The organism is Mucilaginibacter sp. P4_C11 (assembly GCF_056402115.1).
Map to the genome: position 1 here is coordinate 57,672 of NZ_JBFUIA010000023.1, position 57,671 is coordinate 115,342.

Sequence of the window (57,671 nt, forward strand, 5' to 3'; positions counted from 1 at the left end):
AATATGCGCGTTGGGTTATAAAATACTACCCATGCATCTGTTTTGCCATGTTTATAATGATAAATATATACCCTGTTATTTTTAAGTAGCGAGCGCGCAAGCAAATTTTCAAAAGGGTAAAGCAGGTTATTGGCTAAGGTTTGGATGATGCGGTGATCCTCTTTAAAATGCTCAAACTTACCGAAATAGGATAGCTTGGCTATAATGATATCGTCGTCATCAAAAGTAATACGGTACACATGGTTGGTAGATACCATGGCGCTAATGTCCTCGATAAGTTTAATCGTTTTGGACGCGTCGTACCCTTCCCATGCTTTTTTAACAATTAAAGAAAAGTCCATTTACATAATTTAGGCTACAAAGATTAGACAATAAAATGGAATAAGAAATATGATTTGCATAATGTTTTATCGGTCATGGAATAAACAGGTTCTTTGTCTGAACCGGAATTTGTGGAATTGTAGAATTAACAGAATTCTGAAAAGTACCCTGCCATTCTGTTAATTCTATAAATTCGTTTAATTCCGGTTCAGAAAGCACCTATATCACCTCAAAATACCTATTCAACTCCCAATCGGTAACATGTTTGGCGTATTGACCGTGCTCCCATAGGCGGGTTTGGGTAAAGTGCTCAACAAAGCCTTCGCCAAAAAGCTCTTTGGCCAGGGGTGAATTTTGCATATCGGTCGCAGCGTCAAACAAGTTTTTGGCCAGTACCCCGTTGCGTTTATCTTCGTAACCGTTACCAACGGTGGGTGCTATAGTTAATGGCAATTTGTGTTTAATACCGTATAAACCCGAAGCCAATGCCGCCGCTATGGCCAAATATGGGTTGGTATCTGAACCCGGTATGCGGGTTTCTAACCGGGTGTAGCCCGGTGTGGTATTGATGACGCGGAGGGCCGTGGTGCGGTTATCAAGGCCCCAGGTTATGGTAGTTGGCGCCCAGGCCCCTTCAACAAGGCGTTTATAGCTGTTAATAGTGGGGGCATACATTGGTAACAGGTGTGGCATGCAGTGCAATTGCCCCGCTAGGTAATGCTTATGCAAATCGCTCATTTTGTTAACGTCATCGCCGCTGTAAAACAGGTTATCACTTTTATCCTTGCTCCATAAGCTTTGGTGGATATGGCCGCTGCAACCGGGCAGGTCCTGGTTCCACTTGGCCATAAATGAAGCCATAATACCGTGTTTGTAAGCAATTTCTTTAACGGCTGTTTTAAATAATACAGCTTTATCAGCGGCAGCCAAAACTTCGTCATGAGCTATGGCGGCTTCGTATACGCCGGGGCCGGTTTCGGTATGTAGGCCTTCTATGGGTATATTAAATTGGGTAAGCAAGTTAAACAGGTCGTAATAAAAATCGCTGTTTTGCGATGTACGGAGTATGGAGTACCCAAACATTCCTGGTGTAAGGGTATTGATATTGGTAAAGCCTTTATCATTAATAGATTGGGGTGTTTCCCTGAAATTGAACCATTCAAATTCCTGGGCAAACTCGGCGTGATAGCCCATGTCCTGGCATTCTTTAACTATTTTTTTTAAAAGGCTGCGTGGGCAGGCAGGCAGGGCTGTACCATTTGGGTCGCTATAATCGGCCAAAAAGAAGGGGATGTTATCTTGCCAGGGTACGTTACGCAAGGTATTCAAATCAATACGGCAAAGCTTATCGGGGTAACCGGTATGCCAGCCTGTAAGTTTCACATTATCATAACAAACATCATTACTATCCCATCCAAAAACCACATCGCAAAAACCGTAGCCGCTTTGCAAGCCTTCAATGAATTTTTTTGGGTGAATTACCTTCCCGCGCAAAACGCCATCAATATCGGCAAAGGCAAATTTTATTTTCTGGATGTTATTTTCTTCTATGTAGGTTTTTATCTGTTCGGTATTCATGGTGTAAGTATAAGGCTGGTTTCAAATTAAGCAAGATAGCCATTACGATGTAAACATAAAAAAATGCGATTGGTGTTTACAAGTATTCATACGTTTTTGCTGTTACCTTTGTTTACGGTAGTTTATATAATGATTACAATTAACCAATACCTTTTTGTTTATGGTACATTGCTTGAGCAAGGCAATACATACGCGCAATACCTGCAGCTGCATTGCACATTAATAGGAGGGGGCAAATTTGGCGGCAAACTTTACGATATTGGCAAATATCCGGGTGCTACCATTGATACCACAGCGGGCCGTTATGTTTATGGCAATATTTACCTGATGGATGATGCCGAAAAGATACTATCGGTAATTGATGAGTACGAGGGTATAGGTGCCCGCGAGCCAAAACCACATGAATATACCCGCGAATTGATTGAAATTGATGCTGAACAAGGCCCGGTTGTTTGTTGGGTGTATATTTATAACTGGTCAACCGATAATTTGCCAGAAGTACAAGGTGGAGACTATATGTACTACATCGGCCTCAAAAGACAATAAGTAGTTAAAAAAAATCCCCTGATCTTTTCAAACCAGGGGACTTTACTATAATATGCGGGGGATTAAACTTTCGCTGTTTTTACAGTTTTGATAATTACCGCAGCTACTTTGTATGGATCTGCAGCCGAGTTAGGACGACGATCTTCTAAGTAACCACTCCAGTTGTGATCAACAGCGTACAGAGGGATACGGATGGAAGCACCACGATCTGATACACCATAGCTAAAATCGGTAATTGAAGCCGTTTCGTGTTTACCGGTTAAGCGTTGATCGTTATCAGCACCGTATACAGCGATACACTCAGCAACTGCCGGACGGAAAGCTTCACAAACTGCTTTGAATTTCTCTTCGCTGTTTGCAGTACGCAATAAAGTGTTTGAGAAGTTAGCGTGCATACCAGAACCGTTCCAGTCTAACTGACCAAGCGGTTTACAATGCCAGTTGATTGCAACACCGTAGCTCTCGCCAATTCTTTCTAATAAATAACGTGCAACCCAGATTTGGTCACCAGCTTCTTTAGCGCCTTTGGCGAAGATCTGGAATTCCCACTGACCTGCTGCTACTTCGGCATTGATACCTTCAACATTTAAACCTGCATCTAAACATACGTCTAAGTGCTCTTCAACAATTTCGCGACCGTAAGCATTGTTTGCGCCTACAGAGCAATAATATGGACCTTGTGGACCTGGGTAACCGCCAGCCGGGAAGCCAAGTGGTTTGTTGGTTTTAGGATCCCATAAAAAGTATTCCTGCTCAAAACCAAACCAGAAATCATTATCATCATCCTGTATAAGTGCACGACCGTTTGACTCGTGAGGCTGACCTTTTGAATCTAAAACTTCGCACATTACCAGGAATGCTTCTTTTCTTTGCGGATCAGGGCATACAAAAACTGGTTTTAAGATACAATCTGATGAACCACCTGGTGCTTGTTCAGTTGATGAGCCGTCAAAGCTCCAGTTATCCAGATCTTCTACTTTACCGCTGAAATCTTTAACGATTTTTGTTTTGCTACGCAGGCTTTGTGTTGGTTTGTACCCATCAAGCCAAATGTACTCGAGTTTAGTTGCCATTTTTTAATTAATTTGTAAAGTTGGGGTTCTATTTATAGTTTTTGTATTAATCTCGCCAATTAACAAGGCGAATTTAAATTATTTTTACAAAAAACACCATGATTTTGTGAAAATTTTATAATTTTTTTCAACAAATACCTTGTTTTAACTGTAAATGCATAATAATTAACCTAATCAGTGGCGTTTTTGATAATTTTGCATTTTTAAACTCGTAACCACAATGTATTTTAATAAAAATGCAAAATAGAGTAGGTTTGTAAACAGAAATAACTAAAAAAACTTTAATTGTGTCAACCCATTCGGACGATCAATCCATTTCGCTTAGCTTTTCTGAAACGTTTTTTACGTTTTTATCCAATTCCTCGGCCGAGTACAGTAAATGTTTGCGTATTTTAAGTAGTTCTTCTTTGGTTTCAATGTCCTTAACCAGGTCAAGCAGGCCCAATATGTTCGATAGGTGCTTGCGTACTTCATGCGAGTTTATTGTGGCCAGTTCTTGCTTTTTGGCTGCAAACAATAGCTGTTCGTAATGACGTTTTTGCCTGCTGCTACGGTAAAAAATAGCTACAACAATAACGGCTAAAACAGCAAGCGCTATGGCAAATATCATCCATAAACGCTCGCGTTCATACTTTAATAAGTTTACGTAGTACAAGCTTTGTACTTCGTTTATTTTTAATTGCGATGATTTATCACCAACCTGCAAAAGATTATCAATGTTTTGTTTTAACTCGCCCAGCGCCAGTTTGAAATTTTCGGCAGCAAGTTTTTCATCATTGTTGCGTTCCGCTATTTTTCCAAGTACTTCATATAGATGATATCGTATTTCGGGGTGGTTTTTTTGAGATGGCAGGTTAAGTTGTTTCTGAAGCATGTAACGGGCCGAGTCAGTTTGGCCGTTGCTAAAATAGGCGTCGGCAAGCATTTGCCCCTCCAGATCGCCTTTTACATAAAGGCTATCTTTTAACAGGTCATTAATTTGCTTTATAGCGCCCTTGTAGTCATGTTTTAATAAAGTGAGATAATACCCGGTACGTTTTTGGAAAGTGTGTAACTTGTAGGTCCGGTTTTTTGGGCCGAAGAGTTTCTGGTGGCAAACCTTTAATGAATCGTAGTTTTGGGTCCTGAAGTAATTTTCGGCTTTATTATACGTAATCAAGCTTAAGATATTTAAACGGTTGATCTTATTATCATCCATTAGCCGCTGGGCCTGGTTAAGGTAAGATAGCGATTGGCTATATAAGCCGCTTTTATAATATATGTCAGATATATTAACATTTAGCACCGCCTCTAAATACGGATCGTTTAAATTTTTCACCTCGTTTTTGGCTAATCCGTAACTGGATACTGCTCCAATAGCGTTTCCTTCGTCGGTTTGTACAAACGCAAGATGGGTGAAATAATCAAAAAGAAGCAAATGGTCGCTGCTTTTGTGCGCTTCGTCAATAGCCTTCACCAAGGCATTTTGTGACTCCTGGAGATTCTCAAGCCGTCTTTGATATATGCTTTCCATGAAATATAAAATGGACTCCCGCTGTTCCAAATTATACCTTACAAAAGTATCGGTGATGGCCTTCTTTTTGGCAACAAGCTGGCTTAATGGCGCATTCTGAAAAAATCCCTTGATATATCTGATTACTTTGTCTTCACGCTTTTGCTGATCTTTTAGCAAAACGTAATCAACCAGGCTATCCTTTTTTACGCTGGTTTGCGCGGAACTCGCTTTTAATGAGCACATCAATAAAATTAATATTGTAAAGCGGAGTGTTTTCAAAGTGCAGGTAATTTAGGATAAAAATACGCTTGCTAAAAATAAAATTAAACTTGTAAGTCAATCAAAAGAGTTATAATCATGAATTTATCGTAATGTTTAAACCTTTGTGTGGGGGGTAACGTATAATGATTTGTTTATGAGGAAATATATAATAACAAGTATTGTTACGTATTTCGCTTAAAATCAGGAGGGAGGTGATTATTAGGTTAACTATAATGAAATATTGCAATCTGGTGAATTAAGATCAGCCATACGTGATACTGTTTTGTATAATTATTTGATCGGCATATTTATTTTGACTATTATTGTCCACTTGTTTTGAAATTATGAAAAAAATTACGTTTTTATGTTTGGTAATTGTTGCCACAGGCTATTTCTCCTGTAAAAAAGAAAACGCGGCTCCTGTGTCGTCTAAAAGCACAACCAAAAAAGAATTGGCTATTAGCAGTAAAAAAGACACAACTACACAAAGGTTAGTTGCTGCCAAAGATACTACTACTCAAAAGAAATAATGGCTAAGTCGTTCGCTGATAAAACAGAGAAATTAACTATCAAATTTTTCTAACAGTTTTAACAGGGTTTCAAAATCCTTGGGATAGGGGGCATGTATAGTGACTTCTGTCTCAAGGTTTATTTTGAAGGTAACCTCGTAAGCGTGTAACGCGAAGCGCTTCATGATGGGCAGTTCCTCCTGGTCTTTTCCTAAATGATACTTTCTTTTTATTTTAGATAAAAACACTGGCTCGCCTTTGTACATTTCATCACCGGCTATTGAGGCCCTTTGGGTAGCCAGGTGAATCCTTATCTGGTGCATACGGCCGGTAACAGGGCGGCACTCAACCAAAGTATAATGCTTAAAGTATTTTAACGACTGAAACCAGGTTTCGGCTCGTTTGCCTTCCTGCCTGCTAATGGTTACGTTCCCTTTGCCTACATTTAATATCGGCAGGTCAATCAGTAAGTTATCAAAAGTATGGGTGCCGTCAATAATGGCGTGGTACACCTTTTTTACCTGCCGTTTTTCAAACTGCATAGATACCATCCGGTAAGCTTCCGGGTTTTTGGCAATAATAAGCGCCCCCGAAGTTTCTTTATCCAGGCGATGGCAAATTTGTGCGTCTTCCCAATATCCTTTGGCCAGTCGTAGTAAATTTACCTCGCCGCCTTCGCGCTCATCAAGCGAGCTTAAAAAAGGAGGTTTGTTAACCACAATCACATCGTCGTTTTCAAATAGTATCAGGTCGGCAAATTTCGGAAACTTCATATTTTAAATATAGCCGGCAAAAATACGGTTTATAATAATGATAACATGCCTGTCATCAGTTTTTTAAATAACAACTATATGTGCACGGTGGTAAACAGATAGTCAAATGATGTTGTAAGATGGCCTTAAAAAAGTACAATAAACTTAAAATAAGGCCAGTTGCTTAGAGAGATTAACGATGGAATAGTATTTGTTTTAATGTTAATCAACAATCTAACTGTAAAAACAACATGAGCACTAACAAAACCGAACCTGAAGAAAAGGGATTTTTTGAGAAGGTTAAAGAAACAATTGAACATTTGTGGGAAGGTACCAAAGATACAGCCGAAGACGTAAAAGAAGCCGCAGCGGATAAACTGGAAGATATTAAAGAAAAGGTAGCCACAAAAAAAGTCACCACCACTAAAAAGACTGTCGCAGCAAAAGCTGCTGTAACAAAAAAAGCTACAGAAGCCGCCGACAAGGCTAAGACTGCGGTAGCCAAAGTAAAAGCTCAGGCGAGTGAAAAAGCAAAAAACATTACTGCCAAAGCAAAAACTGAAACCGCTGTTGCCAAAAAAGAAGCTGCCGATGTAAAAGCCAAGGCTGAAACAAAAGCGAAAAACATTACTGCCAAAGCTAACGAGGCCGTTACCAGCGCTAAAAAAACAGCCGCAACTAAAACAGCAAAGGCAGCTACAACCGTAAAGAAGAAAGCCGTAGCAGCTAAATAATTTTTTTAATATTAGTTTGAAAGCGATGCGCCTTACAGGTCATCGCTTTTTTTGTGTAACACGTTTTAATGGCGGGTTTAAAGCCTATCCTTTTGTTAGCCGGGTAATAGGCAGTTAATCTTTTTTATTTTAAATGTATGGTTTACATTTATTTTTCTACTTTTGAAAAAACAAAAGCAATTACCAATTGCCATAAGCCAATAAAACCTGTTCAAATTACACAATGGAGACTAATAATTTCGATCTTAAAGAGCATCCGCACAGTCGTTTAAATATTTTAACCGGCGATTGGATCCTGGTATCGCCACACCGAACCAAACGGCCGTGGCAAGGTAAAGTGGAAGCCACTCAGGCAAACGACCGCCCGGCTTACGACCCGCAATGTTACCTTTGCCCAACTAACAAACGGGCAGATGGCAGCGAGAACCCCGATTATAAAGGCAGCTTCGTTTTTACCAATGATTACTCGTCGTTGCTATTAAATACGCCCGACGGCGGCCTTAATGACGATGAGCTGCTGGTAGCCAACAGCCAAAAGGGTATTTGCCGTGTTATTAGCTTTTCGCCCCGGCATGACCTTACTTTGCCACAAATGGAAACCGCTGAAATTCGTAAAGTGGTAGATGTTTGGCAATCTGAATTTGAAAACCTTGCATCATATCCGTGGATAAAACACATACAGATATTTGAAAATAAAGGCGATATTATGGGGTGCAGTAACCCGCATCCACATGGCCAGATATGGGCGCAAAATAGTATTCCTGTTGAGGTAGCCAAAGAAACCCAGCAGCAAAAAGCGCACTTTGAGCAAAAAGGCCGCAGTTTGCTTGGCGATTATCTGGCGCTTGAGCTTAAGCGCGGTGAGCGTGTTATTTTCGAGAACGATCATTTTGCGGTATTGGTACCGTTTTGGGCGGTTTGGCCTTATGAAACCATGATTATTAGCAAAAGGCACGTTACCAGCATTTTGTATTTTACCGATGATGAAAAAGATGCCCTTGCCGATGCTATTAAAAGGCTTACGGTGAGATACGATAATATGTTCGAAACCTCGTTCCCGTACTCGGCAGGAATGCACCAATCGCCCGTTAACATGGGCGAGCACCCTTACTGGCACTGGCACATGCACTTTTACCCGCCGCTGCTGCGCTCGGCAACGGTTAAAAAGTTTATGGTTGGGTACGAGATGCTGGCCAACCCTCAACGCGATATAACGGCCGAATATGCAGCCGAAAAACTGCGTGGGTTAAGCGAAATTCACTATAAAGTGAAAGGGTAGGTAAAAAAAGCTACTTTTAAACCAACTAATATAAACCTATTTATGAATCATTTATTTAAAAATCTATCATTAATTATGATACCGGCCTGCCTATCTTTGGCGGCTTGTAATCAACCATCAACCCAACAGAAAACCAGTATGACAGATAGCACCAAAACGGATAGCACCAAATCATTCGCTGCTGCATTTGAATCAACCATCAATGGTAAACAAACTCATCTTTACACCCTTAAAAACAAAAACGGCATTACCGCTACTTTTACCAATTATGGCGGCCGCATAGTAAGCCTGCTGGTGCCCAATAAGGATGGTAAACTTACCGATGTGGTTTTAGGCTATGAAAGTGTAGAAGGTTTCGAAAAATCAACCGAGCCTTATTATGGCGCTACTATCGGCCGTTTTGGTAACCGTATTGCCAAAGGGCATTTTAAAATTGATGGTAAAGATTACCAATCGTCAATCAACAATCCGCCAAATACCCTGCATGGTGGTAAAAACGGTTACCAAAGCGTAGTTTGGGACGCTAAACAAATTGATTCGACCACGTTGGAGCTCACCTACCTGTCAAAAGATATGGAAGAAGGTTTCCCAGGCAACCTTACGGTAAAGGTGATTTACAGCCTTACCGACAATAACGAATTTAAATGCGTTTATGAAGCCCACACCGATAAAACAACCGTGGTAAACTTAACCAACCACGCATTTTTTAACCTGAACGGCGAAGGCAGCGGCACCATACTTAATCATTTGGTGCAAATTGACGCTGATAATTATACTCCTGTTGATGCCGGTTTAATCCCTACAGGTAAAATTGAGCCCGTAAAAGGTACACCGTTTGATTTTACCAAACCAGAAACCATTGGCAAACGCATTAATGACGATAACCTGCAACTAAAAAATGGCAAAGGTTATGACCATAACTTTGTGCTTAACAAACATGACTTAAGCACCCCGATTGCTACTGTAATTGGTGATAAAAGCGGCATTAAAATGGAAGTTTACACCGAAGAACCAGCGATGCAGTTTTACAGTGGCAACTTTATGCAAGCTAAAAACGCCATGAAACGCGGCATTAAAGATGAATTCCGTACTTCATTTGCTATGGAAACTCAACACTACCCTGATTCACCAAACCAGCCGCAGTTTCCGTCAACTGAGCTTAAGCCAGGCCAAACGTATAAAACCCAGTCGCTATATAAGTTTACGGTAGCAAAATAAGCTTGCAACTTTTTAGATATTTTGAAAAGATCCGGTCATTTGGCTGGACCTTTTTTTTTTGCCCAATCTTGCTGCCCAAACAACCTATTTGCTTATTTTTCTTAAAGCTTGAGAACTCCTAAGCAATCTTTCGTCTCAAATCTCATATCTCAAATCTCACATCTATGCTGTATCTTTCGGCCAGCCAACAATGAGCCCTTTATTATCAACCCTATTATTAGCTAAACGGTTACGTGCAAAGCATTGCCTTTGGTTGGTTTTATTTTGTATAAACCAATTGGCGTTTGCCCAAAAAAGTAGCGCGCAACTTGTTACCATCGGTTCGCAGCCAACAAGCGGCTGCGTTGGGCAGCCTATAGCTTTTACCGCGGTGGCAGCTAATCTGGGCGCGGCACCGGCCTACCAATGGCAGGTAAATGGGGTTAACGTGGGTGCCAACCAAAATAAATTTACCAGTAGCGCGCTTGTTAATGGCGATGTGGTGCAATGTCGTGTTACTACGCCCGGCCCAAACGGTACAGTTAGTACTACCAATAGTAATGCGCTTACCATGACCATCCTGTCGCCGCCCACTATTGTGCAGCATGATACCGCTATTTGCCCGGGCAGTACTATGGTGCTCCAGGCCGATGTTTCCGGCGCAGCCTATGCCAAATTTAAACCAGTCGATTTTTCGAACCAATTCAATTTCAATATCTCAACCAATACTTTCGGGCATCAGTTTGTCAATTGCCCTACCGGCAATGTCACTTTCAACGGAGTTCCTTACATCCTGTACCCCTGGAGTGATAACTTTACCGGCTGGAATGCAAGTAACGCTACCGGCCCCGATCCGCGTAAACTGTTTATCCCTGTTAATGAGGATGGTGCTGTGGCTATCAACCTGCTGGCCAATACCTATTTCGGCGTACCCGGCCCGGCGTCGTACGTAAGCGTAAGCTTTTGGGCCAATGGTGTCGAAGTGTACAAAAAAGATCTGATAGGCGACCAGGACATCCGCGACTTTAACGCCGCCCAGTTTACCAATCAAATTAATAACACCACCACAACCAACGCCTGGCTATCGCCCAACGGGCAAAACCGGCTTGATAATGTGCGTATCAAGATGCCCGCGCCAACCCGGATAGATAGTATTGTAGTGAATGACCATGGCGGTAACGGCCAGCGCCTGTTCATCATCGGCGCCACCGTGGAGAAAACGCCTGTCGCACTAAAATGGTCTACAGGCGAAATCGCGCCATCTATTACCATTGCACCATCGCAGCCAACAACTTACACCGTTATGGCCACTAATGGGGTGGCCAGTTGCAGCGGTGGCAGCATCAACGTAAGCTTTACTACGCCGGTGGTTCCGTCAATAAGTATCAGCCAGTTAACCGGCAACGTTTGCCAGGGTAATCCGGTCACATTTACCGCAAGCGTGCTTAACGGGGGCAATGGGCCCACACTTCAATGGCAGTTAAATGGTGCCGATGTAGGTACAGATAGCTTCACCTTTACTACCAGGAGCCTTACAACCGGCGATATAGTAACCTGCCGGGTAACCCCACACAACCTGTGCCTTACTATACCCACAGCAACAAGCAATGCACTTACAGCAACGCTGTTACCGCAGCCCGTAGTTGATGCAGGCCCCAATGTAACCATTCACCAGGGCGATGCCACCCAGTTAAAAGCCACCGCAAGCGGCGATATATTGAGCATTCAATGGAGCCCGGCCATCGGGCTTGATAACCCCGGCATACTTAACCCGATAGCCACGCCAACCCAAACCACCAGATACACCTTGCTGGTGCAAAACCAAAGCACCTGCACGGCTACCGATAGCGTTATTATAAAAGTGTTGCCGCTTGATGTGCTGATCCCCAATGCTATCAGCCCCAATCATGATGGTGTAAACGACGTATGGAATATTCAGCACCTTGATCAGTTTGCTACCTGTACGGTAAATATATTTAACCGCTACGGGCAAAAGCTTTTCACATCCACCGGCTACGTCCGCCCATGGGATGGCACCTATAAAAACAAGCGCCTGCCTGCCGGTACCTATTATTATATTATTGATTTGAAAGACGGCAGCGCGGTACGATCGGGGTATGTAGTGTTGGTGTATTGAGGTTTAGTATCAAGTAGTTAGTAGTAAGTATCAAGACTGCTGCAAAATAGTCTCAAGTAGTTAGTATCAAGTATCAAGACCGCTGCAGAATAGTCTCAAGTATCAAGTAGCAAGTATAAGACCGCTGCAAAATAGTCTTAAGTATCAAGACCGCTACAAACCCTGGTTAATCCAAAAGTCAAAAAATCTTACTACTTGATACTTACTACTTGATACCATGCACCCTCCGTTCACCGATGATTTCACAGCGTTCGCCGATAAAAACCGGGTGTACATCTAAATCAGCCAAAACTGCTGTAACGTTTTAAAAACGGGGGCGTCTTATTGGTGTATTTAAAAATAACACAATACAATTACTTGACAATCAAAATAATAATATCATGAAAACTACATTATTAACCATCGCCGCTTCATTAGTTTTAGTAGCTGGTTTATCAAACACAACTTTTGCATCTACAAAAAATACCCAAAATGTTGCTACCGTATTAACCGATGTAAGCAACATCAATAAAATTGAAGTTCGCGGAAATGTTGAGCTTTATGTATCTGCCGGTACTGCCGATCAGGTTAAGGTTTACAACAAATACTATGCATCAGGTGCATTGGTACAAAGCTCAAAAGGTGTATTGCGCATAGCATCATATACGAAAGAAAAATTAGTGGTTTGGGTTACTGCAAATGACCTGCGCGCCATCAGCGCCTACGATAACGCCGAAGTAAAATCATTTGGCAAGTTATCTGCCATCGACCTGGATGTTACCCTAAGCAACAACGCTACTGCTAAATTAGATTTGGATACCTACAACACCAACGTAAATGTTAACAACAATGCTAAAATTGAACTTGCAGGCACAACACAGGTTTATACCCTTAACCACAACCTGCAATCAAGCGTTAATAATAACAATTTTATAGCCGGTACTTATACCGATAAATTAACAGGTATCTCATCTGCCAAAAACGAAAACGAGCTGGCAGGTTTGTAATTATATAAGCATCAGTAACTTTTGCAAAAGTCCATCATATATTCTGAAAAGCTATCATTTAAAATATGGTAGCTTTTTTTAATTTTGATGTAACATCTCAATCGAAACCAACGTCAAAAAAATCAAAACACTATGAAAAAATTTAACCTGAATATTGCCGCTTTAATTGCTATTGTATCTGTAAGTATATTTTCGTCATGCCGCTTTCATTGCGTACGTGGTTCTGGTAACATGACCACCGAGAATCGCCAGGCCGAAGAATTTACCAAGGTGAATATTGCAGGCGCTTTTAAAGTAATTTTAAAACAGGATAGTTCGCTGAAAATCAGTATCACCGGCGATGATAACCTGCTTAAATACGTATCAACCTCTGTTGAAAACGGCGAGTTACACATCAAGTCGAGAAAATCTTTTTGCGACGATCATATCGAGATCACCGTTGGCGTGCATAACCTGAAAGAAATAGGCGCATCCGGCGCGGTTGAAGTATCATCAGACGGAAAAATAAATGCCGGCGATTTTAAGTTCGACTTATCGGGTGCCACGAAGGTTAACCTTGACCTGAATGCAGCCAACGTAAAAACCGAGGGTAGCGGCATGAGCGAATTAAACCTGAAAGGGCAGGCAGCATCGCATCGCGTTGAATCAAGCGGCGCCACCAAGATTAACGGATTTGATTTTGTTGTCGGCGATTATGAAATTAATACTTCGGGTGTAAGCAACTGTAAAATCAATGTATTAAAAACGTTGAATGTGCACTCCAGCGGCGCTGCCGAAATTGAATATAAAGGTTCGCCTGCAACCGTAAATAACGATAAATCTGGCGCATCAAGCATAAAAAAAGTTGATTGATACCAACGTTAAATTGAAATACCTACCACTATCTTATCGTGAAAAAGTTTTTAAAATATGCAGCTTACGTTGTAATTGCTGTTATCTTGATTATTGTAGCAGGCGTATCATACATTACGCTTGCTTTACCTGATGTGGGTAAACCCGAAGATATTAAAGTAGAAGCCACGCCACAACGTATTGAACGTGGTAGATACCTGGCAAATCATGTAACCCTGTGTATGGATTGTCACTCTACCCGCGACTGGACAAAATTTGCCGGCCCCATGCTGGAGGGCACCGAGGGTAAGGGCGGCGAAAAGTTTACGGCGGCGGACGGTTTTCCCGGCAATGTAGAAGTGCCCAACATCACCCCGTATAATTTAGGCCGGTGGACGGATGGCGAACTGTTTCGGGCTATCACCACCGGTGTAAAAAAAGATGGTTCAGCCATCTTCCCGCTGATGCCCTGGCCATATTACTCCAAAATGGATCGTGAAGATCTTTACAGTATTATAGCCTATATCCGCTCGCTTAAACCAATAAAAGCAGATTACCCCAAAAGCACACTCGATTTTCCGTTGAATATTTTGGTACATACCATGCCGCAAAAGGCAAGTTTAGGCACACGCCCGGATGAAAAGGATACGCTGAAGTACGGCGAATACCTGGTTACCTCGGCTGCCTGTATGGAATGCCACAGCCAGGTAGATAAAGGTAAAATAATACCGGGTATGGAATATGCCGGTGGCCGCGAATTTGTAATACCAGGTTATGGTGCCGTAAAATCGTCAAATATTACATCCGATAAAGAAACCGGGCTGGGCAGCTGGACAAAAGCGCAATTTGTAAACCGCTTTAAGGTTTATGCCGACACCACCAAAGGGCCGGCGGGTGTTAAATTGCATGAATACCAATCTATTATGCCATGGTATAAATACGCCGGCTTAAAAACAAGCGACCTGGAAGCTATTTATGCCTATGTTAAAACCATTAAACCTGTTAAAAACCAGTTTGTGAAATTTGTAGCGAAGTAAGAGGAGATTAGAATTAAAGTTGCGCAACGGATTCAGGCCGAAAAGGCCCGCCACGTACGGGTTTTTGTGCGGTGGTATACGTATATTATAGTCCGGGTAAATAAAATAAGGCAGACGAAAAATCGTTAGTGGCGACCAAAAGCTTTATGTATGCAAGAGCTTTAATTAAAAATAAATTCATACTTTTGCGCCTCGAAATTTGTATAGTCCGCAAGTTATTTTCGGTCTACATTTCAATGGATCAATTAAAATACCCGGTAAAAAGATGAATATTACACAGGAAAAAGTAGATGCCCTGAATGCAGTTGTTAAGATCAATATCGATCCTGCCGATTATCAGCCACGTGTTGATAAAGCGATAAAAGAAAACGCGAAAAAAGCAAAATTACCAGGTTTTCGCCCGGGCATGGTGCCAGCATCACATATAAAAAAAATGTACGGCAAAAGTATTTTGGTTGACGAGATCAATAACCTGCTACAGGATACCTTAACCAAATATATTGAAGAGCAGGACCTGCGCGTATTAGGCCAGCCTTTGCCAAAAACTGATAACGAAAAAGAATACAACTGGGATTTTGCCGATAATTTTGAGTTCAATTATGAACTGGGTTTAGCTCCGGAATTCAATATTGACTTTTCATCAAAAGATAAAGTTACCCAATACGTAATTAAAGTTGATGACGAAACATTAGCTTCACGTATCAAAAATATTCGCCGTAGCTATGGCAAAATGACAAATCCTGACGTATCGGCAGACGATGACGTTCTTTACAGCGAATTAGTCCAGCTTTCTCCGGATGGTAGTGTTTTTGAGGGTGGAATAAGCAATACAGCATCTGTACGTTTAGACCAAATTAAAGACGAAGCCATTAAAGCTTCATTAATTGGTTTAAAAAAGGGCGATGTATTGACGTTTGATATTCAAAAAGCTTACGATAACGACGCAGCCAAGGTTGCCGGCTTATTAAAGATAGAAGAAGACGAAGCGGCCGATTTACAATCAAACTTTCAGCTAACTGTTAAAAACGTTAACCGGTTAGAAGAAGGCGATTTAAATCAGGAGTTCTTTGACAAATTATTTGGTGAAGGTGTAGTAACAACCGAAGCGGAATTTACAGCTAAAATTACCGAAGAGCTTGAAACAATGATGGTGCAGGATAGCGAACGCAAATTGCAGGACGATATCTACAAAGCAAGCATTGCTAAAGTTGACTTTAATTTACCTGACGATTTCTTGAAACGTTGGTTAAAAGCTACCAACGAAAAACTGACCACAGAAGAGCTGGAAGGCGGTTATAATGATTTTGCTCAAAACCTTAAATGGACTTTGATTGAGAACAAAATAATTACCGATAACAAAATCGAAATCAAATACGATGAGGTTTTCGCGCTTGCAAAAGTTAGGTTAGATCAGCAATTCAGAATGTATAGCCCACAGGCTATTCCTGAAGATCAGTTGGCACAATACACCGTACAATACCTGCAAAATAAAGAGAATGCTAACAAAATATTTGAAGAAGTAAAAGCATTAAAGGTGTTTGATTATATTAAAAGTGTAATCACTTTAGATAAACAAGACATCCTGTTTACTGATTTTAACAAATTGGTTTCTGAGAAATAAGGAACGCAATTTTAAGATATATTTTACCAAAAGCAACTCACAAGGTTGCTTTTGTTGTATAGGTAGGGTTGGAAGTTAAAAAGTCCGGAAGTCAGTAAAGTCGGAAAGTCCGGAAATCAGCAAAATCCGGCGGGCGAATAAATGCAAGCGTGCTACAAAACCCGATACTTTTGGTCTTCCGGATTTTCCGACTCCTTCACCGCTAAATAATTTTTACTTTGTACAAACTATCTTCCTGAAATTGTATTCAACTAAAAACTATATTTATCCGCAGTTAAAATGCCTGCATCCTAAAAATAAAACATACACAAACACCATGAGTAATAATATCGATAAAAACGAATTCAGAAAATACGCTGTTAAACATCACCGTATTAACAGCCTCTTTGTAGATAAATATCTTGGAAATTTTGATAGCCGCCGCATGCCGCAGGGCATTGCTACCACGGTACCAACCGGCATGACGCCGTACATTATTGAAGAACGCCAGCTTAACGTTGCCCAGATGGACGTGTTCTCGCGTTTGATGATGGATCGCATCATTTTCCTTGGCGATGCGATTTATGAAAATATTGCAAACATTATTCAGGCTCAATTGCTATTCCTGCAATCGGCCGATGCTAAACGCGATATCCAGATTTATATCAATTCACCTGGTGGTTCGGTTTACGCTGGCCTAGGGATTTATGATACCATGCAGTTCATTTCAAATGATGTAGCAACTATTTGTACAGGTATGGCCGCTTCAATGGGCGCTGTATTATTAGTAGCCGGTACCGAAGGTAAAAGGGCAGCGTTACCACACGCAAGGGTAATGATTCACCAGCCATCGGGCGGCGCGCAAGGTCAGCAATCAGATATTGAGATCACTTACCATGAGATCACTAAACTGAAAAAAGAATTGTACCAGATAATTGCCGATCACAGTGGCGCCTCATTCGAAAAAGTTTGGGATGCTTCAGACCGTGATTACTGGATGATTGCCGAAGAAGCCAAAGAATTTGGTATGGTAGATGAAATTTTAAGAGGAAATAAAGGGAAATAAGTTCTAAGTCAAAAGTCTTAAGTCGGGAGTTCTAAGTAATTTAAAATAAGGACTTCGGACTTAAGATTTCAGACTCAAGACTTCAATCACTTTGAAATCTCGCTCTAAATAACTAATTTTGATTAAGTAAACGAATCAGATGAATAAAAACAGTAAGGAAATCAGGTGCTCATTTTGTGGTGCCGGTAAACAGGATTCCCTGATGTTGATTGCGGGGCTCGACGCTCATATCTGTGATAAGTGCGTTAACCAGGCTAATGAAATATTAGCTGAGGAGTTAAAGGTGCGTAAAGTAAAATCGTCGCCGCTGGCGCCTGCCTTGCTTAAACCGTACGAAATCAAAACTCACCTCGATCAATATGTAATTGGTCAGGATGATGCCAAAAAGATATTATCAGTAGCCGTATATAACCATTACAAACGCCTTAACCAGCGTATTGATAAGGATGAGGTTGAGATTGAAAAATCAAACATCATTATGGTTGGCGAAACAGGTACAGGTAAAACATTGCTTGCCAAAACCATGGCAAAAATATTAAACGTTCCGTTTTGTATTTGCGATGCCACTGTACTAACCGAAGCCGGTTACGTGGGCGAGGATGTGGAAAGCATCCTGACCCGTTTATTACAGGCTGCCGATTATGATGTAACCCTTGCCGAAAAAGGCATTGTATACATTGACGAGGTTGATAAAATTGCCCGTAAAAGCGATAACGCTTCCATAACCCGCGATGTATCCGGCGAAGGTGTACAACAAGCTTTGTTGAAGATACTGGAAGGTACCATGGTTAACGTACCACCCCAGGGTGGTCGTAAACACCCCGATCAAAAAATGATTACGGTGAATACCAGCAATATCCTGTTTATATGTGGTGGTGCTTTTGACGGGATAGACCGGAAGATAGCCAACCGCCTGCGTACGCAAACAGTTGGTTATAAATTAAAGCGCGATGATGGCGAGATAGATATGAAAAATCTGTACAAGTACATCACACCGCAGGATTTGAAATCATTTGGCTTGATACCTGAGTTAATTGGCCGTTTGCCTATATTAACTTACCTGAACCCCCTTGATAGGGGAGCCTTGCGCAACATACTCACCGAGCCTAAAAACTCGTTATTAAAACAGTACAAAAAACTGTTTGAATACGAGGGAGTTAAGCTGGACTTTGAAGACGAAGTGCTGGAATTTATTGTTGATAAGGCAATGGAATTTAAGTTAGGGGCAAGGGGTTTACGCTCAATTTGTGAAGCGATTATGATAGATGCGATGTTTGAGTTTCCATCAAAAAAAGATGTGAAACGCCTGCATATCACGCTGGATTATGCCCACGAGAAATTTGAAAAATCGGATCTGAAAAAATTAAAAGTAGCTTAACCTCCCGGTAAAACCCCGAAGCTATCTTTATTGAAATAACACAGACCCTGGTGAAACGCCGGGGTTTGTTGTATCAGGTAGTTGGCAATTTTGAGTCGGCAGTTTGCAGTAAAAAAGGACTGTACACTCAAAACTGAAAACAGGCAACTGCCCACTGCAAACAGATAACTGCAAACTAATAAGGCAGCCCCAACAGGCTGCCATTGCTGGTTAAAACAAAAAATTATTTAATATGAACGAAGAATTAAATGCGAAAAAGAACCCTACCGATGCACCGGTAGTGAAAGAAGTGCAGTCGCCCGTAAAATCGGGACTGAAGACAAAGGAGGCCATTGTGGCCAACTGGTTACCACGTTACACCGGTCGCCCGCTGGAGGCTTTTGGTGATTACATTATCCTTACCAATTTCTCAAAATATATCCAACTATTTAGCCAGTGGAACGATGACGCGCCGATAATGGGCCTTGAGAAACCCATGCAAAGTGTTACTGCCAATGGCATTACCATTATTAACTTTGGCATGGGCAGCTCGGTAGCGGCAACAGTAATGGATCTTTTAACAGCCATACACCCCAAAGCGGTGATATTTTTAGGAAAGTGCGGAGGTTTAAAAAAGAGGATCGCTGTAGGCGAGCTTATACTACCCATAGCAGCAATCAGGGGCGAGGGTACATCTAACGACTATATGCCGGCCGAAGTGCCCGCACTGCCATCATTTGCCCTGCAAAAAGCCATATCAACCACTATTCGTGATTTTAGCCGCGATTACTGGACAGGTACCTGCTACACCACCAACCGACGCGTTTGGGAGCACGATAAAGTATTCAAAAAATACCTGAAAGATTTACGCGCCATGGCTGTGGATATGGAAACTGCCACCATTTTTACCACCGGCTTTGCCAACAAGATCCCTACAGGAGCACTGCTGCTGGTATCAGACCAACCAATGATCCCCGAAGGTGTAAAAACAGCCGAAAGCGACTCTGTTGTAAGCGAACAATACGTAGAAACGCATCTGAAAATCGGTATCGAATCGTTAAAGCAGTTAATCAATAATGGGTTAACGGTTAAGCACCTAAAATTTTAATTTGGTTCATTAGTTCACTTGTTCATTAGTTCATTGGTCTTTTCCGGCGGCCAAGTCTGGTGCCAATAACCCATGTCATCGCGAGCGCAGCGCGGCAACCTCGTAGCTTTGCATATAGTTTATGCTTTGGCGACGAGATTGCTTCGTACCTCGCAATGACATGGCGGGAAAATAGGTGTCGCTGTGTCATCATTCAACAATGACCTAATGACTCAATGCCCCCACAACTACCTGTTTCATCCCCTCCCTTCCATAAAACACCGGGAAATACATCATCTCGGCCTTGGCCGGGTTTAGCGTGTATTTACCATCATAACGGGGGATGAGGTTTACGGTGAAAGTATATTTGCCTTGTTTAAGCTTGCGGCAAAATACGCTCACCTTCTCCTTAAAGTATTCCCTATGAACTTCATTATTGCTCCAGGGCTGGTCCTTGCTTTCGTAAGAGCAACCTGCCGGGATGGGGATTTCTATCATTACAAAATCGGCATCGCCCTGGGCGGTAACTTCGGCTTTTAATTGTACAACTTCGCCGCCTCTCAGGTTGGTCAATTTCTTTTCCTGGCGCTCAAACCAGGTATCTACAGTAAACTCCTTGTTTACCTTTTCTGGTTTGCTGTTCCAAAATTTTTGCGAGCCGGTGATGTATACCGGTAAGCTGCCGGTTTTGCTAACACTCATATCTTGCGGATTGAACGTGGCCGAGTAGGGGAATGCGGTAATTGTTTGCGTGCTTGTTCCTTTTATGGTGATGGCCGATGGCTTAACCTGCTTATCGGTAACCAACAAATCGGGAAGGATGGTTTCCAGTATCAAAGCCGATTCGTAGGTGTTGCGCCATTCGCCGTGGCTGCGCTGTTCTAAAAAATAACCTTGTATCCTGCGCAGCAATTCGGGGTGCTTGCCCTCGGCTTTAATGATATGGTAAGCCAGTATACTCAGCTGGATGGAATTATCGAAAAAACGGTAACTGTCATCGCCCCAGTAAATATTGCCAAATAAAGTGCGGTGCTCGCGGGCATACAAACTATCCAGTTTAACAGGTAAGCCAGTTTCCTGTTTCACCAGCATCAGCCTTAATTTATCATAAGCAGATAACGGGATGCCGGTTTTTAGTTTGAAGGCTTTGTTTTCCTTTTCAACAACATCCACATATTTTTGATAGTCTACTTTTGCTTCCAGTTTATGGAGCAGCTCCAGGCAGGTGAGCTTATCTGCACCGCGATAGCTTTCCAATTGATAAACCAGGTAGTCGGTTAGTTTTTGTCTATCCATCTGGATGATATAACCTTCCTTTTGGGCATCCAGCAAAGCTTCTACCGCATGCAGGCTTATCCAAAGTTCTTCGTCGGTATCTTTCCACCAGCCCCAGGTGCCGTTGGCGCGGCGGTTTTCCTGCAGTTTTTTAATTACATCTTTAATGTTTTTCTCGTACTTAAAATCCTCGCCCAGGAATTTTCTGATCCGTTTTTCTGCTAATAAACCTTTTAATTTTGAGGCCAGCTGCTCGTTGCACAGGTACTTATAGTCGCGCAGCTTGCGGGTTTCCTCGGTAAGGGTAGGTAATACCGATGCCTCGGCCCTGAAGTTAACCGGCCCGATGGCCGGGTCGAATTTTAGGTTTACGGTGGTATCACTGTTCATCGCTTCAAATATGCCTTTGGTTTCTTCAACCCCCTGTTTTATAACAGGCACCTTGCGGCGTTCGCCATCAAAATAATCGTTATCGCGCTTAATGGTGTATTCAAAATTCAGGCTGTCGGTAGCCGAAGCAGTGATGCCCAGCGTATCTATTTTAGCGTTGGTAACCGTTATGGCATCCTGTTTTACCTGTTGCCCGTTATAAGTAAAGGTGCGGGTAAGGGTAACAGCATCGGCATTATAGTTCATTACTTTACCAATCAGTTTCATCTCGTCGCCGGCTACTGCAAATTGCGGGGCAATGAAATTGGCGCTGATGGGTTTGAATGATTTGATCTGACCATCGGCATAGCCGGATTGCTGCTGGCCATTTATTCCAACAACAAATGTGCGCCAGCTGGTAATATCGTCCGGGAATGTGGCGGTAAAACTCGCTTTGCCCTGCGCGTCGGTTGTTAATTTGGGCTGCCAGTAGGCGTAGTCGGAGAAGTTTTTACGCAGCGTTTGTTCCGCGGCTTGCTGCGTACCATCCGCGTTGGCATTGTCGGTTTTCTTTTTGGTGGTTATTACAATTACGCCGTTTGCTGCGCGCGCGCCATATATAGCTGTGGCGGCAGCAGATTTTAATACGCTCATGTTCCCAATACTGTTAGGGTCAACATTATCCATGTTATCAACAATAACACCATCAATAACAATTAATGGTTTACCATTATCTGCGGTTGCGATGCCCCTGATACTGATTTCGCGCAAAGCCGATGAGGATACAACAGACACCGAACCTGTAACACTTTCTCTGCGTTGCGTGCCATAGCCAATTACCACTACCTCGTTAAGCTGCGAGTTGTTGGTAAGCAATACGGCCTCTACAACAGTTGCCGGGTGTATGGTCATTTCTAAAGGCTGATAGCCAATGTAGTTAAACAATAATGTACCTGTGTTTGGTACTTTGATGATGAACTTTCCATTAATATCAGTTTGTACTCCTGTTCGCATGCCTTTTACTCTGACAGTGCAACCCAATACCGGCAAGCCATCATCTTTGGCTATCACCCGTCCGTACATTACATTTTTAAAATTGCTATCGTCCACATACCTGCTGTTAAATGCTTCCTTTAACTTCAAAGCATCATTATCGATGCTATAATCTTTGCGACTGTAAGCTCCCGTACGGCTGTTGATTACATTGTTGATCTGGATACTTACCGAATCTTGCTTTTGCGCAGCTATATCTACCTGGTAAAAGTTACGGCCGTATGGCTTTACTTCGATGTTGCTTTTGATATAGTAGGTGTTTTTTTCAAGGAGGAAAAACATGCGGTACTTACCGGAGGCCAATCGTCCAAAATTGGTTGTGTTGCCCTCATAAACGTTCATGAAATCGGGGTCGCCATCTTTGTAAATGATCACGTTTTTTATAAATGGTATTAGCTTGTTTTTTTGAGCAATGCTTATCAATAATAAACCCTGTTTTTCGCCAACCGGCGCATCGTTATTAAAAAGCCGCGTGGTTTGGCTCCGCAGATCAAGATAACGCGACCAGAGTTTTTCGGTTTCGGCCCTGGTGAGGGCATATTGTGTGTAATCTTCGGTAGTGAAGCCTTTAAACGTTTGCGTATTAAAGGGGTACCTGGTGCCGATACTCTTTTGCTTTAAAAGGCCGGGCTCAAAAAGGTAGGAGTAACCTGGTTCGGCAATAAATGAGCGGGTAATTTCGTCCTTGATTTTAAAGTTGGCGTTATTGTTTGCCAATGGCCCTACCAATATTTCGTTAGCATCGGTATTATTAAAGGATGGATTTAGCAGCATGATTTGGCCGTCCTGTTCAATGGTTGCCATTTTTTGCTGAAAGTTATTTACCACCCTTATCATGTGCTTGTTTAATACCATGGCTTCGTAGGTCGACAAGGTATCCGTGGCCATTTCAAACTCGGCGTTTTTATTAACCACGGTATCGGCATTTACGCTTAATATCATTTTTTTGCCTTTGCCAACAACAACATCACTAAGCCTGATCACATTATCAAACGTCCGGAACCGTAGGGTATGGTTACCCGGAATTACCGCGAAGCTATAACGCTGTAGTTGTTGTGCCTGGCTAAAATAAACCGGGATGCCGTCAATATACAGGATATGCACTGGGACTATGGCGCCGTTTTTTACTACAAACGGAGCTATTTGGGTAACGCTGTCGGGCGCCGGCTCTTGAATTTTATAGGTTGTTGCGGGGTGGGTGAACTGAAAATAAGTAATACTATCTAACCCCATATCTTTACTCCAGCGCTGCCAGTTAAGGGGTAACCAACCGTCTTTCTCCATCAGTTGCAAATTGGCAAAGGGTTTGGTAACCGCGCTTTTATAAGCCTTGCCCAGGTAAGGCACAAAGGGCGCAGCATAGTTTGGAAATTTGCGGGTGAGCGCCCACGCTGTGATATCTACTCCGGCCACGGCTTTGCCCAATACATCCTTAACTTCAATCTCGGTTTTTACCTGCTGGCCGGGGTATACGGTTATGGGCTGTTTAACTTTAATATCCAGCAATTTGTCTTTGTAAGGAATAGCCAGGCCGGTGTACCGGTTTTCGCCGCCCCAAATGTAGCTTAAAACAAAAACTACCGGGTCTTTATTGGTATATCTCTTTTTATAAACAAGGTTGTAGGCATCGTCGGCATCAACCTGTTTGTTATTGTTAAGCAACCAATACCAAAAGTGAATATGGTGCGGGTTGCTCACCTTTACAAATAACGAATCGGCGGTTTGGTAGCCTGTGAAACTAACATCGCTTTGCAACTGCTGCACGCCTATTTCAATGGCGGCACTATCGGCTTCAACAAAGTAGCTCCGGTTGTTTGGGTTAACAATAACAGCTGTCGGTAAGGTAACATTCAACCGCGAAATGGTATCGCCATTAAAATTTATCGCCTTTATGCGGGCGGGCAAACTGATTGTTTTGCCCTTAAATAATGGCGTTATCTTTAACGAATCATTCACATACTCGTACTTTAGTTTATAGTTTTTGTACTTAAAATAAAGATATTCTGTTTCATAATGGCGCTCATTGTCTGAGTTTAACAGCACGGCCTGCATCGTATAGTTAATGTCGGCCTTCTGGAAGATAGAATCGGGTATGGTTACCTTTGTTTCGCCAATGGCATCAAGCGTTACCCGGTGTGTCCAAAGGGTATCGGGCACAAATATTTTTCCTGCTTTAAATTGTGTTACGCCGTTGGTTACCAGTGTCATTGCCACACGTCCGTCGGGTAGGGGCAGGTCGTTTTCATCTGTCGCCTTTAGGTAAACAGAAACCGGGCTGCCCGGTTCATGCTCTTTTTTATCTGTACGAACGTTAAATGTGGTCGATTTTAGCTCGTATTCCTCGTAATTAAACTTGCCCGCTATAAATGTTTTACGCATAGCCCATAATTTGCGGTCGTCATCGTCATCATATTTATCCAGGTCGTATTTGGCGCTTGATGGATCGTCGAGGGTTATGTAATATTCCTGGTCAAAGCTAAGGTCCAGGCTATCTTTCAAAACAAAACTATATTCAAAGGCGCCTTTTCGGTAGCAGTCAACATAGCCCAATATTTTACCATTATCGTCAGCATGTTTTTGTATTCGTACCAGCAGGCGCTTATCATCAATTGCAGCTCTTGATTTCCGGTCGATGATAAATGCTTTTAGTTTTACGGTATCCAAAGGTTTATACATCGGCTTATTAAAAGCTATAAAGCCGGTATATTTTTTGTTTTCGTAAAAGCGGTTCTCAAACCTGTAATCGCGGTCGCTTTCATCTTTTTTAAGCCATCTTTTTAACCTGTACCACTTAGCATCAAACCATCGCTTGCTTAAAAAAGCGATACTGTTACGGTTTTGTTTAAGCTGATAATAATTGGTTACGCCGCCATATTCGGCTTTTATCAAAACGGAATTTTTTAGTTTAGTATGATAAAGATTGGTTTTTTGATCAAGGCTGATGCTACTGCCATGCGTGCTAACAACAGCGTTAGTGATTGCATTACCAAGCTTATCGGTAAGGGAGAAGCTTAGGTCCTGGTTGTTTTTTATTACCTTCAAATAAGCCGAATGCATTTCAATCAGCTTATACTTCAGCTGATTTTTTTCGGCATAAACCTTTAAATAGTTACCCGGCAGAAGGTTATTTTTCCAGTTGTCGTCGGTTTTAAACGAATCTACCGGGTGCTGCAATATTTTTTCATTGGGATCTTTATCCGGGTATTTATAAAACATCAATACATCGTCCGGCGAAATTTTGTAGATGTAGGTATAAAAACTGCTTTGCCTGCTGGGTGTAAGCAGTTTTTGCGCAAATAAATGGCCTGCAAAAAAAACTGTGATCAGGATAAGCAATAAGGTTTTTTTATAAAGTGATAACATAGTGATGAAATTAAAGTCTAAAGTTTTAAGTCGGAAGTATTGAGTCCTAAGTTCTAAGTCTAAAGTGAATAAACTAACTTTTTTAACTCACCACTCAGAACTCAAAACTCACTACTCCCACAAGATGCACATCTATTTACTTTTCCATAAAGAAAGTTCAGTTTATAAAAACTATTTTTGAGGCGTAATCCCGCTTAGTACACCGGATTAGTAGATATTAAATTTATGTGGCATAATAATATATTAGATACCATTGGCAACACGCCGCTGGTGAGGTTAAATAAAGTAACAAAGGACATTCCTGCAACGGTTTTGGCCAAAATTGAAACAACCAATCCTGGTAATTCCATCAAGGACCGTATGGCCCTTAAAATGATTGAGGATGCCGAAAAAAGCGGCAAACTTAAACCCGGCGGTACCATTATTGAAGGTACATCGGGCAATACAGGTATGGGCCTGGCTATTGCGGCGGTGATAAAAGGCTACAAGTGCATTTTTACCAGTACCGATAAGCAATCGAAGGAAAAATTTGATGCCTTGCGTGCCTTTGGCGCCGAGGTGATTGTTTGCCCAACCAATGTGGAGCCCGAAGATCCAAGGTCATACTACTCGGTATCGTCCCGTTTAGAGCGCGAGGTGCCAAACTCCTGGAAGCCCAACCAGTACGATAACCTGAGCAACTCGCAGGCGCACTACGAACAAACCGGCCCCGAAATTTGGGAGCAAACCGGGGGCAAAATCACGCACCTCGTTGCAGGTGTAGGCACCGGCGGTACCATATCCGGTACAGCGCGTTACCTTAAAGAAATGAACCCCAACATCAAGGTGCTGGGTATTGATACCTACGGCTCGGTATTTAAAAAATACAAAGAGACCGGCGATTTTGACAAAAACGAAATTTACCCTTACATCACCGAAGGCATTGGCGAAGATTTTTTACCGCAAAACGTTGATTTTAGCCTGATAGACCACTTTGAAAAAGTAACCGATAAAGACGCCGCCTTAATGACCCGCGAGGTTGCCCGTAAAGAAGGCATCTTTGCAGGTAACTCCACCGGATCGGCCGTGGCCGGGGTGATTCAGATGAAGGATATGTTTAAAGAAGGCGATGTAGTGGTGATCATTTTCCCCGACCATGGTACCCGCTACCTGGGTAAAATGTATAACGACGACTGGCTGCGCGACCGCGGTTTCCTGAAAGATGGCAAACTTACCGCCCGCGACATCATCAGCAAAAAAGATGTACAGGAAATTATCACCATCGACTGCGAAAAATCGGTGCTGGAAGCTATCAATACTATCAAATCGCTGAATATCTCGCAAATTCCGGTTACCCAAAAAGGTATGGTAATAGGCAAGATCACCGAAAGCGATATCCTGAATTCGCTGTTAGAGAACCCATCCATCAAATCGCAGCCGGTTAAAAATATTACCACCGCGCCGTTCCCGTTTGTTGATCTGAATACCTCTATCGACCGTATCTCGGGTATGATCAATAAGGATAACATTGCCGTACTGGTTGAAAGCGAAGACGGTAAAATTGAGATTATTACGCAGTATGATATTATAAACGCGATATCGGCTTAGATTGGATAGTATCAAGTAGTTAGTATCAAGTAGTAAGATTTTTTGAAGGTGTTATGCTTAGGCATGGCACCTTTTTTAGTTTATATTTGGGTATGAAATATCTGCTTATATGTCTTCTATTCTGTCCTTTATTTTCTTTTGCTCAACAAAAGGATAAAGAAGTGACTGCGTTTTGGAGAACAGAAATAAAAAAAGCACTTGCCAATAAAAAAAATCAACGGGTAGTTGATATGGTTATCCCGGATTCTGCCACGGCTGTTGTTGTTGCAGAGCCTATTTTATTTAAAGTTTATGGCAAGGATGAGATATTGGGCGAAAAGCCCTACAAAGTTAATTCTGTTGATGGCTACTGGGTGTTGACAGGAACCTTGCCCGAGGGATATGTCGGCGGCACATTTGTTATAATTATGGCTGCTAAAGACGCTAGAGTGATTAAATTAATTCATTATAAATAAGTTAATTAGTTATATTCTGTCATCTTTCTCCGAACCAATTTTTAATGTTCACATCATAAAAATTAAAACCGATGTCGATGGTTATCTATGACCCTGAATATTTGGAGCAAGCACACCGGGCTTCTATTTTTCATAAAACCCAAATAGAGCAGAGTGATATTTGCGGATGTTTTTATTGCCTGGGAATTTTTTATCCCGATGGAATACTGGAATGGACTGATCAAGGAAATTCAGCAGGAGAGACAGCATGGTGCCCGTTATGCGCAATGGATACAGTGATAGGTTCAGCATCGGGGTTTCCGGTAACCGACAGGGACTTTTTGATACAAATGAACGCAAAGTGGTTCTCTTCGGATGATGACGACGAAGCTGATGAATAGTAATAATAGTAACAAAAATTGCCGCTTGGTAACTTCGCTAACCTTATTTTAAAGCCTTAGTAACCTCTTGTGATGTAAGTACGGTCAGTTTCATCCAAACGGGTGTGGTGGGGTAGCCGTTCTTGTCAACAGTTACGGCGGTTACCTGGTCTATCAGTTCAATGCCTTTTACTATTTCGCCAAAAACGGTATAGTGCCCATCAAGAAAAGGCGTTCCGCCAGCTGTGCGGTAAGCGTTGCGCTGTGCTTCGCTAAAGTGGGTGTTGTACTTTTTTTCGATGGCATCCAACTCGTCGTTGGTCCAGGTGCGGCCGTCTACAATGTAAAACTGGGTGGTGTATGACGATTCGGTTTTGTTGGCATCCCGGCCCATGGCCATTACTCCCCGGCGATGGTATAAATCGGCTATAAACTCAGGCGCTATCCATTTCATTTCGGGCTTTAAGGTGCGCCCTTTGTCATATAACGAATCCGGGTCGCCGCCTTGTATCACAAAACCTTTCAGTATCCGGTTAAAGGTGGTAGCATCAAAATAATGGCTTTTAACCAGTTTTATGAAATTATCGCGGTGCACCGGTGTTTGGTTGTACAGTTTTACAATACACCATCCCTGTGGCGTTTCTATTTTTACATACGTGTTTTTTGGCTGCGCAAAGGCACCCAGGCATAAGCATAACAACACGGCAAACAGGAGTAGTGATCTTTTCAAGTTGATAAAGTTTACAGAAACCAATAAGCATGGTTTGCTGCTGACTAATTTAATTAAAACTGTGCTTTCGCCGGCAATTTATTTTAACGCCTTATACTTATAAAATAATCCAGCCTTTCAATAGCGCCTAAGCGGCGGCATGTTGCTAAATGTAAATGGTATTTGGTTATATTTACGCACCGGGCAAAAGGGGCCGGTAAACCAATATAACCGGGAACAGCAGGAAGGAGGCTTGTTCCAAATTACCGAAAAATCAACCTTTAACAGGTTCAGCTATGAAAAAATATGCGTTGTTTTCCATTATGATTGTTTGCGTTACGTTTTGCTGTTTTAACAGTTTTGCCGCCGGCGTTGATACCCTGGATATTTATAGCCAGGTAATGCAAAAGACGATTAAGGCCGCTGTGGTGCTGCCCCAATCATACAAAACCACCCAACAAAACTACCCCGTGATTTACCTGCTGCATGGCGGCCAGGGCAATTACCGCGACTGGCTATCAAAAACCGACGATAAAATGCTGCTGCACAAACTTGCCGACCAGTATAATTTTATCATTGTTACGCCCGATGCYGGGCTGATGAGCTATTACTTTGATAGCCCCCTGGATAAAGGCAGCCAATACGAAACTTTTATAACCAAAGAACTAATAGCAAAAATAGATGGCACTTACCACACCATAAAAGACAGGAAGGGGAGGGTTATAGCCGGCCTATCAATGGGCGGCCACGGCGCTATGTATCTATCGGCACGCCACCCCGAATTGTATTGTGCCGCCGGTAGCATGAGCGGCGTAATGGACATTAACACCGCCACCTGGACAGTGCCGGCCGAATTTGCCCAATTGCGCAATAAAAATTTTGAACATTTGCTTGGCCCGCCCAAAGATGCCGCCAACCCATACCGCGAATACTCTGCCGTGGGGCTGGCCTATAAAATGAAAGCCAACGATGTGAAGCTGATTTTTGATTGCGGGTTTGACGACATCATGATTAAACCCAACCGCGAACTGCACCAACTGTTATTAGCCAACGGAACGCCCCACGAATACACCGAACGCCCCGGCAAACACGAATGGCCCTACTGGAGCAACGCCGTAGCTTACCAGTTCCTTTTCTTCCAAAAAGTGATGAGTAGTATTAAGTAGTATCAAGTAGTGCGTATCAAGATTTTTGATTTTCGGATTCAAGGATACAATTGCAGCGGTCTTGATACTTGATACTCGCTACTTGATACTAAATGGCCCACCATATTTCTTATTAGGTAACTCCTTTTCGCATTAAACTTTAAAAGGCTTGCAAATGCTAAATTTAATCGTAACTTTCATCATACTTTCACACCCTCCTCACAAGATTTTTTTTAAATCCTAAGGCTCTTTAATTTCATTTTATGCTCGCAGCGGATCCCCATCATATTATTGCCATTGGCGCATCTGCCGGCGGTATGGATGAAATTAACTTGTTTTTTGACCATACCCCATTAGATGGGGTATCGTACGTAATTATCCAGCACCTATCGCCCGATTTTAAAAGCCGGATGGTTGAGTTATTGGCCAGGCATAGCAAGCTGGTGGTAAAAGAGGCCCAAAATGGCGTTACCGTAAAAAGTAATGAGGTGTACCTGATACCACATGATCAGTTTATGACCATTCATGATGGCACACTGGTGTTAACAGAAAAAGCAAAGCATCCCGGCCCGCACCTCACTATTGATCTTTTTTTTAACTCGCTGGCCGATAATAGCGGCACCAAAGCCATAGGGGTAATACTTTCGGGTCTGGGCCGCGATGGGACAGAGGGAGTTAAAGCTATTAAAAAAGGCGGCGGAATGGTGATGGCCCGCAACCCCGAAACTACAGCTTTTGGTAGTATGCCATCGCACGCTATCGCTACCGGCATGGTCGATTTTATTTTAGAGCCCGAACTTATGCCGGCCGCAATTGAAGAATACGTAAAGCATGAACAGGAGCTATTAGCAGATGAAGAGGAGGACGAAAAAAACATCGCCGAAATTATAGCGTTGATAAAAGAAAAATCGCCGCTTGATTTTTCGGATTATAAACTGAGTACCATCCTCAGGCGTACCAAAAGGCGCGCATCCAATAAAAACTACTCGTCGCTTGCCAGCTATCTTGATTTTTTAAAAACATCGCCCGATGAGGTAGAAGCCCTGGGTAAGGATTTCCTGATCAGTGTAACTTCGTTTTTCAGGGATAAAGAGGCGTTTGAATTTATCAAGAGCGACATATTGCCCGATTTGCTGGGAAAGCTTACCGCAGGCGAAGAATTAAAAATGTGGATAGCCGGCTGCGCCACAGGCGAAGAGGTTTATTCGATAGCCATTTTAATTGCCGAACACCTCAACGGCAATTTTGCAAACGTAGCAGTAAAACTGTTTGCCACCGATATCGACGGTGTTGCCATGGCCCACGCTGCTAAGGGAGTTTACAACCATGCTATAAAGAAAGATATATCGGCAGAGCGGCTGCAAAACTATTTTATTAAAGAAAAAACAGGCTACCGGGTTACACCGGCTATTCGTAAGATGGTGATTTTTGCCCAGCACGACCTGGTGAAAAACCCGCCGTATTGCAATATGCACCTGATTACCTGCCGCAACCTCCTCATTTACATGACGCCGGTACTGCAAAAGAAAATATATACGATGCTGCTGTTCGGGCTAAAAATTAATGGGTACCTGTTTTTAGGATCGAGCGAGAGCCCAATGCCTATTATTAAGGACCTGGAAGTGGTAAATAAAAAATGGAAGATATACAAAAACCTGAAGGCCAAACGGGGCGTCAGTTTCGACGCGTTTTCGCTGCCCGAGTTACTGGATATCAAACGCACACCTGCAAAATTTTTGCCCGAAGATACCGGCAATGCCAATAACGCGCTATCTGAGCATATGCACACCCTGCTTGCCAAAGATATGGGCTACCTGGCCGTTTGCATTAATGAGGCCAATAATGTGGTAAAATCATATGGGGATACTTCCAGGTTTTTGCTGCAGCAAAACTTTAATTTAAACCTTGCCGAGCTATTGCCCAAACCACTTGCCATTGCATTCAACGCGTTAAAAATTGATGCCCTAAAAACAAACGAGAAGGTTAGTATTAGCGGTGTTAAAATTAAATACGGCAAAAAAATAATTAAGGTAAACCTGGCGGTTATCCCGCTGATACCTAAAAAAGGCGATCAGCCCCTGTTGTTGGTAACCTTTATGCAGGATACTAAGGTGAGCACTGCCACGACCACCGATAAAGCATTTGACGAGAAAATTTATCATGACAAATACACCACCAACCTGGAAGAAGAATTAAAGGAGCTAAAGTTTAAGCTTAACTCGGCTTACGAAAGGCTGGATGCCTCAAACGAAAATATGCAATCCTTTAACGAGGAGCTGATATCTGCCAACGAGGAGATGCAGAGTACCAATGAAGAAATGGAATCGGTGAACGAAGAGTTGCATACCATCAATTCAGATTACCAGTTAAAAAATAAAGAGTTGCTGGAAACCAACGACGACCTGAACAATTATTTCAGGAGTAACATAAATGGCCAGTTGTTTATTAATAATAGCCTGGAGCTGATGAAGTTTTCGCCGGGTACCGTAAAGCAAATTAACCTGTTGGAAACCGACATAGGGCGGCCGCTGAGCAATATATCAACCAATATTAAATTTGAAACTATTATTGATGATGTAAAAAAGGTGCTTCACGATGGCAGCGTAATCACCAAAGAGATTGAAACCAACAATGGCAAATGGTACCAGATTATGACCATGCCTTACGTGCAACAATCTGATAATAAGCGGAATGGCGCTATTATTACCTTTAACGATATTACCGAATTAAAAGGCATTCAGCAGGAATTAAATATCAGCAACAATATGCTGGGAATGGCCATCGATTCAACGGAGATGGGTACCTGGACTATAGATATTAAAACCCGCCGCTTTACCCCATCAGCCCGCCTTAAAACAATGTTTGGCTTTTACCCAAGTGAGGCTATGAGTTATGAAGATGCGATAGCCCAGGTTGTAGAAAAATACCGGCATGTAGTAACCGAAGCGGTAGAAATCGCTATTAGCACCGGTGCTAAATGTGATGTGGAGTACCCCCTTCACGGTTTTCACGACAAAAAACTGCGCTGGGTACGCGGGATTGGAAACCTTGCATTGGATAATGATGGCAAACCAACCTATTTTACCGGCCTGTTGCTTGACATAACTATTTTTAAACTGGACGAGCTCCGTAAAAATGATTTTATAGCCATGGCAAGCCACGAATTAAAAACACCACTTACCGCGATACAGGGATATGTGCAAATGTTAAATTTAAGAGCCAAAAAAATCAGTGATGATTTTGCAGTTACATACCTGGCCAAAGCCAATAACCAGGTAAAAAAGATGACATCGCTGATTAATGGTTTTTTAAATGCATCAAGTTTTGAAGCAGGTAAAATTTACCTGAACGAAGAAACTTTCGAGATGAATACCTTATTGGACGAAGTTGTTGAAGAACTGTTATTAACAACCAATACGCACCAGGTGAGCGTAATTCGCGGTACTGTTATCTCAATCAGGGCCGATAGGGACAAGATAGGCCAGGTGATCAGTAATTTTTTAAGTAACGCGGTAAAATATTCGCCCAAGGGTGGCAGCATAAAGCTGTACTGTCAGCAATTTGATAATATGTTGCATGTTAGCGTTAAAGATGAGGGCATAGGCATTAACCCCGAGGATCAGGAAAAACTTTTTGACCGTTATTACCGGATCGAAAATCCGAATACGGTAAGTATCTCGGGTTTTGGACTGGGCCTTTACCTATCGGCTGAAATTATTCAAAGGCATAAAGGCAAAGTATGGTCAGAAAGTGTATTGGGTGAAGGATCTACTTTTTACTTTAGCCTGCCGTTGGCAACTGTGCTAAACTGATGTGGAAAGTCAATTACCTTAATGTTATTGTCCGCCGTGGTTATCAACCGAGGGAAATGCGCTACTTTTTCCTTGCCATCATAAATCCGTTATCTACAGTCTTGAAACCAACCCTTGGGTAGTATTCCATAGCATCGGGCACGGATAGCAGGAGTATCATCACCTCGTCGCCCAGGTGTTGTTGGGTTAATTCGATCAGTTTTTTACCGATGCCCGATTTTTTGAGTGTGGTTGTAACTGCCAGGTCGGCAAGGTAGCAACTCCATGCACCATCGGTAATGCAGCGGGCAACGCCGGCAAGTTCATTGTTATGCCAGGCAGTAACAATAAGGTTTGACCCCTTGTAAATACGCTTTATCCTATCCAGATCGTCGACAGGGCGGGGGAGGCCACAGTTCTTGTAAAGTTCAATTACCTGTTCGGCGGTAGGGGTTATATCAAATTTATAGGTGATTTCCATAAGTATTTCAATTTTGTATCTGCGGGAGCAAGTTAGGCCGAAATAAGCTGGCTTTAATAGTCCGGGTTGTAAACCATTGGTAGGCCAATTTAGCTATACGGGCCGCAGTGGAGTACTTGCGACTTGATACAATTATTTTCCCCCCTGGCGGACCAAAATTTTGACACTTATACCAGCGACTTGATCCAATTATTGCTCCCCCTGGCGGTTCAAAATCTTGATACTTGATACTTGCTACTTGATACTATCCTTGATACTATCCTTGATACTATCTTTTACCTTTCGCCTTTCCACCTTTTTTCCTAATTTTGCGCATCCTTTCAAATAAAACAATATTACCTTGGAGCACCAGGAATTAACCACCGTTGAAACCGCCAAAGATTTAGGCTTACTACCCGAAGAATTTGAACGTATTAAAGAGATATTAGGGCGCGTGCCCAACTTTACCGAGCTATCCATCTTCGCGGTAATGTGGAGCGAACACTGCTCATATAAAAACTCCATCACCTGGCTAAAAACTTTACCAAAGGACAGCGACCGTATGCTGGCCAAAGCAGGTGAAGAAAATGCAGGCCTTGTTGACCTTGGCGATGGCATTGGCTGCGCCTTTAAAATAGAATCACATAACCACCCATCGGCCCTTGAACCATATCAGGGCGCTGCAACCGGCGTGGGCGGCATTAACCGCGATATATTCACCATGGGTGCAAGGCCCATTGCCCAGCTAAATTCCCTGCGCTTCGGCGACCTTAAGCTGGAGAAAACCCAGTGGCTGGTTAAGGGTGTGGTAAAAGGCATCAGCCACTATGGCAACGCCTTTGGTATCCCAACCGTGGGCGGCGAATTGTTTTTTGACGATTGCTACAACGTAAACCCATTGGTGAACGCTATGTCGGCAGGTATTGTTAAGGCGGGCGAAACCGTTTCGGCAACATCATACGGCGTGGGTAACCCGGTTTACATCGTTGGTTCGGCTACAGGTAAAGATGGTATCCATGGCGCGGCTTTCGCGTCTAAAGATATCAGCAAAGATTCGGTGAACGATTTACCTGCCGTACAGGTAGGCGACCCGTTCCAGGAAAAACTGTTGTTAGAGGCTACTTTAGAAGTTATAAAAACCGGTGCCGTAGTAGGTATGCAGGATATGGGCGCTGCCGGTATCATTTGTTCCAACTCGGAAATGAGCGCCAAAGGCGAGCACGGGATGCGTATCGACCTGGATTTGGTGCCAACCCGCCAGGCCAACATGAAACCTTACGAGATCTTGTTATCTGAATCGCAGGAACGTATGCTCATCGTGGTACACAAAGGCCGCGAAAAAGAGGTAGAAGCCGTTTTTGATAAATGGGACCTGAATTGCGCCGTAATTGGCGAGGTTACCGATACCCAACGTTTAGAATATTTTATGCACGGCGAAAAAGTAGCTGATGTACCTGCTGACGACCTTGTGTTAGGCGGCGGCGCCCCGGTATACGAACGCGAATACCGCGAGCCTGCTTATTACGCCATTAACCAGAAATTTAATATAGATGATGTTGCCGAACCTGCCAACCTGGTAGAAGTTGCCGAACATTTATCTGCACACCCTAACTTAGCATCAAAACGTTGGGTAACTGATCAGTACGATAGCATGGTAGGTGTGCAAACCATGACAGCCAACCTGGCCTGCGATGCAGCCGTTGTAGCCGTTAAGGATACCAACAAAGCCATTGTATTAACAACAGATTGTAACTCGCGCTACGTATATGCCGATCCGTACAAGGGTACTGCCATAGCCGTTGCCGAAGCCGCACGTAACATTACCTGTGCAGGCGGCGAGCCTGTTGCTATTACCAACTGCTTAAACTTTGGTAATCCTTACAACCCCGAAGTTTACTGGCAGTTTGTAAGTGCCATTAAAGGTATGGGCGATGCCTGCCGCAAGTTTGAAACCCCGGTTACCGGTGGTAACGTAAGTTTCTACAACCAGTCGGCCGATGGTGGTTCGGTATTCCCGACGCCTACTATTGGTATGCTGGGCGTAATGGAAGATACCGAAAACATCATGACCGCCGATTTTAAACAACCCGGCGACCTGATTTACCTGATAGGCGAATCTGTTAACGATATCGCATCATCACAATACCTGGCCTCATGGCATAAAATTACCGCTTGCCCTGCGCCGTATTTTGATATCGAAAAGGAATATGCAACCCAGCAAACCATTAAAGAACTCATCAAACACCGCGTGCTGGAAAGCTGCCATGATGTGGCCGATGGTGGTTTGTATACCTGCTTGCTGGAATCTGCCATGCCAAATGGCCTGGGCTTTGATATTGAAACAGATGCGGCTATCCGTAAGGACGCCTTCCTTTTCGGCGAGGCGCAAGGCCGCATAGTGGTAACTGTAGCACCCGAAGAGCAGGAACGCTTTGTAGAGTTTATGGCCACCAGCGAAACTGAGTTTAGCCTGCTGGGTACCGTAAACAACGGTTTCCTGAATGTAGATGAAGAACTGTTTGGCCACGTTACCGACGTAAAAATGGTGCACAGCAACGTATTGCACTCCATTTTAGGCGAATAAATAATGCTGAAACTTAACCAGGTACACCACATTGCCATCATTTGCAGCGACTACGAAAAGTCGAAGCATTTTTACAGCGAGATACTTGGTTTAAAAATAGTGCGCGAGGTTTACCGCGAGGCACGCCAATCATACAAGCTTGATCTGGAAGTGGGCAACCGCTACCAGATCGAGCTTTTTTCGTTTCCCAACCCGGCCCCACGTCCGTCGCACCCCGAAGCTGCCGGCCTGCGCCATTTGGCTTTCGAGGTAGATGCCCTTGAAGAAGCTGTATTTCACCTCAAAGAACAAGGGGTGGAAGTAGAGCCTATTCGTGTGGATGAATTCACCGGTAAACGGTTTACATTCTTTAATGATCCGGATGGGTTACCGCTGGAGCTGTATGAGGTTTAGTAGTAAGTAGTAAGTATCAAGATTTTTTTAAAATTCCCCTCTCGAGAGGGGGCGGGCCGGATTGCGCGGCAGCAGGGGTGTGTTTCTACGCCATGCTACGGGAGTAGTAAGATTTGACTTTCGGACAAAAGACTTTCGGACTTAAGACCAACGCAGCTGTCTTACTACTTGATACTTACTACTGATATGGGCGTTGCCTGCGGCCAGGCTCTATGCTCATACTGCACAAGCCTTAGCCACATTGGCCGGTATCCGCGCCGATCCTTAACGCAAAGAGTTTGTCTGAACCGGAATTAAACGAATTTTTAGAATTTCCCGAATTGGCTTTTAAATTCTGTTAATTCCATAATTCTATAAATTCAGGTTCAGAAATTATAATTTGCGTAAATTTTCCGCATATTGATAACTTTGCATCATGCCCACCAACCAGGATATTAAAGTAGCAGTAGATGCCGTTGTGTTTGGATATACTTCGAAAGAAGGATTATCGGTATTGCTCATCAAACGCAACATCAACCCGTTCAAAAACTCATGGGCGCTACCCGGCGGACTGGTTGGCAATGATGAATCGTTAGAAGCCGCTGTGCAACGCGAACTGAAGGAAGAAACCGGTGTAAATATCAGTTACCTCGAACAGTTATACAGCTTTGGCCAGCCCGGTCGCGATCCGCGTAACAGGGTGATCTCCATTACCTACTACGGTCTGGTAAAGCCGGATGCATTCGAAATTGAAGCCGCCACCGATGCCGCCGAAGTAGCCTGGTTTAACATCAAAAAGATCCCGCAGCTGGCATTTGACCATCAGGCTATTATCAGCGCGGCACATGATCGTCTTAAAAATAAAATTCTTTACCAGCCTGTAGGCTTTGAGCTGCTGGAAGAACGCTTCCCCTTCTCCGAGCTGGAAAAACTATACATGGCCGTTTTGGATAGGAGTATAGATCGCCGGAATTTTAAAAAGAAGGTTAGTAAATTTGGTTTTCTCGAAGAAACCGATGAAAAACAAGCACTTGCAGGCGCCGGCCGGCCGGGCAATCTGTTCCGCTTTAACCAGGACAAATATTTCCAGCTTCAAAAAGAAGGTATCAATTTCGAGATTTAATTTCTTGTTGAAACGTATCAAAGGCGTGTGCCGAAGGCAAACGAACCATTTTGTAGAGACGCATCACATGCGTCTCCCGCAGGACAGGTGACGAATTATATGGCCGATTTGCACGGTTGAATTGCATGTGGCAGACGCATGTGATGCGTCTCTACGGGAAAAAAATAAAAAAATAATTTGCGTATTTAAAACGCATATTTATATTTGCGTATAATTAACGCAAATAAGATGAAAATAGCCGTAATTATTGCCCGCTTCCAAACGCCCTACCTGCACGAGGGGCATAAAAACCTGATCGATACCGTGAGTACGGATCATGCCAAACTGATCATCCTGTTAGGGGTAAGCCCGATAATGGGCAGCCGGAAAAATCCGTATGATTACCACACCCGCGAAAAAATGATTAAAAGGGAATATCCGGATGTAATTGTTTTGCCGGTGAGCGATCATCCGAGCGATAGGGTATGGTCTGATAACCTGGATAATTTGCTTAAAAGTGTTTTTCCCAATGGTAATTTCACACTGTTTGGCAGCAGGGACAGCTTTATCCCGTACTACCAGGGCCATTTTGAAACCGTAGAACTGCCTGCCCACGGCGACTACAATGCTACCGAACTGCGTAAGCAATATGCCGACAAGGTTTTTGATTCAAACGATTTTCGCGCCGGTATCCTGTATGCCTACTACAACCAATACACCAAGGTATACCCAACGGTTGATGTGGCCATGTTCAGGAATAATAAAACTGAAATGCTGTTAGGTAAAAAGGGTAATAGCCCCAAATGGCGTTTTATAGGCGGCTTTGCCGATCCGGAGGATGAAAGTTACGAAGCCGCCGCCAAACGCGAACTAAGCGAAGAGTGCGGAAACGTGAAGGTAAGCGATATGACCTACGAAACCAGCCACCGCGTAAACGACTGGCGTTACCGTAACGAAGCCGATAAAATTATTACCTTGTTGTTTAGCTGTGATCACATAGCGGGCGAGCCTGTAGCTAACGACGATATTGTAGATGTGGCCTGGTTTAAATTAACCGACCTTACCCGAATGATAAGCAACGACATGATAAATGATGAGCATGCCAAAATGTTAAAGCTCATGATCAATAAATACCTTGATAAGTAATGATTGCTGATGGCTTTATTTTTATTCCCCTCTCGAGAGGGGGCGGGCAGGATTAGCGCGGTGGCAGGGGTGTGTTTATACGCCATGCCCTATACACTTTCTCAAAAAGCCCCAGTCAGTTTAGTCTCAATTACATATATTCACCTTAACAAATAACACCATGAAACGCGAAAACTTAGTACTGCTGGCCGATGCCTACAAGTACGCCCACCATAAATTATACTACCCCGGTACCACCCAAATTTACAGCTACCTGGAAAGCAGGGGAGGGATGTTTGATGAAATCATCTTTTTTGGCCTGCAATATTTTTTGAAAGAATACCTGCAAGGCCCGGCATTTACACAACAGGATTTGGACGAGGCCGACGGCTTTTTACAACAGGTTTTTGGCCGCGATGATGTGTTTGACAAAAGCAAGTTTCAATACATACTGGACAAATACAACGGCAAGCTACCCGTAAGGATAAAAGCCGTAGCCGAAGGCACCGCCGTACCAACCGGCAACGCCTTAATGACCATTGAAAATACCGACCCGGAATGCTACTGGCTTACCAATTTTTTAGAAACCCTGCTGATGCAGGTTTGGTACCCCTGCACCGTGGCAACCCTGAGTAACCAGATAAAAAAGGTAGTGACCCAATATTACGAGGAAACTGCCACACCCGGGGCAGAGGCTGGTATAGACTTTGTGCTGAACGATTTTGGTTTCCGCGGTGTAAGCAGTGTGGAGAGTGCTAAAATTGGCGGGGCGGCTCACTTGCTTAATTTTAGCGGCAGCGATAACCTTGCAGGTTCTGTAATGGCCATTAATTATTATAATGCCCAAAAGGTGTACGGCATGAGCATCCCGGCTACGGAGCATAGTATTTGTACTTTGCTGGGCAGGGAAGGAGAGCTGGAAGTTTTCAGGCATGTGCTCAGAACTTTCCCCACCGGTATTATTGCCTGCGTATCTGATAGCTACAATATTTTTAAGGCCTGTAGCGAATATTGGGGAACGGAGCTACGCGACGAAATCCTGAACCGCGACGGCACCCTCGTGATCCGCCCCGATAGCGGCGACCCGGTAATGACTTTGTTGGAGATTTTTAATATCCTGTTTGATAAATTTGGTTTTATCACCAATGCCAAAGGTTACAAAGTACTGCCGCCACAAGTGAGGGTAATACAGGGCGATGGCGTAAATTATACCGAGATAGGTAATATTTACAAGGCCTTGAAAGATAACGGCATCAGTGCCGAAAACCTGGTATTGGGCATGGGCGGCGCTTTACTGCAAAAGGTTGACCGCGATACCCAAAAGTTTGCCCTGAAATGCAGCAGCGCCATTGTAAACGGGCAGGAGGTTAACGTAAAGAAAAGTCCGACTGAAATGGACGCTGATGGCAACATCACCCCAAGCTTTAAAAAGAGCAAAGGCGGCCGGTTAAAGCTGGTTAAAATTGAGGGAAAGTTCAAAACTGTTAACCAGGACGATGAACCCGGAGCAGAAGACCTGCTGCAAACTGTTTTTGATAACGGGGAATTGATAAATACTATTAGTTTTGAGCAGGTAAAGGCAAATGTAAATGCCAATTGAAATCAGCATGAAAAAGTTACTGTTCGCTATAAAAGATTATGAATACCTGGCCCAAAAGGTAATGGCCTGCGGAACGTTTGAAAAAGGGCAAATAGAGGTAAGCACCTTTACCGACGGCGAGCGCTACCAGCGCATCCTGTCGCAAATTGAAAACCGCGACATCATCCTGATTGGCGGCACAGTTACAGACGAGGCCACGCTGGAACTTTATGACCTGGCATCGTCATTAGTAAGCTATGGCGCTAATTCCTTAACGCTGGTGATCCCTTACTTCGGCTACTCAACAATGGAACGTGCAGTGCTGAGCGGCGAAATTGTAACCGCCAAAACCCGTGCGAGGCTCATATCGGCCATCCCTAAATCAAACCGGGGCAACAAAGTGGTTTTGTTCGATCTGCACTCCGAAGGCATCCAATACTATTTTGAGCATGACCTGTACCCGGTGCATGTTTATTGCAAAGATCTGGTGATAAAAGCGGCCCTCAAATACGGCGGCGATAGTTTTGTAATGGCCAGCACCGATGCAGGCAGGGCCAAATGGGTAGAATCACTGGCTAACGACATGGGCGTAAACGCCGCTTTCATCCTGAAGCGCCGGCTAAAAGGCGATCATACCGAAGTAAGCGCTATCAATGCAGATGTAGCCGGCAAAACCGTTATAATTTATGACGACATGATCCGCTCCGGCGGCAGCATCATCAACGCTGCCCAAACCTATAAAAATGCTGGTGCCGGCGATATATATGTGATAACCACCCACGGGCTGTTCATCAACAACGGCATCGACCGGCTAAAAAGCAGCGGACTGATTAAAAAATTGATCAGCTCAGATTCGCACATGAATATGCAGGCCATCGGCGATGATGATTTTGTGGAGGTAAACAGTTTGGCGGAGCTGATTTGTTCGGTGATATAGTATTTACAATTCAACTCTATATGTCATTCTAAGGAACGAAGCAATCTCAAGGATGCATGGTGAATATGCACGGTTCGCGGTTGCTTCGTTCCTCACAATGACATGATAAATATTAATTCGCCATATGGTCGGCTACCACTTTAGCTGCTTTTTTCGAGATTTTAGTTTTTTGTTCTGCCACATCGGCGGCAGCCTTTTTAAAGCTCTTTTTGATGCTGCGCTCCAGTTTTTTGCGGTTATCTACTCCGTCATCCGTCAAAAATAAATAAGCTACAGCACCGGCAGCAAGCGCGCCAACGGCTATTGAAGCTATCAAAAATGTATGGTCTTGTTTTTTTACAAATGGATTTTTCATAGTTGTAATTTTTATTTTACAACAACGCCAGGTGGTTTTGGTTCTAATTCATTTTAATTGATGTTAAAGGGCAATAAATAAATATTGAAAATATATTACAGGATATCATTAATCCRTAGCCCGTATTATCAGTCAAATATTAGCCTATATTTGATACGCCTGTTACCACAATGAAAAAACCAACCTTATTTGCCTGTTTAATTCTTTTTATTTTTAATGCTTCGGCTCAACGCATAATTAATAACCCTTCCTTTTTTGCCAACAACGCCCAGGGACTAAGTATCAGTAGGGTAACCATTAGTGATACGGCGACACTGGTTAGTTTTAAAACCGATTATCAGTCGGACACCTGGTTTAGGATGCCATCGGGTCTTTATCTGGTTAGCGGCAATCAAAAATTGAAGATCAGAGCTGTCGATAGTCTTCAGTTAGGTAAAAGTACCCTGATAAAAGGGGGCAAAATTGCATTTACCTGTAATTTTCCACCTGTAAATATCCATACAAAAAAGATAGATATTGCCGAACCAGATTGCCGGCAGCAGTGTTTCAATATTTGGGATATTGAACTGCCGGGAATATCAATCCCGGGAGATATTGCAGGCGATTGGTTTAAAACAGACGGTAGCAAACAATGGGAGTTGGGTGTTTACAACAGCAAGCTTGCGTACAACAGCAGGTTATGGAATTATACATCTGTAAACCGGCAGGGTAAAACTATGTTGATTGGCTTAAAAGATGGCGACCAAAAGCTCAGTTTAACGCTGAAAACAGGTGACAATGGCCGGCTATATATTATTGGGAAAAAATCGGCTGTAGCGTTATTTAACAACGCGACTGCCGGCAAAACCAAAGTAGCCGATAACAAAAACGTTTTTACCCTGGCAAACGTTTACAAAACCGGCATGACCGAATACGCAGGTTATATAAAAGGCTACTCGCCCCGGATGGGATTTAACACCGGGCAGGTATTTGTTAATAACGCGGTTACAGGGGGACAGGAAAATTACCTTGTAAAAATAGCGGACGATGGAAGCTTTAAAGTAAGTTTCCCTGTGAATTATACAAAGCAATGTTACGTGCATTTTCCTTTTTCATACGCCGCTATATGCTTTGAAGCCGGTAAAACTGTATTCCAAAAGTTTGATGTATCGGGCAGTGCGGTAACTGCCAGTTTTATGGGGGATAATGCCATCCTGAATAACGACTTATATCGCACACAGTTTATTTTATTGGGTATTGACTGGCTTAAAGTTAGAAAAGATGTGCTGGATCTTACTCCCGCACAATACAAAGCCTATTACATCAATCTGCGCCAGGAGCGGCTGGGGGGGTTAAATAATTACCGGTTACAAAATGGAATGACTACGCAGGCATATAACCTGGCGCGGCTGGGTATTACCTATGCCTTAACCCAGTTTTTATTTCAATATAACGCCGAAAAATGGGAAGCTTACCGGCAAGCAAATAACATCGACCCGCAAAACAAACGCAGCCAATTGCCGCCGGTAAAGCTCGAAAAAGCCTATTATTCTTTTTTTAAGGATGTTAATTTTAACGATCCGCTGGCGATAGTTTCGGTCGATTATGCATTTTTTTGCAACAATTTGAAGAATAATGAAGAAGTATCAGCAGCCCAACGTCAATACATTTTGGATTATGTAGCGCGGTCTAAAAAAACTAAAATATCGGAGCCCGACGCCGCATTCCTGGATATAATGCTGGCAGATGCAAAACAAGACCGCATCATACAGCTAAAAGGCGATGAGCAAAAAATGATCCGTACAAATGTGTTAAAGGGAATGATAGACGCCGACATGAGTTTTGATCTTCAACTGATGGACGCGCAGGATACCACAAGTAAAATAGAAGCCAGTTTTGTGCCGCTTTCGCCGCTACAGCTTGCAGCTATGCGTACGCACTTTACAAACCCGTATGTTTTTTCATTACTGAAGGGTTATAATACAAGTATTGCCAACAAAATTGAGGCAAATAAAAAACAAACAGGTTATGCAAAGCATGAAATACCTCAATTACCTGCCGATAGCATTTTTTCGTCCATCATCAACAAATACAAAGGCAAAACCATTTATGTTGATTTTTGGGCAACCTGGTGCGGTCCGTGTTTGCAGGCAATTAAAGAAATTGCTCCCTTAAAAGCCGAATTGAAGGATGATAAGAACATCGTTTTTGTTTACATCACCAATCAAACATCGCCGGTAGGCACTTACAACGGCATGATACCAAATATAAAAGGAGAGCATTACCGGGTGAGCACTGATGAATGGAATCAATTAACCAGCCAGTTCCAGATCAACGGTATTCCGCACTATATATTGGTGAAAAATGGCGTGATTAACAATCTTAAATACCAGCCTTTTGATTATAATATACTAAAGAGCCGGTTGCTTGATACCTCCGGTAATTAACAATTTTGCCTTACTTTCGCATTCATGTTCCACTTCAAACAATTCAGTGTTGACCAAGGCGGTTGTGCCATGAAAATAAACACCGATGGTGTTTTGTTGGGCGCATTGACAATGGCTGACGCCCCAAAATCTGTATTGGATATCGGTACCGGAACAGGGGTAATTGCATTGATGCTGGCCCAGCGTTTTGGTGATGCTCAAATTGACGCAGTGGAGATTGATGAAAGTGCGGCGAAGACTGCGGGCAGGAATTTTAAAAGCTCGCCATTCGCGGATAGGCTCATGGTTTATCCTTTAGGGTTTAAAGAATTTTTTGAGGGACATCCCGGTAGCAAATATGACCTGATTGTTTCCAATCCCCCATTTTACATTAATTCCCTGTTATCGCCGGGCGCTAAAAAGAACCAGGCTAAACATGCGGGGGAAGGGTTTTTTGAGGAGTTGATCCAATCTGTTTCCATCCACCTTACCGCAAATGGGGTTTGCTGGCTGGTGTTACCTCCGGATACAGGCATATTGGTAAAACAGCTAGCCTTACACAACGGACTGCATTTGCAAAGTAAAATCAGTATTCAATCCTTTAAGGAAGATGAAGCGCACCGGGAGATTTTAGCGTTCGGCCTACAGCCCACGGAACTCGAGGAAGATTGGCTGGTGATATATGACGCACCAAAAGTGTACAGCGCGGCTTACCAGGCTTTACTGAGAGATTTTCTGACGATATTTTAATTTTACAGATGAATAAGTTGTTAATCTTTGTCTTACTCTTTTTAGCCGGAATTGACTATTGTCCCGCTGCTTATATAAGCCCAACGGGAACTTATAAATTGATCAGCAAATCAAAAAAAGTAGATGAAGATACCTATGGCCGTTGGGGGGATATCCACATTAAGGCATTGTCAAAAAATAAAATCGTGATAGTGTTGGGTGTTAACATGGGGGCACCCGGTTATAACTCCGGTACACTTATAGATACCTTAGCTTACTTAGATAATAAAGCCGTTTTTAAGGGGAATGAATGGGACCGCAGTTGCCGTATAACATTCAGGTTCAAATCCAATGGAATAAGCGTTACCCAGCACACGGACATAAATTGGGGTTGTGCTTTCGGCCAGGGTGTATATATTGATGGATTTTATAAAAAGATAAATGGTAAGGTGCCGGTTTTGCGGCATCCGTTAACCGGTAAAATTATAAAGTAGGTATTGAGTTTTGCAGGCGGCTTCCGCGAGTTTAGCGCAGCGTACCTCGTGGTTAACCATTATGTAAACTCCCAGTTTACATAATTCAGCTGAAAGCTGAAACCATGATACACCTATGGTTGAAAGCCCGCGTGAGCGAACGAGTTTTTTTGTCTTAACTCTTGATTCTTGACTCTTGCCTCTTTAAAACTATCTTTACCCCATGACCCGCATTGGCCTGATATCCGATACCCACAGCTACCTCGATGAAGCTGTTTTTAAACATTTTGAAATCTGCGACGAGATCTGGCACGCCGGCGATTTTGGTACCATCGAATTGGCTGATCAACTGGCAGCCTTTAAGCCGCTCAAAGGTGTTTATGGTAATATCGATGGGAAAGATGTACGGATTGTTTACCCCGAAAACCTACGCTTTAACTGCGAGGGGGTAGATGTATGGATGACGCATATCGGCGGATATCCGGAGCGGTACAGCCAGCATCTCAAGACTGAGATTTATAGTAACCCACCCAAACTGTTCATCACCGGCCATTCGCACATTTTAAAAGTGATACCCGATAAAAAGCTGCACCTGCTGCATCTAAACCCCGGCGCGGCCGGCAAACAAGGCTGGCACAAAGTACGTACCCTCATGCGCTTTAATATCGACGGCGACAAGATCCAGGATTTGCAGGTGATAGAACTGGCGGGAAGGTAAATTCAGTATCAAGTAGCAAGTATCAAGTAGTGAGACTGAAACAGACGTGAAAATTATTAAATCGATCCTGCCTTTGCATTCTCAACCTCAAAAACAGAGTCGATAAGCAGCGGCGCGCGCTTCCCGGCGGCTACGGCCAGCTGGTCGCAACGTTCATTTTCGGGGTGGCCATTGTGCCCGCGTACCCATGTGAATTTTACCTGGTGTAGTTTGCTTACATTTAAATAGCGCATCCAAAGGTCCTTGTTTTTTTTGCCCGCAAAGCCTTTGGCAACCCAGCCGTTAACCCAGCGTTTTTCGATAGAATCGATCACATATTTAGAGTCGGAAAAGACCATAACTTGCTGGTTAGGAGTTTTTAATGCTTCAAGGCCCTTAATAACAGCCATCAGTTCCATACGGTTATTTGTTGTTTTTCGAAAACCTTCGGATAGCTCCTTATAATGCTGCCCCGAGCGTAAAATCACACCATACCCGCCTGGCCCGGGGTTACCGCTTGATGCACCGTCTGTAAATATCTCGATCATTGTGCAAATATAGTAATTGCCTACAAAGCCCATAAGCCCCCTAACCCCCTGAAGGGGGAACAATGGCGGAATGCCTGGGTATAAGTTAATCAAGAAACTCCCCCTTCAGGGGGCTGGGGGGCTTAGCTTAACTTCTTCACCTTCAACCTCAACGAATTACCAATTACAACTACATCAGAAAAAGCCATGGCAAAGGCACCCACCATCGGGTTTAAAAAGCCGAAGGCAGCTACGGGGATAGCTATAATATTGTAGGCAAACGCCCAAAATAAGTTTTGCTTAATGGTAAGCAGCGTATGTTTACTAATCTGCAAAAACTTAATAACCGAATGTAAATCGGTATTTAACAATACCACGCTGGCCGATTGGATGGCCACCTGGCTTGCATCGTTCATGGATACGCCTACATCTGCCTTGGTAAGGGCAGGGGCATCGTTAATGCCATCGCCAATCATAATGGTTTTGCCTTTTTGCTTGTAAATGTCAATTACCTTAAGCTTTTCGTCGGGCAGCTTTTCGGAGTGAACTTCGGTAATACCTATCTGGCTGGCAACTTTAAGGCAACGGTTTTGTTTATCGCCGCTTAAAAGTACAGGGATAATGTTCATCTTTTTAAGTTTCGATATCAATAAAGCGGTTTCGGGCTTAATTTCATCGTCTATAGCAATCTGGGCCAGGAGGCTTTGATTTTTATATAATGAAAGGTTAAAGTGATCTTCCGTATTTTGTTTGGCTGTACCCAAAAAGTAGTGGTTGCCATCCACATCTTCGGCACGCATTCCCAGTCCTTTTTCTTCCTGAACAGATTTTAAGATCACTTTTTGTTGAGGCATTTTTTTTACCCCCTGCACTAATGATTTGGCAATGGGGTGGTTTGACCGTTCTTCGATAGCTGTTATTATTCCCCGAATTAATTCCAGGTTGGCACCCGCTTCTGCCTTAATCTCATTGATGCTGAATTTTCCTGTTGTCAGGGTACCTGTTTTATCAAAAACTACGTATTTAGTATTTGCAACAGCTTCAATGGTATCGCCTCCCTTAATCAGGATGCCATTTTTAGCAGCACGGCCTAACCCTACCATAACTGCGGTAGGCGTAGCCAATCCCATAGCGCAAGGGCACGATATCACCAAAACAGCAATGGCGTTCATCAATGATTTTTGCATGCCCACACCGGCAGCAAAATAGGTAAACACAAAGGTGACAAGTGCTATTAATATAACTACAGGCACAAATATGGATGCTACCTTATCTCCTAATTTTTGCACCGGTGGTTTAGCGGCCTGTGCCTTTTTCATCAAATCGATAATTTGCGACAGGATGGTATTGGAGCCAACTTTGGTGGCCAGCATTTGGAAGTTACCATTTACTACTATGGTGCCGCCAATTACTTTATCGTATTTGTCTTTCTCAACGGGAATGCTTTCGCCGGTAAGCATTGCTTCGTCAACGGAGGCATTGCCCGAGAGGATCTCGCCATCAACGGGTACTTTATCCCCTTGATTTACCACCAGGGTATCGCCTGGGCGAACCTCTTTAGCGCTGATTACCTCAATACTTCCGTTAACTATCCTGTTTGCATTTACCTGCTGAAATTTAATCAAATCCTTTACTGCCGATGTAGTTTGTGTAACCGAACGTTTCTCAAAAACATTACCCAGTAACACCAATGTTATAATGGTAGCGCAGGTTTCATAAAACTGGTATTGCGCTCCCAAACCCTGTATTGTACCAACAAGACTATATATAAATGCCGATGTAGAACCGATAAATATTAGTACATCCATATTAGGCACGCCGCCTTTTACCGAGCTCCAGGCACTTTTGCCAAAATGTATACAGCCGACTATAAAAACCGGGAGGCATAAAAGTAACTGCACAATGGGTTGATGTAAAAAATGCCATGGCAACAGCATATGGAGTAAAAGCGGCGCAGTAAAAACGGCGCAGAAGATAAATTTGTTCTCCACCAGCTCATAAAATACCGGCGAATGGAGGTTTATATCGTCAATTACTTTAAATCCTAAATTTTCTATCCCTTTTATTACTTCGGGCAGTTTGGACTCGTCGTCGGTCGAGAATTTTACTTCTTCACCTGCAAAATCAACCAGTATATTATGTAACCCTTTTTTTTCGAGGAGTTTATGGATAGACATGGCGCAATTATTACAATGCATCCCAGTCACGTTCAGTTCAATTAATTGCTCGGCCATAGATACAAATTTAGCCATTAATAATAATCGTTCTAAATAAATGAGGTAAGACGAATGTAATTTTAAAAAAGAGTTTGCAAATAGGCCGAAGATTTCTATTTTTGCACTCTCCAAACGGTAGATGTAGCTCAGTTGGTTAGAGCATCGGTTTGTGGTACCGAGGGTCGTGGGTTCGAGCCCCATCATTTACCCCCTTTCTAAAAAGCCTTTTTACAGCAGTAAAAGGGCTTTTTTTATGCCCCTAGGACAGATTTTCGCTAAAAACACAACGGATAAAGCAGAATTTTTGTACGAAATTCGGCTATCTGACCAGCAGAAATCATTCAAGCCATCAATACCTAACATTAAGAAAAATCTCTAACACCTCATTTAAAACAGAGGCATTAGAGATTTTTGGCAATATTGTGAAATAATTTAATTGATTTCTTTGTATCTAACTTATATTTTCACAAATCCCCATTGCTGATTTTTGCCCCCATAGTAATCATTTTGATCGACCGCACTGCCATTTCTGAATGGAACCGCTGGATCAGTCCCTAAAGTAACTTCCAGGGCTTTCCCGCTATTTACGTTGATGATTTTATAGAATCCATCGTAGGTTGGCTGAATTAACCAGTTTTGATTATTTCCACCTGTGCCTGTATAAGCCCACATATCCACGGCACCGCCGTTAGCGCCAGACCAACCCCATACCTCCAAACACTTCCCGCTAACGTGCATAGGGGTTAACAGGTAGTTGCCATTTGCCGCAGCTTGCACTTTAAATTGCTGATTTGCCCCGGCTACATACTCCCATTGATCTGCGAGCGCTCCATTGGCAGTTCCCCAACCTTGGATCTCTAAAGGCTTAAAACTATACCTATTGATAATCTGATACACACTGCCAACCTGAAATGCGGGGGATGCGCCAGTTTGTGCCCCTTGTACAAGGGCCGCTAAATCCCGTTGATCCTTTACGGCGTAAGTCGATCTGTTAATGAGAGACCCGGTGTCCCAAAGAAATGGATGTATGCCGTTTGCCGATGCCTGGTGCATACAAAAATTATACCAATACGCCCTGGAAGCAAGATTGAAGTTTAAAGAGTCTCCCGCAAGATTTCGGTCCATAACTGCAAATTCGCCCATTATTACCGGGATGCCATGGTCAACGAATTTTGTCTTCATCGTTTGGAAATATCCGCTAAGGGTTGATTCCTCGCCCCAGTAAGGATTGTGCGCAACATCGAAGGTGGTGTGATATCCCGCGCCCCAATAATAAAAAGCGTTACCCCATGATGCGTCCGCGTCCATCAAACAGAAGTTCCAGGGACTGTAGTTATGGATTTCCACCATCAAACGGTTGGATGCCGGATCTGTTGGCATTGTGTTCATGAGATTGTTCGTATAAACCATATCTCCCCCTTTGGGTCCCTGGATTACCAGCGTCCTGTAACTGTTGTGCCCGCCGGTTGACCTCACCGCGTTGATAAAAGTTTGATGATAAGAAAGTAGAACTCTCATCCCTGTGCTATCCGTTGCGGAGTTAGGTTCGTTCGCGCTGGCAAAAATCAGGTGTTGATCAAAACCACGCATTTGTGTTGCAATTTGTTCCCAAAGTGCCTTTTGTTTGGCATTAACTGCAGCCTGGGCGGTGGTTGTGCAATTATTCTCCAACCATCCGCCGTCATAATGTATATTTAATATCGCATACATCCCATCGTTAACGCAGTATTGCACAACCTGCTGCACACGGGCAAGCCAGGCCGGGTCTATTTTTTCAGTTGTTGAATCCGGTACATGTGACCAATTCCAATTGCAAGGAATCCTTATGGCGTTAAACCCCTTTTGTTTATAGCTGTCAATGAGTGCCTGGGTAATATTGGGGTTTCCCCACGCGTTTTCGTTATATTGGGCTTCCAGGGTGTTGCCAATATTAATACCTAACGTCATATTTGCAGCAATTTGAGTTGCTGTACTGGTCATCCCGGTTTGGTCAGGTGCAAGCGGCGAAATGTTGTAATTCGGATAGCTGGTGACGGCGAACGCCTTAGTACTCGTTTTAGCAAGCGGTTTAACATCGGGAGAAGCGATTTGTGGCTTCGTGCATCTTGTCAATGCCGGGATTGCAAGAATGCATAAAAAATAACTTAAAGTTTTCTTCATAAAAAAATGGTTAGGTTGGCGATATTTAAATCTGCCGCTATTAATAAATTGGTTAATTGCGTGTGAAAGTGTCAGACAGCCAGGTAAAACGAGGATATATTTATCATTGCCTTTAAGGTTTATATAGGTATTGGTGTGGGCAGTTATGTTGATAACTGCCTTTAGCCAACGGGGTATTAAAAAGATCAATGGTAAGGCAGTTGCCATTCCGCATAAGGCGGCGTTTAACATTAGTTTCATTTTTCGATAGGATAAAACGGGCCTGAACCGCTTTATTTGTTTAATTGGTTAAATCTTGTTTTTCAGAAAGGAGAAGTACAATTAATGAAAGCAATGCAATTAAAGTCAACATAATACAGCCGTTGGAACAACGGGCATGTTTTAGTGAGCAATAGTTGAATTGGTACCAGGTTTATTAATTGAGTAGTAAAACTACAGAAGAGATAACCTAACGATGGGATGTAAAAGTTAGAAAATAGGGATGTAAATGTTAATTTTTAAGAAAAAATCGTGGGTTCTGTGGGTGTTTTGTATAAACAGTTGTCTTATCTGAAGTAGAATTTATAAAATGGTGTAGAGAATCTGTGTTAATTACTTAATAAGCTGTAAATAAGAGTGTTTCATCACTTTTTTTAAATGACAACCTGTAACAAGCTTTATTTTACTGTAAGTTCAGGCATGGTCCGTACTATAATATCGGCAGCTCGTTTGCTTCAGAGGTAGGTTATTTATTTCCCGCTGATCAAATAAAGGAATTGCCACTTTTATCTCGTTAATTGCGAATTTATCTTACTTTTATGCTACAGTAGTGTACTGGCTTGCCAAGGGCCGGATTCCTGATTTCGAAGCTCTCAACTAAATTTTAATGCGTGTAAAACTTTATATTGTCGTTTTAGCATTGTTTTTTGCTTACACCAACAACTTTGCGCAAAACAGCCAATACCAATTTTCACGGCTCAATACGGGCAACGGACTGTCTCACAACCAGGTTAATTGCATATTTAAAGATCCCAAAGGCTTCATGTGGTTCGGTACAGCTTCGGGACTTAACCGTTACGACGGTTATACTTTTAAAGTATTTAAGCATGACGTAAATAATAAAAACACCATAAAGGAGGATTACATAAATAATATTTTTGAAGGGCCTGGCAAAAAATTATGGGTAGCAACCCCAAACGGATATTCCTTTTATGACCCAGAAACGGAGCAGTTTAACAATGATGTATCGTCAGTGGCTTTTTCTTTCAAACTTTCCGAGTATCCGTTAGTTTCCAAGATACTTCACAACGGCAAAGGCGACTTCTGGTTTTTGCGTCCCGATTCCGGCCTTTACAGGTATAATGAGCTGAAAAAAACTTCCACGCGTTATTATCATCACCGTAATTCCAACCCATCATTATATTCAAATTCTGTTACAGACATAGAGCAGGATGCAAGCGGGAATTTATGGCTTGCTTATAACGATGGCGTGGTAGAGCTATTTGATGTAAAACGAAATGCAATTACGTACCATACCGATATTTTTAAAAAAGCAGCTAATAATAAGGGCAGAAACTATTCGGTAACTATCGATAAGGAAGGCGATCTCTGGATGTTTAACCCCAATATGGATTCCGGCGTTTATTATTACAGCCGCCGTACGGGCCGGTTTCGGTACATCACCAAAGAATCGTCAGAGACACCGCTTACATCCAACATCATCATTAGTATTATTCAGGCCGACGACGGCCTTATGTGGATCTCCACTGATCATGGCGGCGTAAACTTATTGGATAAAAAAAGTGGGAAAATTACTTATTTATTAAATAGGGAAGATGATCCGAAATCATTGGGACAGAACACTGTATCGCTTTACAAAGACAACACCGGCATTATGTGGGCCGGTACGCTTAGAGAGGGGGCAAGCTATTATCATAAAAATATTATCAGGTTCCCGCTCTACAAACACTTTGCCTCAGATCCCCGGAGTCTTAGTTTTGAAGATATTAATAAATTTGCAGAAGATAAAAAGGGCAACCTATGGATTGGGACCAATGGTGGCGGTTTAATTTATTTTGATCGCAAAACAGGCAGGTTTACCCAGTATAAGCACGATCGGAGAAACCCGAACAGCCTCAGCAGTGATATTATTGTAAGCTTATATATCGACCATGATCAGCAACTATGGATAGGTACGTATTTTGGTGGGCTGGATCATTTTGACGGTAGAAAATTTATTCATTATAAGCATGATGACAAGGTGCCCACGAGCATTGCTGACGACCGGGTATGGAATATCCTGGAAGATTCATCGAACCGGTTATGGATAGGCACTTTTGCGGCAGGTCTGCAAATATTTGACAGGGACAAACAAATATTTTCGTCTCCCTTTAAGCAAACGGATATCAGGTCGCCTTATATATCCGCACTCTTTGAGGATACCAAAGGTAATCTCTGGGTAGGAGKATACTTTGGGGTAGATAAAATATTAAAAAATGGGCGTGGCKTTATACATTATAATAAAAAGAAAAACGACCCTAACAGTTTGATCCATGATGACATCCATAATATCACGCAGGACAGCCGCGGCCTGATGTGGATAGCGACAAGGGATGGACTAAGCATACTGAACCCCGAAACAAACCGTTTTATCTCGCTGACTAAAAAGGACGGGTTGCCCGACAACCAGGTTTCGAGGGTATTAGAGGATAAGGGCGGGGCCATGTGGTTAAGTACATCAAACGGACTGGGCCGGATAACATTGACACCCGGCAACGGCACATATAAGTTTCAATTTGAAAGCTTTGATGAAACAGATGGCCTGCAGGGCAGAGAGTTCAACGTATCTACAGCCTTAAAAACTAATAAAGGGGAATTGGTATTTGGCGGCTCTCACGGCTTTAATATTTTCGATCCATTGAGTATACATCCGAATACCGATGAGCCTAAATTAATTTTTACCGATTTTCAGCTATTCAACAAAAGTATAGCAGCCAATGAAGAAGTTGACGGCCACGTTATATTATCTAAGGCAATTTCGGCCACACAGGAGATAACGCTAAACCATAGCGAAAATGTGTTCGCCATTGAATTTGCTGCTATAAATTTCTTTAACCCCAATAAAATAAAGCATCAGTATATGATGGAAGGTTTTGACAAAGGGTGGCTTACTGCAAGCAATGTTACCCGGAAAGCTACCTACACCAACCTTGACGGAGGCGATTATACTTTTAAGGTAAGGGCTATTGGCCGGGAGGGAAAATGGAAACCCAGCTATATAAAATTAAAAATAAAGGTATTGCCCCCGTTCTGGAAATCTACTTTAGCTTATGTTATTTACCTGTTGCTGATAACCGGGACACTCTTTTTAATACGCCGGCGGGGAATACAAAAAATAAGGAGACAATTCATAGCAGAGAAAGAAAAATTTATAGCAGAGAAAGAAAAACAGGAAGCAAAATTGATAATTGAACAGGAGCGGCAGGAGATTAAGCGAATGCAAGATCTTGATCAACTGAAAACTAAATTTTTAACCAACGTAAGCCACGAGTTCCGAACACCGATTTCGCTGATTATGGCACCGGTCGAAAAAATGCTTACCCGCGCTGACCAGGAACAGAAACAACAGTTGGGCATGATAGGAAAAAACGCCAGGCGATTGTTGAACATGGTAAACCAATTGCTTGATTTTAGGAAGATGGAAGTTCAGGAGTTGAAACTACATAGCAAGCCAGGGGATATGGTGAAGTTCATCAACGAGATACACCTTTCATTTACTGATATAGCTGAACAAAAAGAGATTAATTTTATTTTTGATACCACCATTAATTCGCTGTTTACCAGTTTTGACCATGATAAGATAGAAAGGATATTGTTTAACCTGTTATCAAATGCTTTTAAATTTACACTGCCTGGCGGGCAGGTAAGCCTGTTGCTTAATGTAGATAGCGAAACCGGCGATGCCCCGCTTGAAATTAAAGTGATTGATACCGGTATTGGCATTCCGCTTGAAAAACAAGGTAAAATTTTCGAACGTTTTTTTCAGCACGATATTCCCGAGTCGATGATTAACCAGGGCAGCGGCATTGGCCTTGCCATTACGCATGAGTTTGTGAAGATGCACGGAGGTGAAATAACTGTTGAGAGTGAACCCGATCACGGCAGTTGTTTTACCGTTAAACTACCGTTTGTTATCTATAACAGCCAGGAAACGGACTTGCCATCAGACGATGATATTGATTACGATAGCGTAAACGAAATTACTCATAATGAAGATAAAAGTATCGTCAAACAGCCGCGATCAAATAAAAAGCCGGTGGTTCTTTTGGTTGAAGATAACGATGATTTTCGCTTTTACCTGAAAGATAATTTGAAGGATGTATTTTTTTTAATCGAAGCTTCAAACGGGAGGGAAGGCTGGCAAAAGGCCCTATCGCAACATCCGGATATTATTATAAGTGATATCAGCATGCCCGAGATGACAGGGATTGAGTTGTGCAAAAAGCTAAAGAAGGACAAACGTACCTCGCACATTCCTGTTGTGCTGTTAACCGCGTTAACGGGTGATGAAGAACAGATAAAGGGCCTGGAAATTGGCGCGAACGATTACATGACAAAACCATTTAATTTTGAAATATTGCTTTCAAAAATTAAAAATATCTTAACCCTTCGGGACACCTATAAGCGTACGTACAAAAAGCAGATGGATGTGCAATTGCAGGAAACTCCTTTAGAAAATGAAGATGAAAAGCTGTTAAGGTGTATTGTTGAATATATAGAATCGAATATAGTAAACGAAAGCCTTTCGGTAATGGAATTAAGCAGCAACATGAATATGAGCCGTGTATCGCTTTATAAAAAAGTTTTAATGCTTACGGGTAAGTCGCCTGTTGACTTTATCCGTTCTATAAGACTTAAAAAAGCGGTGTATTTGCTGGAGACCAGCCAGTTGACGATCAGCCAGATTGGCTATGAAGTTGGCTTTAATTCGCCCAAATATTTTACAAAAGCATTTAAGGATGAGTATAACACCACTCCTTCCACCTATGTCAGTTCAATTCGCCAACAGAAACTGAATGAAAAGAACAGTTAATTAAATTTAACCGATTTATTGCCAGCCCTTTCTTGTCCGCGTTATGACAGCCAATTACTCCCAATTTGTTGTCATTGAAGTCAATATTTTGCAAAAAAATAAAGGAAACATGAAAGTGGAGTAGTTTTTACTAATTTAAAACATTGATTTTGAGTCTATTATAAAGTGGTTAACATTTTGACCTGTATTCATTATCAAATTCGGTATTCCTTTCTTTTTAACAATCATAGTTTCATCCCCCGGAATATAAGTTCAAGGTAATGTATTTAAAAGACGTTGCTTTTGAACAATGTTCCACCAATAACCAATAGGACCAACAGTTAACTTTTTTTGAATTAGTAAACATGCGTCTGACTGCACCTGAAGTTTTTTAACTGATTGTTCGGGCGGCCGTTTCATGTGAAGAAACTAACGGTAAAGTAGTTTTCAAAGGTTGTTTTTGGGCATTGGGCTATCTAAAAGATGCGATAACAAAATAAATTATGAATGAGAGAAAAACCAATTAATTACTAACCAAACACCAATGTACCAATTATCAAACCTTAAAATCCTTTTAAAAGATGGATAAAAATTTACAAAAGAGAGTGAAACACCAAATTTCATTAATTATCGCGGGCATATTTCTTTATATATCTGCCCATGCACAAACCGTAAGTATTACGGGAAAAATTATAAGTTCCGACGATGGTGCGCCAATACCAGGCGTAAGCATTAAAATTAAAGGGACAGGCCTGGGCACCGTTTCCAGCATTGATGGCAGCTATAATATAGCCGCAGAGCCGGGCAAAGTGCTTGTTTTTAACTTTTTAGGTTATTCTCCACGGGAAATAACTATTAAGCAGGCCGGCGCAATTAACGTCACGCTGAATTCAACATCCAGCAATTTGAACGAGGTAGTCGTTATTGGTTATGCTAAAGCGCGGAGGC

General features: G+C 42.7%; 42 protein-coding genes and 1 tRNA gene (2 of these 43 cut by a window edge). 31 read left to right on the top strand and 12 right to left on the bottom strand.

Features of this window, described 5'->3' with window-relative positions:
* Positions 1-341, bottom strand: partial view of a hypothetical protein gene (locus AC1DU2_RS20450; RefSeq protein WP_477363651.1) — the beginning only. The gene continues 697 nt to the left of window position 1, outside the view; 341 of the gene's 1,038 nt are visible here — the first part of the coding sequence; its start codon is at positions 339-341; the stop codon falls past the left edge of the window.
* Positions 342-540: 199 nt separating this feature from the next.
* Positions 541-1,899 (bottom strand): glutamine synthetase family protein, encoded by a 1,359-nt coding sequence (locus AC1DU2_RS20455; RefSeq protein ID WP_477386448.1) that lies wholly within the window; start codon positions 1,897-1,899, stop codon positions 541-543.
* 129 nt (positions 1,900-2,028) lie between these two features.
* Here AC1DU2_RS20455 and AC1DU2_RS20460 point away from each other — a divergent pair, with 129 nt between their 5' ends.
* On the top strand, positions 2,029-2,445 hold the full coding sequence (locus tag AC1DU2_RS20460; RefSeq protein ID WP_477386449.1) for a gamma-glutamylcyclotransferase family protein: 417 nt from the start codon (positions 2,029-2,031) through the stop codon (positions 2,443-2,445).
* A 62-nt stretch (positions 2,446-2,507) separates the two neighbouring features.
* Here AC1DU2_RS20460 and AC1DU2_RS20465 read toward each other — a convergent pair whose 3' ends face one another.
* Positions 2,508-3,518 (bottom strand): glutamine synthetase beta-grasp domain-containing protein, encoded by a 1,011-nt coding sequence (locus AC1DU2_RS20465; protein WP_477363641.1) that lies wholly within the window; start codon positions 3,516-3,518, stop codon positions 2,508-2,510.
* A gap of 307 nt (positions 3,519-3,825) precedes the next feature.
* Positions 3,826-5,292: a hypothetical protein gene (locus AC1DU2_RS20470; RefSeq protein ID WP_477363638.1), complete on the bottom strand. Its 1,467-nt coding sequence runs from the start codon at positions 5,290-5,292 to the stop codon at positions 3,826-3,828.
* A 326-nt stretch (positions 5,293-5,618) separates the two neighbouring features.
* Between AC1DU2_RS20470 and AC1DU2_RS20475 the strand changes: the two genes are divergently transcribed.
* Positions 5,619-5,804, top strand: a complete 186-nt coding sequence (locus AC1DU2_RS20475) for a hypothetical protein (RefSeq protein WP_477363635.1) — start codon at positions 5,619-5,621, stop codon at positions 5,802-5,804.
* 32 nt (positions 5,805-5,836) lie between these two features.
* Here the strand turns inward: AC1DU2_RS20475 and AC1DU2_RS20480 are convergent, their stop codons facing one another.
* Entirely contained in the window at positions 5,837-6,556 is a 720-nt protein-coding gene (locus tag AC1DU2_RS20480) for an RluA family pseudouridine synthase (protein WP_477363632.1), read from the bottom strand.
* Between the two features lie 230 nt (positions 6,557-6,786).
* Here AC1DU2_RS20480 and AC1DU2_RS20485 point away from each other — a divergent pair, with 230 nt between their 5' ends.
* The 11 genes from AC1DU2_RS20485 (at position 6,787) to AC1DU2_RS20535 (ending at position 19,867) form a co-directional block, all read left to right on the top strand.
* Positions 6,787-7,269, top strand: a complete 483-nt coding sequence (locus AC1DU2_RS20485; protein ID WP_477386451.1) for a hypothetical protein — start codon at positions 6,787-6,789, stop codon at positions 7,267-7,269.
* Between the two features lie 223 nt (positions 7,270-7,492).
* Positions 7,493-8,548, top strand: coding sequence for a UDP-glucose--hexose-1-phosphate uridylyltransferase (locus tag AC1DU2_RS20490; RefSeq protein ID WP_477363626.1), 1,056 nt, complete (start codon positions 7,493-7,495; stop codon positions 8,546-8,548).
* Between the two features lie 42 nt (positions 8,549-8,590).
* Complete coding sequence (locus tag AC1DU2_RS20495; RefSeq protein ID WP_477386453.1) at positions 8,591-9,766, top strand: aldose epimerase family protein; 1,176 nt, start codon at positions 8,591-8,593, stop codon at positions 9,764-9,766.
* Positions 9,767-10,043: 277 nt separating this feature from the next.
* Positions 10,044-11,882, top strand: coding sequence for a gliding motility-associated C-terminal domain-containing protein (locus AC1DU2_RS20500; protein WP_477386454.1), 1,839 nt, complete (start codon positions 10,044-10,046; stop codon positions 11,880-11,882).
* A gap of 380 nt (positions 11,883-12,262) precedes the next feature.
* Positions 12,263-12,868 (top strand): GIN domain-containing protein, encoded by a 606-nt coding sequence (locus AC1DU2_RS20505; RefSeq protein ID WP_477363617.1) that lies wholly within the window; start codon positions 12,263-12,265, stop codon positions 12,866-12,868.
* A 132-nt stretch (positions 12,869-13,000) separates the two neighbouring features.
* Positions 13,001-13,720 (top strand): head GIN domain-containing protein, encoded by a 720-nt coding sequence (locus tag AC1DU2_RS20510; RefSeq protein ID WP_477386456.1) that lies wholly within the window; start codon positions 13,001-13,003, stop codon positions 13,718-13,720.
* A gap of 38 nt (positions 13,721-13,758) precedes the next feature.
* Positions 13,759-14,736, top strand: coding sequence for a c-type cytochrome (locus AC1DU2_RS20515; RefSeq protein WP_477386458.1), 978 nt, complete (start codon positions 13,759-13,761; stop codon positions 14,734-14,736).
* Positions 14,737-15,001: 265 nt separating this feature from the next.
* Positions 15,002-16,357 carry a trigger factor gene (gene tig, locus AC1DU2_RS20520; protein ID WP_477363608.1) on the top strand — a complete coding sequence of 452 codons (1,356 nt, stop codon included), beginning with the start codon at positions 15,002-15,004 and terminating at the stop codon, positions 16,355-16,357.
* Between the two features lie 316 nt (positions 16,358-16,673).
* Positions 16,674-17,402 carry an ATP-dependent Clp protease proteolytic subunit gene (locus AC1DU2_RS20525; RefSeq protein ID WP_090649479.1) on the top strand — a complete coding sequence of 243 codons (729 nt, stop codon included), beginning with the start codon at positions 16,674-16,676 and terminating at the stop codon, positions 17,400-17,402.
* Between the two features lie 139 nt (positions 17,403-17,541).
* Positions 17,542-18,780, top strand: coding sequence for an ATP-dependent Clp protease ATP-binding subunit ClpX (gene clpX, locus AC1DU2_RS20530; protein WP_477363605.1), 1,239 nt, complete (start codon positions 17,542-17,544; stop codon positions 18,778-18,780).
* 232 nt (positions 18,781-19,012) lie between these two features.
* Positions 19,013-19,867 (top strand): AMP nucleosidase, encoded by an 855-nt coding sequence (locus tag AC1DU2_RS20535; protein ID WP_147059034.1) that lies wholly within the window; start codon positions 19,013-19,015, stop codon positions 19,865-19,867.
* Positions 19,868-20,071: 204 nt separating this feature from the next.
* On the opposite strand, the gene AC1DU2_RS20540 is transcribed toward AC1DU2_RS20535, so the two are convergent.
* Entirely contained in the window at positions 20,072-25,906 is a 5,835-nt protein-coding gene (locus AC1DU2_RS20540; RefSeq protein WP_477386460.1) for an alpha-2-macroglobulin family protein, read from the bottom strand.
* 225 nt (positions 25,907-26,131) lie between these two features.
* Between AC1DU2_RS20540 and AC1DU2_RS20545 the strand changes: the two genes are divergently transcribed.
* From AC1DU2_RS20545 to AC1DU2_RS20555, 3 genes are all read left to right on the top strand, one after another.
* Positions 26,132-27,493 carry a pyridoxal-phosphate dependent enzyme gene (locus AC1DU2_RS20545; protein WP_477386462.1) on the top strand — a complete coding sequence of 454 codons (1,362 nt, stop codon included), beginning with the start codon at positions 26,132-26,134 and terminating at the stop codon, positions 27,491-27,493.
* 92 nt (positions 27,494-27,585) lie between these two features.
* On the top strand, positions 27,586-27,948 hold the full coding sequence (locus tag AC1DU2_RS20550; protein WP_477386464.1) for an NTF2 fold immunity protein: 363 nt from the start codon (positions 27,586-27,588) through the stop codon (positions 27,946-27,948).
* Positions 27,949-28,019: 71 nt separating this feature from the next.
* Complete coding sequence (locus AC1DU2_RS20555; RefSeq protein WP_477386466.1) at positions 28,020-28,328, top strand: hypothetical protein; 309 nt, start codon at positions 28,020-28,022, stop codon at positions 28,326-28,328.
* 43 nt (positions 28,329-28,371) lie between these two features.
* On the opposite strand, the gene AC1DU2_RS20560 is transcribed toward AC1DU2_RS20555, so the two are convergent.
* Positions 28,372-29,037: a peptidylprolyl isomerase gene (locus AC1DU2_RS20560; protein ID WP_477386468.1), complete on the bottom strand. Its 666-nt coding sequence runs from the start codon at positions 29,035-29,037 to the stop codon at positions 28,372-28,374.
* Positions 29,038-29,312: 275 nt separating this feature from the next.
* Between AC1DU2_RS20560 and AC1DU2_RS20565 the strand changes: the two genes are divergently transcribed.
* Both AC1DU2_RS20565 and AC1DU2_RS20570 read left to right on the top strand, forming a co-directional pair.
* Positions 29,313-30,182 (top strand): alpha/beta hydrolase, encoded by an 870-nt coding sequence (locus AC1DU2_RS20565; protein WP_477386470.1) that lies wholly within the window; start codon positions 29,313-29,315, stop codon positions 30,180-30,182.
* A 242-nt stretch (positions 30,183-30,424) separates the two neighbouring features.
* Positions 30,425-33,973: a chemotaxis protein CheB gene (locus AC1DU2_RS20570; protein ID WP_477386472.1), complete on the top strand. Its 3,549-nt coding sequence runs from the start codon at positions 30,425-30,427 to the stop codon at positions 33,971-33,973.
* 61 nt (positions 33,974-34,034) lie between these two features.
* Here the strand turns inward: AC1DU2_RS20570 and AC1DU2_RS20575 are convergent, their stop codons facing one another.
* Positions 34,035-34,433 carry a GNAT family N-acetyltransferase gene (locus AC1DU2_RS20575; protein ID WP_477386474.1) on the bottom strand — a complete coding sequence of 133 codons (399 nt, stop codon included), beginning with the start codon at positions 34,431-34,433 and terminating at the stop codon, positions 34,035-34,037.
* Between the two features lie 340 nt (positions 34,434-34,773).
* Here AC1DU2_RS20575 and purL point away from each other — a divergent pair, with 340 nt between their 5' ends.
* The 6 genes from purL to AC1DU2_RS20605 all read left to right on the top strand — a co-directional run bounded on the left by purL (position 34,774) and on the right by AC1DU2_RS20605 (position 42,111).
* Complete coding sequence (gene purL, locus AC1DU2_RS20580; RefSeq protein WP_477386476.1) at positions 34,774-36,996, top strand: phosphoribosylformylglycinamidine synthase subunit PurL; 2,223 nt, start codon at positions 34,774-34,776, stop codon at positions 36,994-36,996.
* Between the two features lie 3 nt (positions 36,997-36,999).
* Positions 37,000-37,389 carry an SMU1112c/YaeR family gloxylase I-like metalloprotein gene (gloA2, locus tag AC1DU2_RS20585; RefSeq protein ID WP_477386478.1) on the top strand — a complete coding sequence of 130 codons (390 nt, stop codon included), beginning with the start codon at positions 37,000-37,002 and terminating at the stop codon, positions 37,387-37,389.
* Positions 37,390-37,804: 415 nt separating this feature from the next.
* On the top strand, positions 37,805-38,491 hold the full coding sequence (locus tag AC1DU2_RS20590; protein ID WP_477386479.1) for an NUDIX hydrolase: 687 nt from the start codon (positions 37,805-37,807) through the stop codon (positions 38,489-38,491).
* A 228-nt stretch (positions 38,492-38,719) separates the two neighbouring features.
* Complete coding sequence (locus AC1DU2_RS20595) at positions 38,720-39,616, top strand: NUDIX domain-containing protein (RefSeq protein WP_477386481.1); 897 nt, start codon at positions 38,720-38,722, stop codon at positions 39,614-39,616.
* A 160-nt stretch (positions 39,617-39,776) separates the two neighbouring features.
* A complete protein-coding gene (locus AC1DU2_RS20600) occupies positions 39,777-41,195 on the top strand; it encodes a nicotinate phosphoribosyltransferase (protein ID WP_477386483.1) in 1,419 nt (472 codons plus the stop codon).
* 7 nt (positions 41,196-41,202) lie between these two features.
* Positions 41,203-42,111: a ribose-phosphate diphosphokinase gene (locus AC1DU2_RS20605; RefSeq protein ID WP_477366913.1), complete on the top strand. Its 909-nt coding sequence runs from the start codon at positions 41,203-41,205 to the stop codon at positions 42,109-42,111.
* Between the two features lie 112 nt (positions 42,112-42,223).
* Here AC1DU2_RS20605 and AC1DU2_RS20610 read toward each other — a convergent pair whose 3' ends face one another.
* On the bottom strand, positions 42,224-42,466 hold the full coding sequence (locus AC1DU2_RS20610) for a hypothetical protein (protein ID WP_477386485.1): 243 nt from the start codon (positions 42,464-42,466) through the stop codon (positions 42,224-42,226).
* A 170-nt stretch (positions 42,467-42,636) separates the two neighbouring features.
* On the opposite strand from AC1DU2_RS20610, the gene AC1DU2_RS20615 reads away from it, so the two are divergent.
* From AC1DU2_RS20615 to AC1DU2_RS20630, 4 genes are all read left to right on the top strand, one after another.
* Positions 42,637-44,892: a TlpA family protein disulfide reductase gene (locus AC1DU2_RS20615; protein ID WP_477386487.1), complete on the top strand. Its 2,256-nt coding sequence runs from the start codon at positions 42,637-42,639 to the stop codon at positions 44,890-44,892.
* Between the two features lie 69 nt (positions 44,893-44,961).
* On the top strand, positions 44,962-45,621 hold the full coding sequence (locus AC1DU2_RS20620; RefSeq protein ID WP_477386489.1) for a tRNA1(Val) (adenine(37)-N6)-methyltransferase: 660 nt from the start codon (positions 44,962-44,964) through the stop codon (positions 45,619-45,621).
* 98 nt (positions 45,622-45,719) lie between these two features.
* A complete protein-coding gene (locus tag AC1DU2_RS20625; protein WP_477386491.1) occupies positions 45,720-46,094 on the top strand; it encodes a hypothetical protein in 375 nt (124 codons plus the stop codon).
* A 202-nt stretch (positions 46,095-46,296) separates the two neighbouring features.
* Positions 46,297-46,791, top strand: a complete 495-nt coding sequence (locus AC1DU2_RS20630) for a metallophosphoesterase family protein (RefSeq protein ID WP_477386493.1) — start codon at positions 46,297-46,299, stop codon at positions 46,789-46,791.
* A 56-nt stretch (positions 46,792-46,847) separates the two neighbouring features.
* Here AC1DU2_RS20630 and rnhA read toward each other — a convergent pair whose 3' ends face one another.
* Both rnhA and AC1DU2_RS20640 read right to left on the bottom strand, forming a co-directional pair.
* Entirely contained in the window at positions 46,848-47,318 is a 471-nt protein-coding gene (rnhA, locus tag AC1DU2_RS20635; RefSeq protein ID WP_477386495.1) for a ribonuclease HI, read from the bottom strand.
* Between the two features lie 122 nt (positions 47,319-47,440).
* Complete coding sequence (locus AC1DU2_RS20640; RefSeq protein ID WP_477386496.1) at positions 47,441-49,549, bottom strand: heavy metal translocating P-type ATPase; 2,109 nt, start codon at positions 49,547-49,549, stop codon at positions 47,441-47,443.
* A gap of 99 nt (positions 49,550-49,648) precedes the next feature.
* Here AC1DU2_RS20640 and AC1DU2_RS20645 point away from each other — a divergent pair.
* Positions 49,649-49,722: transfer RNA gene (locus AC1DU2_RS20645), tRNA-His, on the top strand.
* Between the two features lie 247 nt (positions 49,723-49,969).
* Here the strand turns inward: AC1DU2_RS20645 and AC1DU2_RS20650 are convergent.
* A complete protein-coding gene (locus tag AC1DU2_RS20650; protein ID WP_477386498.1) occupies positions 49,970-51,673 on the bottom strand; it encodes a cellulase family glycosylhydrolase in 1,704 nt (567 codons plus the stop codon).
* A gap of 865 nt (positions 51,674-52,538) precedes the next feature.
* Between AC1DU2_RS20650 and AC1DU2_RS20655 the strand changes: the two genes are divergently transcribed.
* Both AC1DU2_RS20655 and AC1DU2_RS20660 read left to right on the top strand, forming a co-directional pair.
* A complete protein-coding gene (locus tag AC1DU2_RS20655; RefSeq protein WP_477386500.1) occupies positions 52,539-56,744 on the top strand; it encodes a hybrid sensor histidine kinase/response regulator in 4,206 nt (1,401 codons plus the stop codon).
* Between the two features lie 560 nt (positions 56,745-57,304).
* Positions 57,305-57,671, top strand: partial view of a SusC/RagA family TonB-linked outer membrane protein gene (locus AC1DU2_RS20660; protein WP_477386502.1) — the start only. 2,825 nt of this gene lie beyond the right edge of the window; the window shows 367 of its 3,192 coding nt (coding positions 1-367); it begins with the start codon at positions 57,305-57,307; the stop codon falls past the right edge of the window.

Excerpts from the sequence above, each read along its gene's own strand:
- AC1DU2_RS20540 (WP_477386460.1), bottom strand. The coding sequence starts at position 25,906 with ATGTTATCACTTTATAAAAAAACCTTATTGCTTATCCTGATCACAGTT.
- AC1DU2_RS20505 (WP_477363617.1), top strand. The coding sequence starts at position 12,263 with ATGAAAACTACATTATTAACCATCGCCGCTTCATTAGTTTTAGTAGCT.
- AC1DU2_RS20535 (WP_147059034.1), top strand. The coding sequence starts at position 19,013 with ATGAACGAAGAATTAAATGCGAAAAAGAACCCTACCGATGCACCGGTA.
- AC1DU2_RS20640 (WP_477386496.1), bottom strand. The coding sequence starts at position 49,549 with ATGGCTAAATTTGTATCTATGGCCGAGCAATTAATTGAACTGAACGTG.
- AC1DU2_RS20525 (WP_090649479.1), top strand. The coding sequence starts at position 16,674 with ATGAGTAATAATATCGATAAAAACGAATTCAGAAAATACGCTGTTAAA.
- AC1DU2_RS20570 (WP_477386472.1), top strand. The coding sequence starts at position 30,425 with ATGCTCGCAGCGGATCCCCATCATATTATTGCCATTGGCGCATCTGCC.
- AC1DU2_RS20605 (WP_477366913.1), top strand. The coding sequence starts at position 41,203 with ATGAAAAAGTTACTGTTCGCTATAAAAGATTATGAATACCTGGCCCAA.
- gloA2 (WP_477386478.1), top strand. The coding sequence starts at position 37,000 with ATGCTGAAACTTAACCAGGTACACCACATTGCCATCATTTGCAGCGAC.
- AC1DU2_RS20630 (WP_477386493.1), top strand. The coding sequence starts at position 46,297 with ATGACCCGCATTGGCCTGATATCCGATACCCACAGCTACCTCGATGAA.
- AC1DU2_RS20615 (WP_477386487.1), top strand. The coding sequence starts at position 42,637 with ATGAAAAAACCAACCTTATTTGCCTGTTTAATTCTTTTTATTTTTAAT.
- AC1DU2_RS20600 (WP_477386483.1), top strand. The coding sequence starts at position 39,777 with ATGAAACGCGAAAACTTAGTACTGCTGGCCGATGCCTACAAGTACGCC.
- AC1DU2_RS20610 (WP_477386485.1), bottom strand. The coding sequence starts at position 42,466 with ATGAAAAATCCATTTGTAAAAAAACAAGACCATACATTTTTGATAGCT.
- rnhA (WP_477386495.1), bottom strand. The coding sequence starts at position 47,318 with ATGATCGAGATATTTACAGACGGTGCATCAAGCGGTAACCCCGGGCCA.
- AC1DU2_RS20590 (WP_477386479.1), top strand. The coding sequence starts at position 37,805 with ATGCCCACCAACCAGGATATTAAAGTAGCAGTAGATGCCGTTGTGTTT.
- tig (WP_477363608.1), top strand. The coding sequence starts at position 15,002 with ATGAATATTACACAGGAAAAAGTAGATGCCCTGAATGCAGTTGTTAAG.
- AC1DU2_RS20575 (WP_477386474.1), bottom strand. The coding sequence starts at position 34,433 with ATGGAAATCACCTATAAATTTGATATAACCCCTACCGCCGAACAGGTA.
- AC1DU2_RS20475 (WP_477363635.1), top strand. The coding sequence starts at position 5,619 with ATGAAAAAAATTACGTTTTTATGTTTGGTAATTGTTGCCACAGGCTAT.
- AC1DU2_RS20480 (WP_477363632.1), bottom strand. The coding sequence starts at position 6,556 with ATGAAGTTTCCGAAATTTGCCGACCTGATACTATTTGAAAACGACGAT.
- AC1DU2_RS20460 (WP_477386449.1), top strand. The coding sequence starts at position 2,029 with ATGATTACAATTAACCAATACCTTTTTGTTTATGGTACATTGCTTGAG.
- AC1DU2_RS20595 (WP_477386481.1), top strand. The coding sequence starts at position 38,720 with ATGAAAATAGCCGTAATTATTGCCCGCTTCCAAACGCCCTACCTGCAC.
- AC1DU2_RS20485 (WP_477386451.1), top strand. The coding sequence starts at position 6,787 with ATGAGCACTAACAAAACCGAACCTGAAGAAAAGGGATTTTTTGAGAAG.
- AC1DU2_RS20510 (WP_477386456.1), top strand. The coding sequence starts at position 13,001 with ATGAAAAAATTTAACCTGAATATTGCCGCTTTAATTGCTATTGTATCT.
- AC1DU2_RS20620 (WP_477386489.1), top strand. The coding sequence starts at position 44,962 with ATGAAAATAAACACCGATGGTGTTTTGTTGGGCGCATTGACAATGGCT.
- AC1DU2_RS20650 (WP_477386498.1), bottom strand. The coding sequence starts at position 51,673 with ATGAAGAAAACTTTAAGTTATTTTTTATGCATTCTTGCAATCCCGGCA.
- AC1DU2_RS20555 (WP_477386466.1), top strand. The coding sequence starts at position 28,020 with ATGTCGATGGTTATCTATGACCCTGAATATTTGGAGCAAGCACACCGG.
- AC1DU2_RS20490 (WP_477363626.1), top strand. The coding sequence starts at position 7,493 with ATGGAGACTAATAATTTCGATCTTAAAGAGCATCCGCACAGTCGTTTA.
- AC1DU2_RS20455 (WP_477386448.1), bottom strand. The coding sequence starts at position 1,899 with ATGAATACCGAACAGATAAAAACCTACATAGAAGAAAATAACATCCAG.
- clpX (WP_477363605.1), top strand. The coding sequence starts at position 17,542 with ATGAATAAAAACAGTAAGGAAATCAGGTGCTCATTTTGTGGTGCCGGT.
- AC1DU2_RS20550 (WP_477386464.1), top strand. The coding sequence starts at position 27,586 with ATGAAATATCTGCTTATATGTCTTCTATTCTGTCCTTTATTTTCTTTT.
- AC1DU2_RS20545 (WP_477386462.1), top strand. The coding sequence starts at position 26,132 with ATGTGGCATAATAATATATTAGATACCATTGGCAACACGCCGCTGGTG.
- AC1DU2_RS20465 (WP_477363641.1), bottom strand. The coding sequence starts at position 3,518 with ATGGCAACTAAACTCGAGTACATTTGGCTTGATGGGTACAAACCAACA.
- AC1DU2_RS20495 (WP_477386453.1), top strand. The coding sequence starts at position 8,591 with ATGAATCATTTATTTAAAAATCTATCATTAATTATGATACCGGCCTGC.